The sequence below is a fragment of the Mesorhizobium sp. M0663 genome (genome assembly GCF_040320585.1).
Classification (GTDB): domain Bacteria; phylum Pseudomonadota; class Alphaproteobacteria; order Rhizobiales; family Rhizobiaceae; genus Mesorhizobium.
The window spans coordinates 54,966-110,712 of the sequence record NZ_JAMYPX010000012.1; the positions used below are offsets into that span (position 1 = coordinate 54,966).

General features: G+C 62.6%; 55 protein-coding genes (2 of these 55 only partly in view). 25 read left to right on the forward strand and 30 right to left on the reverse strand.

Annotated features, from left to right (window positions below; translation table 11 throughout):
• The 4 genes from NKI54_RS20650 to coaD all read right to left on the reverse strand — a co-directional run.
• Positions 1–73 carry the start of a hypothetical protein gene (locus NKI54_RS20650; RefSeq protein ID WP_352455713.1) on the reverse strand. Its footprint begins 326 nt before the window's first position, so only the first 73 of its 399 coding nucleotides appear in the window; the start codon lies at positions 71–73; its stop codon lies beyond the left edge, outside the window.
• Positions 70–582, reverse strand: coding sequence for a peptidylprolyl isomerase (locus tag NKI54_RS20655; RefSeq protein ID WP_352636771.1), 513 nt, complete (start codon positions 580–582; stop codon positions 70–72). The genes NKI54_RS20650 and NKI54_RS20655 overlap by 4 nt, the downstream gene beginning before the upstream one ends.
• Positions 583–611: 29 nt before the next feature.
• Positions 612–1,202, reverse strand: coding sequence for a peptidylprolyl isomerase (locus tag NKI54_RS20660; protein ID WP_502898235.1), 591 nt, complete (start codon positions 1,200–1,202; stop codon positions 612–614).
• Positions 1,203–1,277: 75 nt separating this feature from the next.
• Complete coding sequence (coaD, locus tag NKI54_RS20665; protein ID WP_023674874.1) at positions 1,278–1,778, reverse strand: pantetheine-phosphate adenylyltransferase; 501 nt, start codon at positions 1,776–1,778, stop codon at positions 1,278–1,280.
• Positions 1,779–1,973: 195 nt separating this feature from the next.
• Between coaD and NKI54_RS20670 the strand changes: the two genes are divergently transcribed.
• Positions 1,974–2,126 (forward strand): hypothetical protein, encoded by a 153-nt coding sequence (locus tag NKI54_RS20670; protein WP_254817366.1) that lies wholly within the window; start codon positions 1,974–1,976, stop codon positions 2,124–2,126.
• Between the two features lie 55 nt (positions 2,127–2,181).
• Here the strand turns inward: NKI54_RS20670 and gyrA are convergent, their stop codons facing one another.
• Together gyrA and NKI54_RS20680 are read right to left on the reverse strand one after the other, a co-directional pair.
• Positions 2,182–4,992: a DNA gyrase subunit A gene (gene gyrA, locus NKI54_RS20675; protein WP_352636772.1), complete on the reverse strand. Its 2,811-nt coding sequence runs from the start codon at positions 4,990–4,992 to the stop codon at positions 2,182–2,184.
• A 148-nt stretch (positions 4,993–5,140) separates the two neighbouring features.
• Positions 5,141–5,968 carry a helix-turn-helix transcriptional regulator gene (locus NKI54_RS20680; protein ID WP_352593499.1) on the reverse strand — a complete coding sequence of 276 codons (828 nt, stop codon included), beginning with the start codon at positions 5,966–5,968 and terminating at the stop codon, positions 5,141–5,143.
• A gap of 86 nt (positions 5,969–6,054) precedes the next feature.
• On the opposite strand from NKI54_RS20680, the gene NKI54_RS20685 reads away from it, so the two are divergent.
• Together NKI54_RS20685 and NKI54_RS20690 are read left to right on the forward strand one after the other, a co-directional pair.
• Entirely contained in the window at positions 6,055–6,585 is a 531-nt protein-coding gene (locus NKI54_RS20685) for a hypothetical protein (protein WP_352455708.1), read from the forward strand.
• Between the two features lie 74 nt (positions 6,586–6,659).
• Positions 6,660–7,289 carry a MarC family protein gene (locus NKI54_RS20690; protein ID WP_023674869.1) on the forward strand — a complete coding sequence of 210 codons (630 nt, stop codon included), beginning with the start codon at positions 6,660–6,662 and terminating at the stop codon, positions 7,287–7,289.
• A gap of 8 nt (positions 7,290–7,297) precedes the next feature.
• On the opposite strand, the gene NKI54_RS20695 is transcribed toward NKI54_RS20690, so the two are convergent.
• Complete coding sequence (locus NKI54_RS20695; RefSeq protein ID WP_352613765.1) at positions 7,298–7,723, reverse strand: OsmC family protein; 426 nt, start codon at positions 7,721–7,723, stop codon at positions 7,298–7,300.
• Between the two features lie 123 nt (positions 7,724–7,846).
• On the reverse strand, positions 7,847–8,359 hold the full coding sequence (locus NKI54_RS20700; protein ID WP_352448761.1) for a single-stranded DNA-binding protein: 513 nt from the start codon (positions 8,357–8,359) through the stop codon (positions 7,847–7,849).
• A 208-nt stretch (positions 8,360–8,567) separates the two neighbouring features.
• Here NKI54_RS20700 and NKI54_RS20705 point away from each other — a divergent pair, with 208 nt between their 5' ends.
• From NKI54_RS20705 to NKI54_RS20745, 9 genes are all read left to right on the forward strand, one after another.
• Entirely contained in the window at positions 8,568–8,957 is a 390-nt protein-coding gene (locus tag NKI54_RS20705; protein ID WP_352636773.1) for a cupin domain-containing protein, read from the forward strand.
• A gap of 82 nt (positions 8,958–9,039) precedes the next feature.
• Positions 9,040–9,354 carry an ArsR/SmtB family transcription factor gene (locus NKI54_RS20710; protein ID WP_352448759.1) on the forward strand — a complete coding sequence of 105 codons (315 nt, stop codon included), beginning with the start codon at positions 9,040–9,042 and terminating at the stop codon, positions 9,352–9,354.
• On the forward strand, positions 9,351–9,875 hold the full coding sequence (locus NKI54_RS20715) for an SRPBCC family protein (protein WP_352455703.1): 525 nt from the start codon (positions 9,351–9,353) through the stop codon (positions 9,873–9,875). Before NKI54_RS20710 ends, NKI54_RS20715 begins: the two co-directional genes overlap by 4 nt.
• Positions 9,876–9,901: 26 nt before the next feature.
• A complete protein-coding gene (locus tag NKI54_RS20720) occupies positions 9,902–10,507 on the forward strand; it encodes an ATP-dependent Clp protease proteolytic subunit (protein ID WP_352502501.1) in 606 nt (201 codons plus the stop codon).
• Positions 10,504–10,902, forward strand: a complete 399-nt coding sequence (locus NKI54_RS20725) for a hypothetical protein (protein WP_352692310.1) — start codon at positions 10,504–10,506, stop codon at positions 10,900–10,902. The genes NKI54_RS20720 and NKI54_RS20725 overlap by 4 nt, the downstream gene beginning before the upstream one ends.
• A gap of 696 nt (positions 10,903–11,598) precedes the next feature.
• Entirely contained in the window at positions 11,599–14,520 is a 2,922-nt protein-coding gene (gene uvrA, locus NKI54_RS20730; RefSeq protein ID WP_352593516.1) for an excinuclease ABC subunit UvrA, read from the forward strand.
• The gene (locus NKI54_RS20735; protein WP_352593519.1) at positions 14,520–14,930 is read left to right on the forward strand and encodes a DUF302 domain-containing protein; all 411 of its coding nucleotides are present in this window, start codon (positions 14,520–14,522) and stop codon (positions 14,928–14,930) included. Before uvrA ends, NKI54_RS20735 begins: the two co-directional genes overlap by 1 nt.
• Positions 14,927–15,397: a GNAT family N-acetyltransferase gene (locus NKI54_RS20740; RefSeq protein ID WP_352593522.1), complete on the forward strand. Its 471-nt coding sequence runs from the start codon at positions 14,927–14,929 to the stop codon at positions 15,395–15,397. Before NKI54_RS20735 ends, NKI54_RS20740 begins: the two co-directional genes overlap by 4 nt.
• A gap of 28 nt (positions 15,398–15,425) precedes the next feature.
• The gene (locus NKI54_RS20745) at positions 15,426–16,232 is read left to right on the forward strand and encodes a DUF72 domain-containing protein (protein ID WP_352593525.1); all 807 of its coding nucleotides are present in this window, start codon (positions 15,426–15,428) and stop codon (positions 16,230–16,232) included.
• Between the two features lie 46 nt (positions 16,233–16,278).
• On the opposite strand, the gene NKI54_RS20750 is transcribed toward NKI54_RS20745, so the two are convergent.
• The 6 genes from NKI54_RS20750 to urtA all read right to left on the reverse strand — a co-directional run bounded on the left by NKI54_RS20750 (position 16,279) and on the right by urtA (position 22,468).
• Positions 16,279–16,479, reverse strand: a complete 201-nt coding sequence (locus NKI54_RS20750; protein WP_023674857.1) for a hypothetical protein — start codon at positions 16,477–16,479, stop codon at positions 16,279–16,281.
• 212 nt (positions 16,480–16,691) lie between these two features.
• Entirely contained in the window at positions 16,692–17,387 is a 696-nt protein-coding gene (urtE, locus tag NKI54_RS20755; RefSeq protein ID WP_352692311.1) for an urea ABC transporter ATP-binding subunit UrtE, read from the reverse strand.
• A 70-nt stretch (positions 17,388–17,457) separates the two neighbouring features.
• Entirely contained in the window at positions 17,458–18,204 is a 747-nt protein-coding gene (gene urtD / locus NKI54_RS20760; RefSeq protein WP_023674855.1) for an urea ABC transporter ATP-binding protein UrtD, read from the reverse strand.
• A 7-nt stretch (positions 18,205–18,211) separates the two neighbouring features.
• Entirely contained in the window at positions 18,212–19,444 is a 1,233-nt protein-coding gene (gene urtC / locus NKI54_RS20765; protein WP_352622614.1) for an urea ABC transporter permease subunit UrtC, read from the reverse strand.
• Entirely contained in the window at positions 19,441–21,057 is a 1,617-nt protein-coding gene (gene urtB / locus NKI54_RS20770; RefSeq protein WP_352692312.1) for an urea ABC transporter permease subunit UrtB, read from the reverse strand. Before urtB ends, urtC begins: the two co-directional genes overlap by 4 nt.
• A 100-nt stretch (positions 21,058–21,157) precedes the next feature.
• Positions 21,158–22,468, reverse strand: a complete 1,311-nt coding sequence (gene urtA, locus NKI54_RS20775; RefSeq protein ID WP_023674852.1) for an urea ABC transporter substrate-binding protein — start codon at positions 22,466–22,468, stop codon at positions 21,158–21,160.
• Positions 22,469–22,769: 301 nt separating this feature from the next.
• Here urtA and NKI54_RS20780 point away from each other — a divergent pair, with 301 nt between their 5' ends.
• Positions 22,770–23,165 carry a hypothetical protein gene (locus NKI54_RS20780; protein WP_023674851.1) on the forward strand — a complete coding sequence of 132 codons (396 nt, stop codon included), beginning with the start codon at positions 22,770–22,772 and terminating at the stop codon, positions 23,163–23,165.
• A gap of 46 nt (positions 23,166–23,211) precedes the next feature.
• On the opposite strand, the gene NKI54_RS20785 is transcribed toward NKI54_RS20780, so the two are convergent.
• Positions 23,212–23,922, reverse strand: coding sequence for a purine-nucleoside phosphorylase (locus NKI54_RS20785; protein ID WP_023674850.1), 711 nt, complete (start codon positions 23,920–23,922; stop codon positions 23,212–23,214).
• 82 nt (positions 23,923–24,004) lie between these two features.
• Complete coding sequence (gene cckA / locus NKI54_RS20790; protein ID WP_023674849.1) at positions 24,005–26,578, reverse strand: cell cycle histidine kinase CckA; 2,574 nt, start codon at positions 26,576–26,578, stop codon at positions 24,005–24,007.
• A gap of 203 nt (positions 26,579–26,781) precedes the next feature.
• On the opposite strand from cckA, the gene NKI54_RS20795 reads away from it, so the two are divergent.
• Positions 26,782–27,534: a hypothetical protein gene (locus tag NKI54_RS20795; protein WP_352568747.1), complete on the forward strand. Its 753-nt coding sequence runs from the start codon at positions 26,782–26,784 to the stop codon at positions 27,532–27,534.
• Positions 27,535–27,617: 83 nt separating this feature from the next.
• Here the strand turns inward: NKI54_RS20795 and dksA are convergent, their stop codons facing one another.
• Entirely contained in the window at positions 27,618–28,034 is a 417-nt protein-coding gene (gene dksA, locus NKI54_RS20800) for an RNA polymerase-binding protein DksA (protein WP_023674847.1), read from the reverse strand.
• Positions 28,035–28,294: 260 nt separating this feature from the next.
• Between dksA and NKI54_RS20805 the strand changes: the two genes are divergently transcribed.
• The 4 genes from NKI54_RS20805 to NKI54_RS20820 all read left to right on the forward strand — a co-directional run bounded on the left by NKI54_RS20805 (position 28,295) and on the right by NKI54_RS20820 (position 32,073).
• Positions 28,295–28,798 carry a SixA phosphatase family protein gene (locus NKI54_RS20805; protein ID WP_352568748.1) on the forward strand — a complete coding sequence of 168 codons (504 nt, stop codon included), beginning with the start codon at positions 28,295–28,297 and terminating at the stop codon, positions 28,796–28,798.
• Between the two features lie 63 nt (positions 28,799–28,861).
• Positions 28,862–30,340 carry a YcjX family GTP-binding protein gene (locus tag NKI54_RS20810; RefSeq protein ID WP_352568749.1) on the forward strand — a complete coding sequence of 493 codons (1,479 nt, stop codon included), beginning with the start codon at positions 28,862–28,864 and terminating at the stop codon, positions 30,338–30,340.
• Positions 30,337–31,431, forward strand: a complete 1,095-nt coding sequence (locus NKI54_RS20815; RefSeq protein ID WP_352568750.1) for a YcjF family protein — start codon at positions 30,337–30,339, stop codon at positions 31,429–31,431. The genes NKI54_RS20810 and NKI54_RS20815 overlap by 4 nt, the downstream gene beginning before the upstream one ends.
• 87 nt (positions 31,432–31,518) lie before the next feature.
• On the forward strand, positions 31,519–32,073 hold the full coding sequence (locus tag NKI54_RS20820) for a hypothetical protein (RefSeq protein WP_352636777.1): 555 nt from the start codon (positions 31,519–31,521) through the stop codon (positions 32,071–32,073).
• A gap of 63 nt (positions 32,074–32,136) precedes the next feature.
• Here the strand turns inward: NKI54_RS20820 and NKI54_RS20825 are convergent, their stop codons facing one another.
• On the reverse strand, positions 32,137–32,403 hold the full coding sequence (locus NKI54_RS20825) for a hypothetical protein (protein WP_352568752.1): 267 nt from the start codon (positions 32,401–32,403) through the stop codon (positions 32,137–32,139).
• Between the two features lie 229 nt (positions 32,404–32,632).
• Here NKI54_RS20825 and NKI54_RS20830 point away from each other — a divergent pair, with 229 nt between their 5' ends.
• On the forward strand, positions 32,633–34,468 hold the full coding sequence (locus NKI54_RS20830; RefSeq protein WP_352636778.1) for a monovalent cation:proton antiporter-2 (CPA2) family protein: 1,836 nt from the start codon (positions 32,633–32,635) through the stop codon (positions 34,466–34,468).
• Positions 34,469–34,485: 17 nt separating this feature from the next.
• Positions 34,486–35,037: a DUF924 family protein gene (locus tag NKI54_RS20835; RefSeq protein ID WP_502894566.1), complete on the forward strand. Its 552-nt coding sequence runs from the start codon at positions 34,486–34,488 to the stop codon at positions 35,035–35,037.
• A gap of 24 nt (positions 35,038–35,061) precedes the next feature.
• Here the strand turns inward: NKI54_RS20835 and folK are convergent, their stop codons facing one another.
• Genes folK through folP form a run of 3 tightly spaced genes read right to left on the reverse strand, consistent with a single transcriptional unit; the run spans position 35,062 to position 36,778 of the window.
• Positions 35,062–35,586: a 2-amino-4-hydroxy-6-hydroxymethyldihydropteridine diphosphokinase gene (folK, locus tag NKI54_RS20840; RefSeq protein WP_352455684.1), complete on the reverse strand. Its 525-nt coding sequence runs from the start codon at positions 35,584–35,586 to the stop codon at positions 35,062–35,064.
• Positions 35,570–35,929, reverse strand: coding sequence for a dihydroneopterin aldolase (folB, locus tag NKI54_RS20845; RefSeq protein ID WP_352568755.1), 360 nt, complete (start codon positions 35,927–35,929; stop codon positions 35,570–35,572). The genes folK and folB overlap by 17 nt, the downstream gene beginning before the upstream one ends.
• Positions 35,930–35,932: 3 nt before the next feature.
• Positions 35,933–36,778: a dihydropteroate synthase gene (folP, locus tag NKI54_RS20850; protein ID WP_352568756.1), complete on the reverse strand. Its 846-nt coding sequence runs from the start codon at positions 36,776–36,778 to the stop codon at positions 35,933–35,935.
• A gap of 96 nt (positions 36,779–36,874) precedes the next feature.
• Between folP and NKI54_RS20855 the strand changes: the two genes are divergently transcribed.
• Together NKI54_RS20855 and NKI54_RS20860 are read left to right on the forward strand one after the other, a co-directional pair.
• Positions 36,875–37,492: a DUF922 domain-containing Zn-dependent protease gene (locus tag NKI54_RS20855; protein ID WP_023674836.1), complete on the forward strand. Its 618-nt coding sequence runs from the start codon at positions 36,875–36,877 to the stop codon at positions 37,490–37,492.
• A 202-nt stretch (positions 37,493–37,694) separates the two neighbouring features.
• Positions 37,695–39,176 (forward strand): MDR family MFS transporter, encoded by a 1,482-nt coding sequence (locus NKI54_RS20860; protein WP_352636780.1) that lies wholly within the window; start codon positions 37,695–37,697, stop codon positions 39,174–39,176.
• Between the two features lie 27 nt (positions 39,177–39,203).
• Here NKI54_RS20860 and NKI54_RS20865 read toward each other — a convergent pair whose 3' ends face one another.
• From NKI54_RS20865 to NKI54_RS20875, 3 genes are all read right to left on the reverse strand, one after another.
• Entirely contained in the window at positions 39,204–40,232 is a 1,029-nt protein-coding gene (locus NKI54_RS20865) for an NAD(P)/FAD-dependent oxidoreductase (protein ID WP_352593543.1), read from the reverse strand.
• 82 nt (positions 40,233–40,314) lie between these two features.
• Positions 40,315–40,635: a 2Fe-2S iron-sulfur cluster-binding protein gene (locus NKI54_RS20870; RefSeq protein WP_023674833.1), complete on the reverse strand. Its 321-nt coding sequence runs from the start codon at positions 40,633–40,635 to the stop codon at positions 40,315–40,317.
• Positions 40,636–40,732: 97 nt separating this feature from the next.
• Positions 40,733–41,101, reverse strand: coding sequence for an Hpt domain-containing protein (locus NKI54_RS20875; RefSeq protein ID WP_352636814.1), 369 nt, complete (start codon positions 41,099–41,101; stop codon positions 40,733–40,735).
• A gap of 285 nt (positions 41,102–41,386) precedes the next feature.
• Between NKI54_RS20875 and NKI54_RS20880 the strand changes: the two genes are divergently transcribed.
• Entirely contained in the window at positions 41,387–47,773 is a 6,387-nt protein-coding gene (locus NKI54_RS20880) for an apolipoprotein A-IV repeat region-like domain-containing protein (RefSeq protein ID WP_352636781.1), read from the forward strand.
• 104 nt (positions 47,774–47,877) lie between these two features.
• Here NKI54_RS20880 and NKI54_RS20885 read toward each other — a convergent pair whose 3' ends face one another.
• From NKI54_RS20885 to NKI54_RS20900, 4 genes are read right to left on the reverse strand one after another with little or no spacing between them, the layout of a single operon-like run.
• The gene (locus NKI54_RS20885) at positions 47,878–48,531 is read right to left on the reverse strand and encodes an ABC-type transport auxiliary lipoprotein family protein (RefSeq protein ID WP_352502487.1); all 654 of its coding nucleotides are present in this window, start codon (positions 48,529–48,531) and stop codon (positions 47,878–47,880) included.
• A 37-nt stretch (positions 48,532–48,568) separates the two neighbouring features.
• Entirely contained in the window at positions 48,569–49,942 is a 1,374-nt protein-coding gene (locus tag NKI54_RS20890) for an MlaD family protein (RefSeq protein ID WP_352636782.1), read from the reverse strand.
• A gap of 13 nt (positions 49,943–49,955) precedes the next feature.
• Entirely contained in the window at positions 49,956–50,774 is an 819-nt protein-coding gene (locus NKI54_RS20895; protein ID WP_352574968.1) for an ABC transporter ATP-binding protein, read from the reverse strand.
• A 1-nt stretch (position 50,775) separates the two neighbouring features.
• Positions 50,776–51,960 carry an ABC transporter permease gene (locus NKI54_RS20900; protein ID WP_352619836.1) on the reverse strand — a complete coding sequence of 395 codons (1,185 nt, stop codon included), beginning with the start codon at positions 51,958–51,960 and terminating at the stop codon, positions 50,776–50,778.
• Positions 51,961–52,038: 78 nt separating this feature from the next.
• Between NKI54_RS20900 and dgcA the strand changes: the two genes are divergently transcribed.
• Positions 52,039–53,022, forward strand: a complete 984-nt coding sequence (gene dgcA, locus NKI54_RS20905) for an N-acetyl-D-Glu racemase DgcA (protein ID WP_352636783.1) — start codon at positions 52,039–52,041, stop codon at positions 53,020–53,022.
• Here dgcA and NKI54_RS20910 read toward each other — a convergent pair.
• Together NKI54_RS20910 and NKI54_RS20915 are read right to left on the reverse strand one after the other, a co-directional pair.
• Positions 52,993–54,210, reverse strand: coding sequence for an MFS transporter (locus NKI54_RS20910; protein ID WP_352540619.1), 1,218 nt, complete (start codon positions 54,208–54,210; stop codon positions 52,993–52,995). The genes dgcA and NKI54_RS20910 overlap by 30 nt on opposite strands.
• A gap of 127 nt (positions 54,211–54,337) precedes the next feature.
• Complete coding sequence (locus NKI54_RS20915) at positions 54,338–55,159, reverse strand: UDP-2,3-diacylglucosamine diphosphatase (RefSeq protein ID WP_352636784.1); 822 nt, start codon at positions 55,157–55,159, stop codon at positions 54,338–54,340.
• Positions 55,160–55,279: 120 nt separating this feature from the next.
• Between NKI54_RS20915 and NKI54_RS20920 the strand changes: the two genes are divergently transcribed.
• On the forward strand, positions 55,280–55,747 hold the 5' portion of the coding sequence (locus NKI54_RS20920) for an SDR family oxidoreductase (protein ID WP_352448726.1). It continues 312 nt past the right edge of the window; the window shows 468 of its 780 coding nt (coding positions 1–468); its start codon is at positions 55,280–55,282; its stop codon lies off the right edge, out of view.

Genomic DNA, 55,747 nt, shown 5'->3' on the forward strand with positions numbered 1-55,747 from the left:
ATTCCGTTGCCAGCGCCGGAGTGGCCGCCGCGACGAGCACAAATGCGATGGCCGCGACAGCCCGGCCGGTCATTTCACGTCGGCCGCGACCTTGAGCGACACGATCTTGTCAGGATCCTGCACCGGTTCGCCGCGCTTGATCTTGTCGACGTTGTCCATGCCTTCGACGACCTGGCCCCATACCGTGTACTGGCGGTTGAGGAAGGCGGCATCGTCGAAGCAGATGAAGAACTGCGAATTGGCCGAATTCGGGTTCTGCGAGCGCGCCATCGAGCAGGTGCCGCGGCCGTGGTTGGCGTTGGAGAACTCGGCCTTCAGATCGGGTTTGTCGGAACCGCCAGTGCCGGCGCGCGATGGCGCGAAAAACGGCTTGTTGGAATTGCCGAACTTCACGTCGCCGGTCTGCGCCATGAAGCCGTCGATGACGCGGTGGAAGACCACGCCGTCATAGGCGCCTTCGCGTGCCAGTTCCTTGATACGGCCGACATGGCCGGGCGCCAGATCTGGAAACAATTCGATGACGACCTTGCCCTTGGTCGTGTCCATGATAAGCGCGTTCTCGCGGTCCTTGATTTCGGCCATGTCAGAAATATCCTTTTGAACAATTGGGGTTACTTGCCGTCCGCGGCGATGCGCACCTTGATCATGCGATCGGGGTCGGTCACCGTCCCGTTCTGCGCCTCGTCGCCTTTCTTGATGTGGTCCACCAGCTCCATTCCGCTGACGACATTGCCAACGATGGTGTACTGGCCATCGAGCGGCGGTGCCGGCGCGAACATGATGAAGAATTGCGAATTGGCGGAATTCGGATCGTCGGAGCGGGCCATGCCGACCACGCCGCGCTGGTAGTGCTCGGTGCCGGAGAATTCGGCCGGCAGGTCAGGAAGATCGGAGCCGCCGGTGCCGACAGCGTCGGCATTGAAGCCGCTCTTCATGTTGCCGAACTTGACGTCGCCGGTCTGCGCCATGAAGCCGTCGATGACGCGGTGAAAGGCGACGTTGTCGTAGGCGCCCTGGCGCACCAGCTCTTTGATCTGCGCGACGTGCTTCGGCGCAAGGTCGGGCCTCAGCGCGATGGTCACGTCGCCGTCCTTCAGCGTTACGATCATGGTGTTTTCCGGATCGGCGGCAAAGGCCGACACGGATGCGGTCACAAGACCGGCAAGCACGGCAAGCAAGAAGGCAAGCTTTTTCAGCGGCATGGGATCTTTCTCCGAATATCTTCGTTCATGCATGTCGTTACCCAAAGCCGGGTTCCACTTTTGGGTGACATGCATTTATTTCGCGAATTTGGCGGTGAGCGCGCCGGCCACGGCCGCCGGCACGAAGGGGCGGATATCGCCTCCCATCGAAGCTATCTGGCGCACAAGTGTGGCGGTAATGGTGCGCACTGAAGGGCTGGCGGGCAGGAACACGGTCTGCAGCTCCGGCGCCATGGTCTCGTTCATGCCGGCCATCTGCATCTCATAGTCAAGATCGGTGCCGTCGCGCAGGCCGCGGATGATGATCGAGGCGCCATGCTTCCTGGCCGCATCGATGACCAACCCGTCGAAGGCGACTACTTTGATACGCGCACCGTCGCTGCCGAATTCCGCCTTCGCGGCCGTTTCGATCAGGCCAACCCGTTCCTCGAAGGAAAACAACGGCTTCTTGCCGGGATGGATGCCGATCGCCGCATAGATTGTATCCGCCACGGCCAGCGACGCCTTCAGCACGTCGAGATGGCCGTTGGTCAGCGGGTCGAAAGAGCCGGCATAAAGGGCGATGCGTTCGGTCATGGCAGGTGCTTCTAGCGAGCCTCTCCTCTAAAGGCAAATCCGATCGCCAGCCCGCCCCATGAACCTTTTGGCCGACGTGAACGACAGATGAATGTGCCGCTCACAACAGCTTCACGCAGTGTTCACTAAGTTGCAGCTGCAGAAGATGAAACCAAACACCCATCTAATCGTTGTTAGGCGCAGGAGAACACGCACATGCTGATCTACATGCTCGCCACCGCAATGACCGTCGCCATGCTGATCGCTACCGTATTCGGGTTGCATCAGGAAGCACAGCGCGTCCGCGCCAAGGCCAATACCAAGCGGTTCGAAGGCTTCGGCAACCGCAAGCCTTATCGCCACTTCTAGATTGCGGGGGTGTCTTCACACGCCGGCCCATAGGGCTGGCGCCATCGTGGCAAACTCACTCGACGGTAGTATCAGGCTCCCCACCTTCGGCATCGGTGGAAGCGCCACCTTCAGCATCGACACTCTCTTCGATCTCCTCGTCCGCTTGCGGTTCTGAAATCCGCTCCACCGAAACGACCTTCTCGCCCTCTGCGGTATTGAAGATGGTAACGCCCTTGGTGGCGCGGCTGGCGAAACGAATGCCGTTGACCGGGACGCGGATGACGGTGCCGCCATCCGAAACCAGCATGATCTGATCGTCATTCCCGACCGGGAAGGTCGCCACCAGGCGGCCGATTTCAGCCGTTTTCGAGACGTCGGTGGCGCGAATACCCTTGCCGCCACGGCCAGTCAGGCGGAAATCGTAGGACGATGAACGCTTGCCGTAGCCATATTCCGTCACCGTCAACACGAACTGCTCGTGCGCCTTGAGGAATTCATAGCGGTCGTCGGAAAGCTCCGCCTCTTCGCCGACCTCTTCATTGGTGAGCTGGATTTCTTCCTCCTCGCCGGCCGCGATGTCAGCAGCGAGCCGGCGTTCGGCCACCACCCGCTTGAGGTAGGCGGCACGCTCCGCCGGCGGCGCATCGACATGCTCGATCACCGCCATCGAGATCACCCGGTCGCCATCGGCCATCGCAATGCCGCGCACGCCGACCGAATTGCGGCTCTGGAAGACGCGTACGTCGCTGACCGGAAAGCGGATGCACTGGCCGGAACTTGCCGTCAAAAGCACGTCGTCATTGTCGGTGCAGGTCTCGACGCCGAGGATCTCGTCGCCTTCCTCGTCCAGCTTCATGGCGATCTTGCCGTTGCGGTTGACCTGGACGAAGTCCGACAGCTTGTTGCGACGTACGGTGCCGCGCGTGGTGGCAAACATGACGTCGAGCTCGCCCCAACTCGTCTCATCCTCCGGCAGCGGCATGATCGTGGTGATGCGCTCGCCCTGTTCGAGCGGCAGCATATTGATCAGCGCCTTGCCGCGCGATTGCGGGTTGCCGATCGGCAGGCGCCAGACCTTTTCCTTGTAGACGATGCCGCGCGAGGAGAAGAACAGCACCGGCGTGTGCGTGTTGGCGACGAACAGCCGGGTGACGAAATCCTCTTCCTTGGTCGACATGCCGGAGCGGCCCTTGCCGCCGCGGCGCTGCGCCCGGTAGAGCGACAGCGGCACGCGCTTGATGTAGCCGGAATGGCTGACCGTGACGACCATGTCCTCGCGCTGGATCAGGTCCTCGTCTTCCATGTCCGCCCCGCCCTCGGCGAGTTCGGTGCGGCGCGGCGTGCCGAACTCGTCGCGCACGGCCATGAGCTCGTCCTTGACGATCTGCTGGACGCGGGCGCGGGACGAGAGGATGTCCAGGTAGTCCTTGATCTCGTCGCCGATCGTGTTCAGCTCGTCGGCGATCTCGTCGCGGCCGAGCGCGGTCAGGCGCTGCAGGCGCAGTTCGAGGATGGCGCGCGCCTGCTCCTCGGAGAGATTGTAGGTACCGTCCTCGTTGATGCGATGGCGCGGGTCGTCGATCAGAAGAATCAGCGATTCCACGTCGCCCGAAGGCCAGCGCCGCTCCATCAACTGCTCGCGCGCCGTCTGCGGGTCCGGAGCGCTGCGGATCAGCTTGATGACTTCATCGATGTTGGCAACAGCGATGGCAAGGCCGACCAGCACATGGGCGCGGTCGCGCGCCTTGCGCAGCAGGAATTTTGTGCGCCGGCTGATCACCTCCTCACGGAAGGCGACGAACGCCTTCAGCATGTCGGTCAGCGTCAGCAATTCCGGCTTGCCGCCGTTCAGTGCCACCATGTTGGCGCCGAAGGACGTCTGCAGCGGGGTGAAGCGGTAAAGCTGGTTGAGGATGACATCGGCGACCGCGTCGCGCTTTAGTTCGATGACGACGCGGTAGCCCTGGCGGTCGCTCTCGTCGCGAATGTCGGAAATGCCTTCGATGCGCTTGTCGCGCACCAGCTCGGCCATCTTCTCGATCATCGACGCCTTGTTCACCTGATAGGGAACCTCGGTGATGACGATCGATTCACGATCGTTGCCGCGCGCCTCGACGTTGACGCGGCCGCGCATGACGATGGAGCCGCGGCCGGTCGAATAGGCGCTGTAGATGCCGGAGCGGCCGAGCACGATGCCGCCGGTCGGGAAATCCGGCCCCGGAATGATCTCCATCAGTGCCGGAAGGTCGATCGCTGGATTATCGATGAGGGCAATGGCGCCGTTGCAGACCTCGCCCAGATTGTGCGGCGGAATGTTGGTGGCCATGCCGACGGCGATACCGCCGGAGCCGTTGACCAACAGGTTCGGAAAGCGCGCCGGCAGGACTTTCGGTTCGCTGCCCGACGCATCGTAAGTGTCCTGGAAATCGACGGTGTCCTTGTCGATGTCTTCCAGCAACTCATGCGCGACCTTGGTCAGCCGCGATTCCGTGTAGCGCATCGCCGCCGGCGGATCGCCGTCGATCGAGCCGAAATTGCCCTGCCCGTCGATCAGCGGCACGCGCAGCGACCAATCCTGCGCCATGCGCACCAAAGCGTCGTAGATCGAGGCGTCGCCATGCGGATGGTATTTACCCATCACGTCGGCGACCGGGCGTGCCGATTTCACATATTTGCGGTTCCAGTGATAGCCGCTCTCATAGGCGGCGTAGAGGATGCGGCGATGCACCGGCTTGAGGCCATCGCGCACGTCCGGCAGCGCGCGGCTGACGATCACGCTCATGGCGTAATCGAGATAGGAGCGCTGCATCTCCTCGATGATGGATATCGGCTCGATGCCGGTGGGGCCGCCGTCGGCGCCGCGCGGTGTCTTTTGGTCGGTCAAATCGGATCACAATCTAATCAGGAATCACTTGGTGCTTATATAGGAAGCCAGCCTGAAACTCCAACAATCGCGGCAGTTTTCCAGTGTGGTTTTTAGCGGCAAATTCAAAAGGATAAACCAATTGCGACGATATGGCCGTGGCACCCTTTCACGGGCGTCGCCGGCGGGCGCGATAAGTACCCGGCGCCTCGCCCATCAGCCGCCGGAAACGACGATTGAAGGTTGATAGATCGTTGAATCCCGCCGAAAAGGCAATCGCCGAAATCGTCTGATCCGACGTCCGGAGCCGCACGGCTGCCCTGTGCAGCCGCGCTCTCAGCAGGAATTGGTAGGGCGTCATACCGGCGACGTGCCGGAAGGTGCGCAGGAAATGGTAAGGGCTGGTGGCGGTCTCGTCGGCGAGTTCGGCAAGCGAGATCGGCCGGTCGGCATCGACTTCGATGCGCCGCACCGCTTCGGCAACACGCTTCTGGTCACGGCGGCTCGGCGTCCGTCCCCGATCCGTGGCGCTGCAAGCCGCTGTCACCGCGGCACCGGCAATGCGCAGGGCGAGTTCCTCGAACGCGCCGGTGTCGGCCATCTCGCGCGCCGCCTCCGCTTCGGCAAGCAGCGGCACCAGCGCCGGCAAGGGCGGCAGGCGCGGCGTGCCGAAATCGAGCGTCTTCGTGCCCGGCACGTCGGCGACGATCCGCTCCATATAGGCCGGTCCGAAATGGAAGGAGAGGCAGCGGTCGCCGGCGCCATGCTCGTGACCGCATTCATAGCATGTGCCGGGATTGCCGAGCAGGAGCGCGCCCGGCGCCAGCATCGCCGTGCCCTCGCGCGCACGATAGCGGAAGGTGCCGTTGGTTACGGCGGCAACGCAGAAATCCCGATGCTCCTCCTCGAATGGCCTGTCGGCGGCGCTGGCGGTGCAGATGACATCCGACACCTGCCAGCCTCGGCCCGACGCCAGCCTGTGCGCGCTCGTCGTCATCGCCGAAACATAGCAACTTTTCCCAAGCGCAGAACCCCTGTCGGCCTCTATGCTTGCCGGTCTCCTGACAAGATGAGAGCGAAGCCATGTCCAATTCCTTTGCCAAGGCCCTGCACAGCGATGGGCCCGTACCGGCCCTTGCCGAGAAACTGAATCTTTACGGCCGCTTCGTCGGCGCCTGGACGTTCGACGCCACGCGCCATCTCGAGGACGGTCAGGTGCTGACCGGGCGCGGCGAAGTGCATTTCGGCTGGGTGCTCGAAGGCCGCGCGATCCAGGACGTATGGATCCTGCCTGCCCGTGACGCCGGCCCCTCGCCCTCGCTCGGCAAATGGACCTTCTATGGCACGACGTTGCGCGTCTACGATCCCGGCGTTGACGCCTGGCACATCTTCTGGAGCGATCCGCGCAATCAGTACTACAGCCGCCAGCTCGGCCGCGCCGAGGGCGACACCATCATCCAGCAAGGCGCAGACGGCACCGGATCTGCCGTGCGCTGGAGCTTTTCGCGCATCACCGAAAATTCGTTCCGCTGGCTGGGCGAACGCTCACAGGACGACGGCGCCACCTGGCGTCTCGAAGTCGAGTTTCTGGCGCGCCGGGCCGTCAGCCCCTGATCCGCATGGTTTCCACTGCCTCCGCTTTGCTCTACCAATCCCGTTATCCGGCTTTGCCGGCGGGGAGGGTCAGCATGCCGAGCTTCGACAGCCTGTTCAACGCCTTCGTCACCATACTGGTGACGATCGATCCGCCCGGCCTTGCGCCGCTCTTCCTCGCCGTGACCCGCGGCATGAACCGCGAGGAGCGCAACCAGGTCTCCGTGCGCGCCTCGGTCATCGCCTTCCTGGTAATGGCGTTGTTCGCAATCGCCGGCGCGTCGATCCTGTCAGTCTTCGGCATCACTCTGCCGGCCTTCCGCGTCGCCGGCGGCTTTCTGCTGTTCTTCATCGCCTTCGAAATGGTGTTCGAGCGCCGGCAGGACCGCAAGGAGAAGATCGGCGACGTCGCCATCACCAGGGACATGATCCACAACATCGCCGCCTTTCCGCTGGCGATCCCGCTCATTGCCGGTCCCGGCGCGATTTCGGCGACCGTCCTGCTCTCAAGCTCGTTTCAGGGTTTGGGCGCGCAGACAGCCCTTGTCGGCATCATCGCCATCTGCCTCGTCATCACCTACCTGGTGTTCGTACTGTCAGAGCGCATCGACCGTATCCTCGGCCAAACCGGCCGTTCGATCCTGACAAGGCTGCTCGGCGTCATCCTGGCGGCGCTCGCCGTACAGTTCGTCGCCGACGGCATCAAGGCGCTGATGGCGACGTAGGAACAGCCCTACTTCGCTGTCGTTTCAATGACTTCGAAGTCGTGGGTAATCTCGGCAGTCTTGGCCATCATTGCCGAGGCCGAGCAGTATTTGTCGATCGAAAGCCCGATCGCCCGCTTCACCTTGTCGTGTGATAGCGCCCGGCCCTTGACGACAAAATGCATGTGAATGCGGGTGAACACCCTGGGATCGGCTTCTGCACGGTCGGCATCGAGTTCGACCACGCAATCTTCGACCGCCTCGCGCCCCTTTTCGAGGATATGGACCACGTCATAGGCCGAGCAGCCGCCAGTGCCGATCAGCACCAGTTCCATTGGGCTCGGCCCCGGCGTCTTGCCCTCCGGCCCGAACGCAGTGCCTAGCACCAGCTTGTGCCCATTGGCGGACTCGCCAACGAAAGTGCGCTCCTCGACCCATTTGACCCTTGCCTTCACCTGATACGTCCTTTCACCGCTCAAACGCACAACGTCCCGAAAATCCAAGACAGATTTTCGGGACGCCATTTCGTGACCAAGGTGCCGGCGCTTTTCGCCGCAAGGGCAGTCCGCCCCGAGAAATCAGAACGGGATTTCGTCGTCTAGCTCGCGCGACGAACCACCGCCGCCGCCCTTGTTGGCGCCACCGCGATTGAAACTTTCGCCCGGGCCGGACTGGCCGAAATCGGAACCGCGGCTCGCACCACCACCGGCATAGTTGCCGACCTGACCGCCGCCCTCGCCCCGCGCATCGAGCATCTGCAGCTCGCCGCGGAATTTCTGCAACACGATTTCGGTCGTATAGCGGTCATTGCCGGTCTGGTCCTGCCATTTGCGCGTCTGCAGCTGGCCCTCGACATAGACCTTCATGCCCTTCTTCAGATACTGCTCGGCCACCTTGGCGATCTGGTCGTTGAAGATCACGACATTGTGCCACTCGGTCTTTTCCTTGCGCTCTCCGGATGTCTTGTCGCGCCAGCTTTCCGACGTCGCGATGCGGATGTTGACGACCGGGTCACCCGAATTCAGGCGGCGGATTTCAGGGTCCGCCCCGAGGTTGCCCACCAGAATGACCTTGTTGACGCTACCCGCCATGACACTTCTCCGCGCTCATCCGAAACCAATTTTTGTCGCTGCACCTTACAGGCTATGGATAATCCCTGCCTGCCGTCGCTGCCTTTTCCCACAACGTTTTTGTTCTCTTTTCGTTCTATAGTACAGGCGCTGCGCTGTCAATAGATGTCAGTAACAAGTAGTGTCTTGGCGTCGAATTTCCACGAACCCTGAGATCGAGGCGAACTCAATGAAGATGGTCGAGCATGACGATCAGCCGCAAGAAGAATGGCGGACGGGAGTAAAGACCCGCATGCATGTCTCTGCCTGCAACGGCGCAACTCAACTTTGCATATTTGAACAATGGGTCGAACCCACGGTTGGCGCCCCGACACATTGGCACCCGGTCGAGGAAGTGCTTACCGTCATCGCTGGCAGGGCCGAGATGTGGATCGACGAAGAGCATCTCGTCTTGACTGCCGGACAGTCGCTTGTTGTTGCCGCGCACAGGCGACATGGCTTCCGAAACGTCGGCTCCGAATTGCTTCATATTCATGCTGTGCTCGCGTCACCAGTTTTCGAGGCGACGTTCAACGGATCCCCCGACATGGTGAGACGCTGGCTTCCAGCGAGTTTGTAAAACCTCGCCTGTCTTAAAAAACACCGCCTGTCTTAAAAAACACGGCTTGCCAAACCGATAAGTATTGACTTATGCTTTCGCCATGATCGAAGCAGACATTTTTCGGGCACTAGCGGATCCAACGCGTCGCGCCGTCTATGAGCGGCTCGCCGACGGCGAGATGACGGTGTCGGAACTGCGCACTGGCATACCGGTATCGCAGCCGGCGGTATCGCAACATCTCGCAGTGCTGCGCGGCGCCGGCCTCGTGGTCGAGCGCCGGGCCGGTCGCAACGCCTATTACCGCGTCGATCCGAAGGGGCTTGCGCCGCTGCTCGGCTGGATCGAACGCTACCGTGCGTTCTGGCCAGAGCGCATCGAAAGGCTCAAGACGGTTTTGAAGGACATGGACCAATGACCAGCCGAGGCAAAGAACGCGCCGAAATGGCCGCAGACAAGATCGAGTTCGAGTGCGAGCTGCCCGAACCGCCGGAAAAGGTGTGGCGGGCGCTGACGGTGCCGGACCTGCTCGCGGCCTGGATGATGCCGAACGACATCAAGCCCGAAATCGGCAACCGCTTTGCCTTTAAAGCGCCGAATGCGCCGATCGAGTGCGAAATCCTCGACGCGGATCCCGGACGGCTGCTGCGCTATTCCTGGCGGGAGCGGCCGGCGCCCGGCGATACGCAGGTGCCGCCCGGCAGTCCCCTGGACAGCGCAATGAACGACAGCCCAGTGGACAGCATCGTCACCTTTACGCTCGACCGCACCGTTTCCGGCGGCACGCATCTGCGCATCGTCCATGATGGTTTTGCTCGGGCAGCAGTGCCGGAGATCGCGATGGCAGGCGCCGGTTGCCGGCTTTCCTTTGAAGCGCGCACTCCCAGGCACAAACAGATCGCCGCAAACACCCCGCGCCTCTTCCTGCGCGCGGCCTGAACGACAACAGTCAACGGAGACAACCGATGAGCGGCCTTGCCAATCTGGTGCCGATGGTGATCGAGCAGTCGAGCCGCGGCGAACGTGCCTTCGACATATTTTCGCGGCTGCTGCGCGAGCGCATCGTCTTCATCAACGGGGCGATCGACGACGGCACCTCGGCGCTGGTCTGCGCCCAGCTTCTGTCGTTGGAATCCGACAATCCCGACAAGGAGGTCTCGCTCTACATCAACTCGCCGGGCGGCGTGGTGACCAGCGGTTTCGCCATCTACGATACGATGCAGTATATCAGCTGCCCGGTCTCCACGGTTTGTATGGGCTTCGCCGCCTCGATGGCCTCGTTCCTTTTGATGGCCGGCACACCGGGGCGGCGCATCGCGCTACCCAACACCAGCATCGTGCTGCATCAGCCTCTCGGCGGTTTCCAGGGCCAAGCCTCCGATATCCAGCGCCATGCCGAGGGCATCCTTCGCACCAAGCGGCGCATGACCGATCTTTACGCCCGCCATTGCGGCCGCACCTACGAAGAAGTGGAACGCACGCTCGACCGCGACTTTTTCATGACCGCGCAGGAGGCCAAGGATTGGGGCCTCGTCGACCATGTTTTCGACACTCGCAAGCAGGCCGCATGAACGAGCCGGGCCGGCGGACGGAACTGAGGCGATTGAGCGCCCGCAATTTCAGCGCCATCGGTCTGGTCTTGCCGCTATCGCGGCACTATAGTCCGGCGATGACCGCCAGCCGCTCATCCAGCCTGTTATGCCTTGCCATCGCTACCGTAGCCGGCACGAACATGCTGGTGGGTATGGCACTTGCCCAAGATAATTCGACGTCTTCGCAAAAGGGCACCCTGCCCGGTGTGACCAGCGATTATCGCATCGCCGAGCCAGCGCCGCAGCCTGAGCCTGACGACGTGGCTCCAGGCAGCGGCAACGGCACCTTCAAGATTGGCGATACCGACGTTCGGATTTCCGGTAGCATCACCATCGATGTCGCTACCGGCGGGATCAGGCCCTCCAGCCGCTAAGTTCGCCTGGTGTGAACCACAAATATTGCGCTTCAAACGAACAGCCCCGCCATTGCGTTTGCAACTGACGGGGCTTCTTGGATCTGAAATCCAAATTGCCGGGAGTGTACTGCCGGCATTTTATTTCGGATGCTTCGCGGCATTCAGCCGACGATCCGACTAGCAGTCTCTGATTTTATGGGGATCAGCAGGTCCGTTTGGCGGGCAGCGAAAACGCCTGACCCTGGCCATTTATACCTGCCGCGGCTCCAGCGACACGTGGAGCCTCAACGAACAATCCGGTGGAGTCATGCCTCTGCTCTCCTTCTGTTGGTTGCGACTGTCGTCGTCGAAGCGCTCATCGCATAACCCGCGGCGTCTCGCAGGCTAGCCCCAGGCCGCGAGGCCATCGAAAGACGGCCGGCTTCGTTGACGTCTGGAGTCTGCCCCCACGGTGTAGGGACGTCAACCTTGAATAGCCGATTACCGAAAAATGTGATCGCGAGACGTTTTGGGAAGCCGGCCCCACGGGCAGCTTTTGTCAGGAGCGTGTTCGGCCTTTGTTCTTTCCGCTTGCCCGTTCGCGCGAAAGGCGGTTAAACGCTTTGGTCGAGAGTTGTGGCGTCTCTCGAAAAGGCGGCGAAATTGCCTACATAGGGGGTGGTCGGGAAAACCCGCCCATCCCACGAATTCCAGATTCTGAGGCGGCGACCGGCGATGGCCGACCATAAATATCTCTCCATTCGCGGGGCACGCGAACACAATCTGAAGAATGTCGATCTCGATCTGCCGCGTGACAGCCTGATCGTCATGACCGGCCTGTCGGGGTCGGGCAAGTCATCGCTTGCCTTCGACACCATCTACGCCGAGGGCCAGCGCCGCTATGTCGAGAGCCTTTCGGCCTATGCACGGCAATTCCTCGAAATGATGCAGAAGCCTGACGTCGACCAGATCGACGGCCTGTCGCCGGCCATCTCCATCGAGCAGAAGACCACCTCGAAGAACCCGCGCTCGACGGTCGGCACCGTCACCGAGATCTACGATTATATGCGGCTTTTGTTCGCCCGCGTCGGTGTACCCTATTCACCGGCCACCGGCCTGCCGATCGAGAGCCAGACGGTTTCGCAGATGGTCGACCGGGTGCTTGCTGTCGAGGAAGGCACCCGGCTGTTCATTCTGGCGCCGATGGTGCGCGGCCGCAAAGGCGAGTACCGCAAGGAACTGCTGGAGCTGCAGAAGAAGGGTTTTCAGCGCGTCAAAGTCGATGGCGTCTTCTATGAGATCGCCGACGTGCCGGCGCTGGACAAGAAGTACAAGCACGATATCGACGTCGTCGTCGACCGCATCGTCGTGCGCGGCGATCTGGCGACGCGGCTCGCCGATTCCATCGAGACCGCGCTGAAGCTGGCCGACGGGCTGGCGGTGGCGGAATTTGCCGACAAGCCGCTCGACGCCAGCCAGACCGGCGAGGATTCGGTCAACAAATCGAAGAACGAGACGCATGAACGCATGCTGTTCTCGGAAAAGTTCGCCTGCCCGGTGTCCGGCTTCACCATTCCCGAGATCGAGCCCAGGCTGTTCTCCTTCAACAATCCGTTCGGCGCCTGCCCGACCTGCGACGGGCTCGGCAGCCAACGCGCCATTGATGCCAGCCTGGTCGTGCCCGACGAGAATGTCTCGCTGCGCGCCGGCGCCGTCAGCCCTTGGGCGAAGTCGAGCTCGCCCTACTATGCGCAGACGCTGGAAGCGCTGGGCGTTGCCTATGGCTTCAAGCTCGGCGACAAGTTCAAGGATTTGAGCGAGGAGGCAAAGCAAGCCGTCCTGCACGGCACCGGCGAGCGCGAAATCACCTTCCATTACGATGACGGCCTGCGCTCCTACAAGACGACGAAAACCTTCGAGGGCGTCATCCCCAACCTCGAGCGCCGCTGGAAGGAAACCGAATCCGCCTGGATGCGCGAGGAGATCGAGCGCTTCATGTCGGCCACGCCCTGCCCGGCCTGCCGCGGCTATCGGCTGAAGCCCGAGGCGCTCGCGGTCAAGATCGCCGGCAAGCACATTGGCGAGGTCACCGAGCTGTCGATCCGCAAGGCCGACCAGTGGTTCACCGACCTGCCCGCTTCGCTCAACGACAAGCAGAATGAGATCGCGGTGCGCGTGCTCAAGGAAATCCGCGAGCGGCTGCGCTTCCTCAACGATGTCGGTCTCGACTATCTGACGCTGTCGCGCAACTCCGGCACGTTGTCGGGCGGCGAGAGCCAGCGCATCCGGCTGGCTTCGCAGATCGGCTCCGGCCTGACCGGCGTGCTCTATGTGCTCGACGAGCCGTCGATCGGCCTGCACCAGCGCGACAATGCCCGCCTGCTCGACACGCTGAAGCATCTGCGCGACATCGGCAACACGGTCATCGTCGTCGAGCATGACGAGGACGCCATCCTGCATGCCGACTACGTCGTCGATATCGGCCCGGCGGCCGGCATCCATGGCGGCCACATCATCGCCCAGGGCACGCCGCAGCAGATCATGGCGACGCCCGCTTCGATCACCGGTAAATATCTGTCGGGCGAGCTGGAAGTGGCGACGCCGGCAGTGCGGCGTGAGGCCAAGAAGAACCGCCGGCTGAAGGTCGTCGGCGCGCGCGGCAACAATCTGAAGAACGTCACCGCCGAAATCCCGCTCGGCACGTTTACCGCCGTCACCGGCGTATCCGGCGGCGGCAAGTCGACCTTCCTGATCGAGACCCTGTTCAAGGCGGCGTCGCGCCGCATCATGGGCTCGCGCGAGCATCCGGCCGAGCATGACCGAATCGAGGGGCTGGAATTCCTCGACAAGGTCATCGATATCGACCAGTCGCCGATCGGGCGCACCCCGCGCTCCAACCCTGCCACCTATACCGGCGCCTTCACGCCGATCCGCGACTGGTTCGCCGGCCTGCCGGAGGCCAAGGCGCGCGGCTACCAGCCGGGCCGCTTCTCGTTCAACGTCAAGGGCGGCCGCTGCGAGGCCTGCCAGGGCGACGGCGTCATCAAAATCGAGATGCACTTCCTGCCCGACGTCTACGTCACCTGCGACGTCTGCCACGGCAAGCGCTACAACCGCGAGACGCTCGACGTCCTGTTCAAGGGCAAATCAATCGCCGACGTTCTCGACATGACGGTCGAGGAAGGCGTCGATTTCTTCGCCGCCGTGCCCGGTGTGCGCGACAAGCTGGAGACGCTGAAACGGGTCGGCCTCGGCTACATCCATGTTGGCCAGCAGGCAACGACTTTGTCGGGCGGCGAGGCGCAGCGCATCAAGCTTGCCAAGGAACTGTCGCGCAAGGCGACCGGCAAGACGCTCTACATTCTCGATGAGCCAACCACCGGCCTGCATTTCCACGACGTCGCCAAGCTGCTTGAAGTGCTGCACGAGCTGGTCGACCAGGGCAACACGGTCGTTGTCATCGAGCACAATCTAGAGGTGATCAAGACCGCTGACTGGGTGCTCGATCTTGGCCCCGAAGGTGGTGACGGCGGCGGCGAGCTGGTAGCGTCCGGCACGCCTGAGGACATCGTTCGCGAAAAACGCAGCTATACCGGGCAGTTCCTGAGGGAATTGCTGGAGCGGCGCCCCGGAGGCAAGCGCGAAGCGGCGGAGTGATGGCAAAGAACGGTCTCATCACGGTCCAAAGCCGCTTCGGCGTGGCCGAAACGATCGATCGCCTGGTCGGGACTGTGGAACGTGCAGGATTGCTGGTCTTCGCCCGCATTGACCACGCCGCCGGTGCGCGCAGTGTCGAAGCTTCTCTGCGTCCGACCCAGCTTCTGATTTTTGGCAACCCGAAAGGCGGCACGCCGCTGATGCAGGACCGGCAGCTTGCCGGCATCGATCTGCCGGTCAAGGCACTGGCCTGGGAGGACGAGCAAGGCAAGGTCTGGCTCTCCTACAATGACGCGCACTGGCTCGCCGAGCGCCACGGCTTGGGCGACGCCAGTCGCAATGCCGTCGCCGCCATAGCGGCCGGCATGGACAAGGTGATTGCGGCCGCTGCCGGCGCGGGCCAGTTTTGATCATGAGAGCCGCTCGGGCCGATGATCTCCCCATGGTGATCTCGCTCACCACCGACGCCTACGCGCCCTACACTGCCCTGCTCGGCGCACCGCCGATCCCCGTCACCGAGGACTATGCGCCGCGCATAGAACGCGGCGAGGTCTGGCTTTCGGAGCAGGACGGACAGCCGGCCGGCTTGATCGTTCTCGAACGACATGCGGACCATACAATGATCTTCAGCGTCGCCGTTGCGCCCGCCTTTCAGGGCAAGGGTTTCGGCATCGGGCTGCTCGACTGGGCCGAGCAACAGACGCGCTTGTGGAGCTTGCCGGAAATCCGACTCTACACCAATGCCAGAATGGAACGGAACGTTTCGTTGTATAAGGCCTACGGCTTTCGCGAAACGGGTCGCCGGCCCAATCCATATCGGCCAGGATGGACGATCGTCGACATGGCGAAAGCCGTCGAGACGACCGCCATCGCGTGATCCTTTTCTGCAAACCGGGAGGACGACCATGACTCAATCAGGAACAATCCGCGCCGGCATGGGCGGCTGGACCTTCGAGCCGTGGGACACGTCCTTCTACCCGGACAAATTGTCGAAGGCCAAGCAACTGCATTATGCCAGCCGGCAGGTGCTCACTATCGAGGTCAACGGCACCTATTATTCGAGCTTCAAGGAGCCGACCTTCGTCAAATGGGCCAACGAGGCGCCGGATGGTTTCGTCTATTCGCTGAAGGGCAACCGCTTCGTCACCAACCGCCGCGTGCTCGGCGAGGCCGGGGAATCGATCATGCGCTTCCTCGGGTCGGGCGTCGCGGCACTTGGCGACAAGCTCGGGCCGATCCTGTGGCAGTTCGCGCCGACCAAGAAATTCGACCCGGACGATTTCGAGGCCTTCCTCAAGCTGTTGCCGGAAAAGCAGGACGGCGTTGCGCTGCGCCATGCGGTCGAGGTGCGCAACGACAGCTTCGTCGTGCCGGAGTTCGCCGCCTTGGCGCGAAAGCACAAGGCCGCCATCGTCTATGCCGACCACGCCAAATATCCGGGGATTGCCGACGTCACCGGCGATTTCATCTATGCGCGGCTGCAGACCGGCAGCGACGACAATCCCGATTGCTACACGCCAAAGGCGCTCGATGAATGGGCGGCGCGCGCAAAAACCTGGGCGGAAGGCAAGGTGCCGGCCGACCTGCCGCGTGTCGCTCCTTCAACCGACGCGCCGGTCAAGCCACGCGACGTGTTCGTCTACTTCATCACCGAGGGCAAGGTCCGCGCTCCATTCGGCGCCATCGCGCTGATGAAGCGGGTCGCAGGCTGACGCCCCCGCTGTCGGTGGTCCGCCTGGCTTGGTCCTAAACTACCGGCTATGCGGCGCGCTCGTCCGGACGCCGATCAACCCTGACAATCTCGTTGAAAGCATCGAGATCGACATAGAAGACCTTGGTGATCTCCGCGATGAGTTCGTCGTGGTCATACCCCTGCGATTTCAGAATGTTGATGGCTGTCAGGATATCGACGCGCTCCGTGAGCCGTCGTTTCTGGTAGTCCTCGACATAGCGCTCCATTGACTGGCCCTGGCTCCCAAGCACCCGAAATGTTGGACGACAACAGATCGCTGGAAGGGCTTGCGCGCAAGCGTGCCGACGCGGGCCGCGCCTTCCCCTGATCTGCCAAGTTGAAACTGGTACGGAAAGCGGCCGACTCACCAAGGCCAAGCAAAATCTAGCACGCAATCTGCAGCGCGCCAGAGTTGCAAAGTAACGGAATCAATAAGAATTCAGACAGTCAGGAATTTGCGGACGTCCGCCCGGTCGAGATCCTCGGCGGGGCCGGTATGGACGATCTGACCGCGGTCCATGATGTTGACCTCGTCGGCCAATTCCCGGCAGAAGTCGAGATATTGTTCGACCAGAAGCACGGCGATACCGGCCTGGTCGCGCAGATAGCGGACGGCGCGGCCGATGTCCTTGATGATCGACGGCTGGATGCCTTCGGTCGGCTCGTCGAGCACCAGCAGCTTCGGCCGCATCACCAGCGCCCTGCCGATGGCAAGCTGCTGCTGCTGGCCGCCGGAAAGATCGCCGCCGCGGCGCGCGAGCATCTGCTTCAGCACCGGAAACAATTCGAAGACGTGACCGGGAATGTTGCGATCGGCGCGCTTCAACGGCGCAAAACCCGATTCGAGGTTTTCCCGCACCGTAAGCAGCGGAAATATCTCCCTGCCCTGCGGCACGAATGCGATGCCCGACCGGGCGCGATCATACGCCGCGCTCCGGTCGAGCGCCTTCCCCTCGAAGGCAACGCTTCCGCTCGTCAGCCGGTGATGGCCGACGATCGATCTCATCAAACTGGTCTTGCCGACGCCGTTGCGGCCGAGCACGCAGGTGATCTTGCCGCCGCCGGCCTTCAGCGAGACGCCGCGCAGCGCCTGGGCAGCCCCGTAGTGCAGCGTGGCATTGGAGACTTCGAGCATGGTCAGCGTTTTCTCCAACGCGTGAAGAACGAAAGGTCGAAATGATGGAACGGAACGCGCCAGACCATGTTCATCTCCCCAGATAGACTTCGACGACGCGCTCGTCGGCCGAAACGAAGTCGAGACTGCCCTCGGAAAGCACCGAGCCTTCGTGCAGGCAGGTGACCTTGACGCCGAGCTCGCGCACGAAATGCATGTCGTGCTCGACGACGATGACAGAATGGTCGCGCGCGATGTCCCTGAGCAGCCGCGCGGTTTCCTCGGTCTCGGCGTCGGTCATGCCGGCAACCGGTTCGTCGACCAGCAGCAGCTTCGGATCCTGCGCCAGAAGCATGCCGATCTCGAGCCATTGCTTTTGGCCGTGGCTCAGATTGGCGGCGAGTTCGTCACGCTTGTCGCCAAGCCGAATGATGCCGAGGATGTCGTCGATCTGCCGCACGTCCGCGGCCGAGCGACGATGGAACAGTGCCGGGAAGATCGAGCGCGGGCCTTTCAGCGCCAGCATCAGATTGTCCTCGATCGTGTGGCTTTCGAAGACGGTCGGCTTCTGGAATTTACGGCCGATGCCCATCATGGCGATTTCGGCCTCGTCGTGTTTGGTCAGGTCGACCTCACCGTTGAAGAAAACTTCACCCGCGTCGGGCCGCGTCTTGCCGGTGACGATGTCCATCATCGTCGTCTTTCCGGCGCCGTTGGGGCCGATGATCGCCCGCATCTCGCCCTTGTCGAGCACCAGCGAAAGGTTGTTGATGGCGCGAAACCCGTCGAAGGAAACCGACACGCCGTCGAGATAGAGGATGGTGTTGCTCTTCGACATCAGGCCATCACTCCGCCGGCTGCGGTTCGGCGCCGGAGGCCGACCAGTCGCCCGGCCTTCTCGCCGCCGAGCGGTCGGTTTTCGGCGGCACCGGCGCATCGGGATCGATGCCGACTTCCTCGGCAACCGAGGCCGCCCGCAGCGCCTTGGCGTTGCCGCGCCAGGAATCCCACATGCCGATGATGCCCTTGGGCAGGAACAGCGTGACGGCGACAAACAGTCCGCCCAGCGCAAACAGCCAGAATTCAGGCAGCACGCCGGTGAACCAGGATTTACCGGCATTGACCAGAAGCGCGCCGATGATCGGCCCGACGATGGTGCCGCGCCCGCCGACGGCCGCCCACACCACCACCTCGATCGAATTGGACGGCTCGAATTCGCCAGGGTTGATGATGCCGACCTGCGGCACGTAAAGCGCACCGGCGATGCCGGCCATCACCGCCGACAGGGTGAATGCGAACAGTTTGACGTTCTCCGCCCGCCAGCCGAGGAAGCGTGTGCGGCTTTCGGCGTCGCGCACCGCCATCAAAAGCTTGCCGTACTTGGAACCGACGATTGCCCAGGTGACGAAGACGGCAAACGCCAGCATGACGGCGCTGGCCGCGAACAGCGCCGACCGCGTCATGTCGGCCTGCACGTTGAACCCTAGAATGTCCTTGAAATCGGTCAGGCCGTTGTTGCCGCCGAAACCCATGTCGTTGCGGAAAAACGCAAGCAGCAGCGCATAGGTCATCGCCTGGGTGATGATCGACAGGTAGACGCCGGTGACGCGGCTGCGGAAGGCAAACCAGCCGAAGACGAAGGCGAGCAGGCCGGGCACCGCAAGCACCATGATCGCGGCAAACCAGAAATGGTCGAAACCATACCAGAACCATGGCAATTCCTTGTAGTTAAGGAACACCATGAAATCCGGCAGCAGCGGATTGCCGTAGACGCCTCGCGAGCCGATCTGGCGCATCAGATACATGCCCATCGCATAACCGCCGAGCGCGAAGAAGGCGCCGTGGCCGAGCGAGAGGATGCCGCAATAGCCCCAGACGAGATCGAGCGCCAAGGCGAGCAGCGCGTAGCAGAGGTATTTGCCGGTGAGCGCAACGATATAGGACGGCACGTAAAACGCACTTGTCGGCGAGACCGCAAGATTGAGCAGCGGCACAATGATGGCGACCGCCAGCAGGATGAAGATGGTGATGGCGACACGGCGGTCGGCGCCGGCGGCAAAGAAGCGTCCCGTGATCATGCTTCCACCGACCTGCCCTTGAGCGCAAACAAGCCGCGCGGGCGTTTCTGGATGAACAGGATGATCAGCACCAGAACGACGATCTTGCCGAGCACTGCTCCGGCATAAGGTTCGAGGAACTTGTTGACGATGCCGAGCGAGAAAGCGCCGACCAGCGTGCCCCAAAGATTGCCGACACCGCCGAAAACGACGACCATGAAGCTGTCGATGATGTAGCCGCGGCCGAGATTGGGCGAGACGTTGTCGATCTGGCTGAGCGCGACACCGGCGATGCCGGCAATGCCGGAGCCGAGTGCAAACGTTAGCGCATCGACCCAAGGCGTCCTGATGCCCATCGAGGCGGCCATGCGGCGATTGGCGGTGACGGCACGCATCTGCAGCCCCCAAGGCGTGCGTTTCATCACGTAGAGCAGCACCGCGAACACGCCGAGCGCGAATACCAGGATCCAGAGCCGGTTCCAGGTCACGGCAAGCTGGCCGATATTGAACGAGCCGGACATCCAGGACGGGTTGCCGACCTCCTGGTTGGTCGGCCCGAAGATGGTGCGTACGGCCTGCTGCAGGATCAGCGACACACCCCATGTCGCCAGCAGCGTCTCCAGCGGCCGTCCATAGAGGAAGCGGATCAGCCCGCGCTCGATGACAAGGCCGACGAGCGCCGCCACCAGGAAGGCCAGCGGCAGGGCGATGACCAGCGACCAGTCGAACAGACCGGGAAAGGAATTACGGATAACCTCCTGCACGACGAAGGTCGTGTAGGGGCCGAGCATGACCATCTCGCCATGCGCCATGTTGATGACGCCCATGACGCCGAAAGTGATGGCAAGGCCAATCGCCGCCAGCAGCAGCACCGATCCAAGCGATATGCCGTACCAGATATTCTGGCCGGCATCCCACAGCGCCAGCGTCGAATTGATGTTGGCGATCGCAGCCGTCGCCGCGTCTTTCACCGCACCTTCGGAACTGGCCTCGACCGACGTGAGCAGCGACACCGCATCGCGGTCGCTGCGCGCACCGATGAGCGCGATTGCCGCCAGTTTGTCGGCCTCCGGCCTGTCGGAAACGAGAACCGACGCGGCGCGGGCCTGTTCTAGCAGCGCCTTGACGCTTGCCACGCTCTCATTGGCGATGGCGGTGTCGAGCGGCTCGATGTTTGCCGCGTCGGGCGTTTTGAACATGGTGTCGGCGGCGGCAATGCGCACGGCCGGATCCTTTGAGCCAAGCGTCAGCGTGCCCAATGCATCGCGAATGACGCGGCGCAGCGTGTTGTTGACCTTGATCTTGGTGATGTCGGCCTTGGCAGCTTCGCCCGATCTTTCGCCGGTAAGCGCATCGAGCAGCTCGATGCCGTCGCCGCTCTCCTTACCGACAAAGACCAGTGAATCGGCCTTGCGCACGTAAAGGCTGCCCTCCGCAAGCGCGGCAAGCGGCCGTTCTACGGCCGGATCGCCGGAAGCCGCAAGCTCCCGCACCACGGCTTCTATCGCCGGAAAATTGGCGGCGGTGGCGAATTTGGCGATGACCACGCGCAGATCTGCTTCGCTGGCGTTCGACGGCAGCAGCGTCCCCTGGAGAAGGAGCAGCATCAGGCCAATCGCGCGGATCAGGATCATTGGTTTCTGGTGGCTCTTGAAGATTGAATGTCGCCTCCGGGCAGGCTGGAGGAGGAGCCTGCCCGGAGGCTTGCGGGTCTGGGAGGACAGACCGGGAGGATCAGTTGGTTCCCTTGCCGCCGCATTTGCCGGTGGCAACGTTGAAGTTGCCGCAGGACAGAGGCGCGCGCCAATCGGAGATCAGGTCCTTGGAGTCAGGCAGATAGTCGGACCACTCGTCGCCCATCACCAGGCCCGGCGTCTGCGAGACGGTTTCGAACTGGCCGTCGGCCTGGATTTCGCCGATCAGCACCGGCTTGGTGATGTGATGGTTCGGCATCATCGTCGAATAACCGCCGGTCAGGTTCGGCACCGAGACGCCGACCATGGCGTCGATGACCTTGTCCGGATCGGTGGTGCCGGCCTTCTCGACCGCCTTCACCCACATGTTGAAGCCGATATAATGGGCTTCCATCGGGTCGTTGGTGGTGCGCTTGTCGTTCTTGATGAATTTGTGCCAGTCGGCGATGAACTTCGCGTTCTCGGGCGTGTCGACGCTCTCAAAATAATTCCAGGCGGCGAGATGGCCGACCAGCGGCGCGGTGTCGAGACCGGCAAGCTCTTCCTCACCAACCGAGAAGGCCATGACCGGAATGTCCTCGGCCTTGATGCCCTGGTTGCCGAGTTCCTTGTAGAACGGCACGTTGGCGTCACCGTTGACGGTCGAGACGACGGCGGTCTTCTTGCCGGCCGAACCGAATTTCTTGATCGCCGAGACTTCGGTCTGCCAGTCGGAGAAGCCGAACGGCGTGTAGTTGACCATGATGTCTTCGGCGGCAACGCCTTTCGCCTTCAGGTAGGCTTCGAGGATCTTGTTGGTGGTGCGCGGGTAGACGTAGTCGGTGCCTTCGAGCACCCAGCGCTTCACCGAACCGCCGTCCTCGCTCATCAGATAATCGACGGCCGGAATGGCCTGCTGGTTCGGCGCCGCACCGGTGTAGAACACGTTGCGCTCGCTTTCCTCGCCTTCGTACTGGACGGGGTAGAACAGGATGTTGTCGAGCTCGCTGAACACCGGCAGCACCGATTTGCGCGACACCGAGGTCCAGCAGCCGAACACCGCGGCGACCTTGTCCTTCGAGATCAGCTCGCGCGCTTTTTCTGCGAACAGCGGCCAGTTGGAAGCCGGATCGACGACCACCGCCTCGAGCTTCTTGCCGAGCAGGCCGCCCTTGGCATTCTGCTCTTCGATGAGCATCAGCATGGCGTCCTTCAGCGTCGTCTCCGAGATCGCCATGGTTCCCGACAGCGAATGGAGGATGCCGACCTTGATGGTGTCGTCGGCCGCCCTGGCGGGAATGCTCATCAGCAGGCCGGCGGTGACCACGCCGGCCGAAAACATTTTTGTTATTGTCGAGAAACTGCCCCTCATACTTTTAAACTCCCAAGCTGGTTAACTGCATCGGAACAGGACCATGCAACGGCTGTGCCAATCACCGGCGAAAGATCGGAGTGTTTGAGATTTCCCAGCCCTGTCAGTCGGTTAATGTATTAGCCGCAGGAGATGAACCTCCCCTGCCAGGTTTGAAATGAGAAAAGATCACTCGTATCAGCCTAAGTTTTACTCACATATAGGCCAATGCCCGAATTTTGAGCAGCATCATATGAGCGCTGGCGAGGATTGCAGCGCCGCAGCGAAATGAGGCAAGTTCGAACCCTTAACGGGGGACTCCATGGCCTTCAGAGCTTCTTGCATTTTCACCGCCATGCTTCTGCTGGCGGCGACGACCGTAGCGCGCGCCGGCTTCAGCGACGGCAAGCTGCCGGACGGCTCCTATCATTGCGAAGTCTATCTGCTTGGCATGTTCCTCAGCCTCGGCGACATCACCATCAAGGGAAACGTCTATAGCGGTCCGGTGAGCTTCGGCATCGCGCCGCAAAGCTACAATTACCAGATGGATGCAGACGGCGTGATCACCTGGCTGGGTCCGCTGGGCGGCTACACCAGTGGCGGCAACTCGATCTCGCTTACGCAGGCGACGCTGGAAAGCGGAACCACCCCGTCCTTCGATATCATCATGAAGCAGCCAGACGGCGCCTTTACCGCCTCGACCTGCACGAAGCGTTGAAAAGTACGGAACCTGGCGAGGTTCCGTACTCCGAAGTAGAAGCCGCCTAGCTCTCCGCCGCCATGTCGAGCGCCAGCCGGGTCATATCGGTGAAAAGGCCCTGGCGTTCGGAATAGTCGGTCTGCTCGCCGGTTGCCACATTGTCGACGACGGTCAGGATCGACAGCGCCCGGGCGCCGAAATCGGCCGCAATGCGGTAGAGTGCGCTGGTTTCCATATCCACGGCGAGCGCCCCCTGTGCCTGTGCTTCGGCAAAGCGTTCGCGCCCCAGCGGATGATAAAAAATGTCGCTGCAGATCGTCAGCCCGGCCCGATGGTCGATCCCGAGTTCCGAAGCCCGGGCCAACGCCTGGGCCAACAATGCAGGATCGGGGCCGGCATCGGCACGATAGAGACCAAAAACCTGGCCGCTCTCCGCATTTTCGCCGCGCACCGATTGTGCGATCACCAGGCTGCGCAGCGCCATCTCGGCGGTCAGGCCGCCGCAGGTGCCGGTGCGGATCAACGTTTTCGCACCGTAGAAATCCAGCAGCTCGTGCACGTAGACCAGGAATGACGGGACGCCGATGCCGGTGGACTGGACGCTGACAGGCTTGCCGCGAAACAACCCGGTAAAGCCGAGCGCGCCGCGGCGGCGGTTGACGCAGCGCGACGCTTCCAGAAAGGTCTCCGCCATCCATTCAGCGCGCTGCGGGTCGCCCGGCAGCAGCACCGTGCTTGCGTAGTCGCCTTTGCTAGCCTCGTTGTGTGGCGTCACGGCATGCTTCCAAAACCCGTCGCCCGTTTCGCCTGCAATCATGGCAGTCTCACGACATTGCGCAAGCGGAGCGTTGGAAGGGTCAGGATTCCAGCATGTCCTTTACGATCGTGGCCAATTGCTTGAGCGAAAACGGCTTCGGCAAGAAGCCGAAATGCGCGTCGGCCGGCAAGTTCTTGGCGAACGCGTCTTCGGCATAGCCGGACACGAAGATAAACTTGATGTCGGGCTGCCGTTTGCGCAATTCGCCAAGCAGCGTCGGGCCATCCATTTCCGGCATCACCACGTCCGACACCACGACGTCGACCTTGCCGCCGAGCGCTTCGTAGACTTCAAGCGCCTCGACGCCCGACGACGCCTCGTGGACGGTGTAGCCGCGCGATTTCAGCGCCCGCATGCCGCCCATGCGCACGGCGTCCTCGTCCTCGACCAGCAGCACCGTGGCCGAGCCCGACAGATCCTTGGCTGAGTCGGCGATCTTGGCAGGGGCGGCCGGCACTTCTCCAGCCTCGCCCGCCTTCCTTGCCTCCGCAATGTGCCGCGGCAGGAAGATGCGGAACACGGATCCCTTGCCGACTTCGGAATCGCAGAAGATGAAGCCGCCTGTTTGCTTGATGATGCCATAGACCATGGACAGGCCGAGGCCGGTTCCCTTTCCAACCTCCTTTGTCGTGAAGAAGGGCTCGAAGATCTTTTTCAGCACATCAGGCGCGATGCCGCTGCCGCTGTCCTCGACCTCGACCAGCACATAGTCGGCCGGAGTAAGTTCGCGGTAGGAAAAGGTCTTGCACTCTCCGGCGCTGACGTTGCGGGTGCGTACGGTGAGCTCGCCGCCGGCCGGCATCGCATCGCGTGCATTGACCGCCAGATTGACCACCACTTGCTCGAATTGCCCGATATCGACCCTGACCGGCCACAGGTCGCGGCCATGGTCGATTTTGAGCTTGATGTCGTTGCCGACCAGCCGGGCAAGCAGCATCCTTAGATCTGCGAGCACGTCGGTCAGGTTGAGCACCTCCGGCCGCAGCGTCTGCTTGCGCGAGAAGGCCAGCAACTGCCGCACCAGCGAGGCCGCCCGGTTGGCATTCTGCTTGATGTTCATGATGTCCGGGAACGACGGATCGGACGGCCGGTGGTTGGTCAAAAGCAGGTCCGAGGCCATGATGATGGCGGTCAGCACATTGTTGAAATCATGCGCGATGCCGCCGGCGAGTTGGCCGACCGCCTGCATCTTCTGGCTCTGCGCCATCTGGCCCTCGAGGGCCTTTTGCTCAGTGGTCTCCACGGCATAGACGATGGCCGATTCCTCGGCGCCCTCGCCACCGGTACCGTCTGCGACCGCGTTGACGTAGAAGCGTATGTGGCGCTCCTCATTGCCGGGCAGCACCGTATCGATCGGCTCGATGTCAGCCTGTTGCTGGCGTGCCTTTTCAAAGGCCGCGGCGAAAGCCGGCCGGTCGCGCTCGTGGATCACCGTATCCAGCCGCACACGCCGATCGACCGCATCGCGGTCGACGACCGAGGAAAACAGCGACAGGAACGGCGCATTGGTGCGCAGGATGCGGCCGGCATGGTCGACGCCGGCTATCGCCATCGGCGTCGAGTTGAAGAACCGCGTGAAGCGTATTTCCGATGCGCGGAGGTCGGCCGAAGCGTCCTCGCCTTGCGTCCGGTTGAGCACGATGGTGCGAGTCGGGCCGTTGAGCCCCTCTCGGCTGGCCGAGACACGATGCATGAAGCGCACCGGCAGCGCCTCGCCGGTCATCGTCGTCAGATCGAGGTCGATAACGGCATTGCGCGTGGTACCAGCGTCGGCCTTGACCGAACGGACCAGCGCCATGCCGTCGCCGGCGACGATCTCCGGCAGCGTGATGGCGCCGGGAGTGAAGCTGGCCAGGTCGATGCCCAGCCACTCCGCAAGGGTCGCGTTGATATAGGTGACGCGGCCTTCCTGGTCGGCCGAAAAGAAACCGGCCGGCGCATGGTCGAGGTGATCGATCGCCTTTTGCAGGTCGAGAAAGAACCGCTCCTGCTCGGCCCGTTCCTGCGAGATGTCGGCAAGCTGCCAGGCAAGCATGGGCAGCCGCTGGCCGGGAACGCTGAAGGCGCGGGCCCGAACGCGGTACCAGCGAGCGCCCGGTTCGGCGCCTGGCCGAATGGACTGCGCGAGCCGAAACTCGCCGTCGCCAGGCTGGCCATCACGCAGGCCGGACGCCAGCCGGTATATGGTCACCGAGGCCTCGGGAACGTCTGAAAGCAAACCTTCGACGGTCTTGAGGTCGGCGGCCGACTCGGCACCCGTCATATCGGCATAGGTCCGGTTGGCGTAGATGATACGGCCTTTGGTGTCGGTGACCAGGAGACCTTGCGACATCGAATCGACGAAAGCTTTCGACAGTTCGTCGCTTGTCGAGCGCGGCGTGATGTGCACGAAGCCGATCGCAGTGGCGAATAGAAAGCCGACGCCGATCATCGCCAGCACGCCAAGCATGCCGAGCAGGAATGGATCGCCAAGGCGCTCGCGGAAAAGGCCGAAGACGATCGCTGCCCCAGTCAGGACGACGATGAAGACGATGAGCCGGGTGACCGCTCCCGGCCGCGTGTTCTGGTCGACGATAGGTACCGGATAGAAATCGCCGCGCGCTTCCTTGGCCATGTGCCCCCTGCTCGTGAATTCCGGTGTCGGTTGAATCATATTCTCAGGGTTGGGAAAAGGCCCGGCTGCAGATGTCCGTTAAAAATGACGCCGTTCGGCTCCCGGCGTTTCAAGCTGTTCACGAAGCGTGAAAGGCAACTTGCGGTGGCCTGCCGCAACAGTCTAGTGTCGCCTCTCTTCGAAAGCTGATTTTGGGGGAACCAATGCTGCAATGGCTGGATGGCGTGGCGGGTCCTGGTTATGCCGCAGCAATCCTATGGACGTTTGCAGTACTTGTCCTTCTGCTCATCATTCTTCTTATCATCAGGCTGGTCCGCAGCCTGACGTTCGGGACATTCGTCGCCGGCGGCAGGAACCGCAAGACGCGGCTGGCTGTCATGGATGCCACAGCGGTCGACAGTCACCGGCGGCTGGTGCTGGTGCGCCGCGACGATATCGAGCACCTGCTCTTGATCGGTGGTCCGACCGACGTCGTCGTCGAGCGCGACATCAGGCTCTCGGCGCTGCGGCGCCCGGCATTGACCGGAGACAACGGCCACCAGCCGGCAGCAAGGTCGGCTTCGATCACAGCCGCGCCGGCGAGGCAAGCGCCACCGCAGCCGGCAGGCGTAACCGCGACCCCTGTCCGAGCCCGCCAGACGGCGACGATGCCGGCAACAATGCCGGCGCCGGCGCCGAAACCGGCATCGAACGTCACGCCGTTGCCAAGTTATGGATCCGTCAACGCCAATGCCTCGCGGCATGCGCAGCCGCCGGCAAGGCAGGACCCCCCGGCAAGATACGAGCCGCCGGCACAGCACGAGTCGATTGACGATGCGCTGATGAAGGAGCTGGAGGTTTCCCTCGACGAGCCACGCTTCAGCCAAACGCCGAGCAAGCCGGTGGCGAAGGCGTCGCCCTCTCTCGACGACGAGATGACGAAGCTCCTCGGCGAGTTGTCCAATCAGAAAAGATAGGCCGATAGCGAACGGCCAATGAAAATGGCCGGAAAACCGGCCATTTTGAACGCTTTACCGATGCCGCTGTTTTTCCCGGCGACTCAGTCGTCGCGGTAGACCTTCTCGCGCCGCTCATGGCGCTCCTGTGCCTCGATCGACAAGGTGGCGATCGGGCGCGCGTCGAGCCGCTTCAGCGCGATCGGCTCGCCCGTCTCCTCGCAATAACCGTAAGTGCCTTCGTCAAGGCGCTGGAGGGCCGAATCGATCTTGGAGATGAGTTTTCGCTGGCGATCGCGGGCGCGAAGTTCGATGGCGCGGTCGGTTTCCGAGGAGGCGCGATCGGCGAGGTCGGGGTGGTTGGCGTTTTCCTGCTGCAGGATTTCGAGAGTTTCGCGCGCTTCGCGCAAGATGTCGTTCTTCCAGGTGACGAGCTTCATGCGAAAGTAGGATTTCTGCCGCTCGTTCATGAACGGCTCGTCTTCGGAGGGTACGTAATCGGCGGTAACGATGTCGTTCATTCGACTCACCCAACAAACCCCAAATTTGGCGCCTATATATTCGCGGACCGAAAGCTGCACAAGGTCAATCGACGACAGTTTCACGCAATTGTTAGTCTCGGACAAACCACCATCGGCGATGCCCTTTTTGCGAAGAATACGACCGAATTCGTACATGATTCGCTATGCTTGAGGGTCGCTTGCCATTGCGCACGGAGCTCTTCTGATGGCAAATCCTGCGGCGTGCTGACGGGTTCGGTGCCCGGCACAACGGGGATCCGGTGACCAGACTTTACCTGCTGAGGCATGCGAAGGCCGGCTGGGCGCTGCCTGGCGTGGCTGACTTCGACCGCCCGCTCGATCCATCCGGCTTCGCCGATGCCGAAGCGATGGGCGTGCTGATGCGTTCCCGCAAATACGCACCGGCCCGCACCCTTTGCTCAAGCGCCAAGCGCGCCCGCCAGACGCTGGAAAGCTTGGCTGGCCATACGGACACGGGCCGGGTGCTGTTCTGTGACACCCTCTACAGCGACGATGCCGCCGCGTACCTCACTGCCATCCGGCAGAATGGCGGGCTGGAGGCCCTGCTCGTCATCGGCCACAATCCGATGATCGAGGATCTCGCCATGGCGCTCTCAGGCGACGGCGACGAGACCGCGCGGGCCATGCTGAACCACGGCTTCCCGACCTCCGCACTTGCGGTGGTCCGGTTCTACGGCAGTCTTGCCGAGGCTGCGCCGGGCGCCGGCTATCTCGAAGCCTTCCTGACGCCTGCCGATATCTGAGGCCATTTCAAAGCCGCCCATCAAAGCCTATATCGGATCCTGACCGGCCCGCGAGAACAGATTTTGGCATCATCGCTGACGACTTTCACCGACGAGGCGAAGATTGCCTTGGATACGTTGTCAGGCCGCGCTGCCGGGCTTTTCGCTCCGTCGCTGCGTCTTGGCGTGACCGGGCTGTCCCGCGCCGGCAAGACGGTGTTCATCTCGGCCCTTGTGCACAATCTGGTCCATGGCGGACGCTTGCCGCTGTTTGAGGCACAAAAATCTGGGCGCATCGCCCGGGCTTTTCTCGAAGAGCAGCCGGACGACGCGGTACCACGCTTCCTGTACGAGGATCACATCGCAGCTCTTGTCGACGACCGCATCTGGCCGGATTCGACGCGTGCGATTTCCGAACTGAGGCTCACCATCGAATACGAATCGGCCTCTGGCTGGAGCCGCATGTTTTCCGCCGGCAAATTGTCGGTCGACATCGTCGATTATCCCGGCGAATGGCTGCTCGACCTGCCGCTGCTCGGCAAGTCCTACGCCGATTTTTCGCGTGAGGCCTTCGAGATGGCCGTGTTGCCGGTGCGTGTCGACCTTTCGCGGGAATGGCGGGCGCTCTCCAATCCGGTCGACCCCAACGCCGAGGCCGACGAGATGACGGCGCGCCGTCTCGCTGAGAGCTTCGCGGCCTATCTCAAGGCCTGCAAACTCGACGAGCGGGCGCTTTCGACCTTGCCGCCCGGCCGCTTCCTGATGCCCGGCGATCTTGAAGGCTCGCCCGCTCTCACCTTCGCGCCGCTGCCGAATCTGGGCGGCCGGCGCGCCCGCTCGGGATCGCTGCAGGCTATGATGGAGCGGCGCTACGAGGCTTACAAGACGCATGTCGTCAAACCGTTCTTTCGCGAACACATCACGCGTCTCGACCGCCAGATCGTGCTCATCGACGCATTGCAGGCATTGAATGCCGGCCCCGGTGCGATGGCCGATCTGGAGCGCGCGGTCACCGAAATCCTGTCCTGTTTCCGGCCCGGCCGGGGCAACTTCCTGACCGACGTGTTTTCGAGGCGCATCGACCGCATATTGGTGGCCGCGACCAAGGCCGACCATCTGCACCACGAAAGCCACGACCGCCTGCAGGCCATCGTGCGGCGGCTAGCCGACCGAGCCGTGGCGCGGGCGAATTTCACCGGCACCGACGTCGACGTCGTCGCCATGGCGGCCATGCGCGCGACCCGTGAAGGCACGGTCAAGCAGGGCCGCGAGACTTTGCCGGTCATTATCGGCACGCCATTGCGCGGCGAAAAAATCAACGGCGAAACCTTTGACGGAAAGACCGAAACAGCCATATTTCCCGGGGACTTGCCGGAGAAAGTTGATGCGTTATTCGACGTTTCCGAATCGGCCCGCCGGCAGAACAATGACGACCCCGCGATCCGCTTCGTGCGCTTTCGCCCGCCGAAACTCGAGCGCACCGCCGAGGGCGTCACGCTGTCGCTGCCGCATATCAGGCTCGACCGCGCGCTGCAGTTCCTGATCGGAGATCATCTCGCATGAGTGCGCCCCGCAGACCGGCGGCCTTTCGCATAGAGCCGGAGCCCCAGCAGAAGGAAGATTCGACGGCTCACCATGCTGCGTCCGAGGCCGCGCCGGCGCGAAAGCCGCGTACCGTGACGGCGGATCTTGCCGTGGTCACACCGGCGGAGATCGACGTCTTCGACGAGGCTGATATCGTCGCTGCCGAACCGCCGCCGGCGATTGCGCCGCGAAAACGTTCGCCGCTTGGCAGCCTGTTCTTCGGCGCGCTGGGCGTTCTGGTTTCGTTCGCCGTCGGCCTCTGGACCGACCAGCTGATTCGCGACCTGTTCGAGCGCGCCGAGTGGCTGGGCTGGCTGGCTGCCGCTATGGCCGCGATCGCCATCCTGGCGCTTCTGATCATCCTCGTGCGCGAATTCATGGCGATTGCCCGCCTTGCCGAGGTCGAAAAGTTGCAGAAGCGGGCGCTCGATGCGATTGCCCGTGACGATCCGAAGGCCGCCCGCGCCGTGGTCGACGAGTTGTCGGTCTTTGTCTCGGCCAAGCCTGAAACCGCGGCCGGCAGGCGCTCGCTGGCCGAATTGCGCGGCGAGATCATTGACGGCGGCAATCTGGTACGGCTGGCCGAGATCGAGATACTCGGCCCGCTCGATGCCCGCGCCAGGGTGATGATCCTCGAAGCGGCGAAGCGCGTCTCCCTGGTGACCGCGGTCAGCCCCCGCGCGCTGGTCGACGTCGCTTATGTCGTGTTCGAAGCCGGCCGGTTGATTCGCCGGCTGTCGGAGCTTTATGGCGGCCGCCCCGGCACGCTTGGCTTTTTTCGCCTGGCGCGCAGCGTTCTGGCCCATCTCGCGGTCACCGGGTCGATCGCCGTCGGCGACAGTTTCGTCCAGCAGATCGTCGGCCACGGCCTTGCCGCCCGGCTCTCGGCCAAGCTCGGCGAAGGCGTCGTCAACGGCATGATGACTGCGCGCATCGGCATTGCAGCGATGGAAACCGCAAGGCCCCTGCCCTTTTACGCGGTCAGGCGGCCCGGATTGGGCGATTTCCTCTCCGCGCTGACCTCCTTTGCAGCAAAGAAAGAAAAAGAAACATCCGCTTCCGGAACGTGACTATTGCCTTGGGGTGACAAAGCATTAACCAATCTTGTCCATGGTCGGAAGCGTCCAAACCAGTCTCTTTGTTGCCGGGTGTCGTCGATGAAAAGCGTTATTCTGTCCAGCGGGCTGCCCGTGGCGCTCGCGCTTGTCTCAACCGTCGGCATTGCCGGAAAGACCTCGGCGGCGGAACCGGACAAGCAGTTCTTTCGATCGGTCGAAGGCAAATGGGTCGGCCCCGGGGAAATCGTTGCCGGCAAATACAAGGGCACGAAATTCACCTGCAGCTTCATCGGCTCGACGCCTGACGGCAAGGTCGGCATGTCGCTCGACGGCGGCTGCCGGGTAGGCATGTTCACCCAGCAGATGTCGGCAACGATCGAACACAAGGGCCGGCAGGGCTACAAGGGCAGCTTTATGGGCGGGGCCGCCGGCTCCGGCCTCGACATTATCGGCGGCAATGTCGTCGATGTGCACAAGGTGGTTTTCACCATCAATCGCAATCAGTTGCGCGGCGTGATGCAGGCGCTTGTCCCCGAGGACAATTCGATGACGGTGACCGTTGCCGTGCGCGTCGACCAGCAGCTGGTCCCGGTCATCGGCATGAAGTTGAAGCGGGTCGATACGGTAGAAGTTGGCTCCATCTCTCCGAACTGAGCCCCGGCATGAAAAAAGGCGGCAGACAAACGGCGCCGCCCTCTTTGACATGCAAATGGGCGCTCAGTCCTTGATCGCGGCAATCACTTCGTCATAGGCCTTGCAGGCCTCAGCCGCTGTCGTGCCGCTCTGATATTTGGTTGTGACCGCCTGGACCTTGGCCCCGAGGTCGGCTGCCTTGGCCGGATTTTTGGTAATCGCAGCCTGAAGTGCCGCAGTCATGTCCTGGGCCTTCTTGGTCAGCATCTCGGTCGTGCACTCCGGCGCCTTCGAACAGGCAGAACCGGCAAGTGCCGCGATGCCAACGGCAAGCAGCAAAAACGTCTTCATGTCAGTCATCTCCTCAAAAAAGGGCCGCGACTTGATCGTCGCTCGCCCTTCACTGGCCGAAGCCGGGCGTCCTTAGCGCCGGATTGCTGGAACAAGCAACGCGCGGGAGCCCATTATCCTGTTCAGTGCGCCTGCAATATCGCCTTCACAACGCGCCGGATTCGCACTGTTCGATCCGCCCCGAAGCCCCTATCTTGGCCGCTTGTTGCAAGAGAGCGGAACGGCAGGCATGGCGGCAGAGGCATCGAACGGCGATCTGATCCAGGTGGTGGCGCTGCTCGCCGCCGGCGTCGTTGCGGTGCCGATCTTCAGGCGTTTGGGACTTGGCTCCATCCTCGGCTATTTGACGGCCGGCGTCGTGATCGGTCCGTTCGGGCTGCGCATCTTTTCCGAATCGGAAGCCATTCTTCATGTCGCCGAACTCGGCGTCGTCCTGTTCCTGTTCATCATCGGGCTGGAGATGCAGCCGTCACGGCTATGGGGCCTGCGCCGCGAGATTTTCGGGCTTGGCGCGCTGCAGGTCGGCGTCTGCGCGGTCCTGCTGACCGGCGTCGGCCTTGCGGGAGGTTTCCCGATCGCGCAATCCTTCGTCGCCGGCGCCGGTTTCGTACTCACCTCGACGGCAATCGTCATGCAATTGCTGGAAGAACGCGGCGAACTGGCCACGCCCAAGGGCCAGCGCATCGTCTCGGTCCTGCTTTTGGAAGACCTGGCCATCGTGCCATTGCTGGCGCTGATCGCCTTCCTCGCGCCGGGCGGCGCCGATATGAGCCTGTCGGATCGGTTGACGGAGGTCGGCATCGGCCTTGCCGCGATCGTCGGGCTGGTGCTTGCAGGACGCTATCTGCTCAATCCGTTCTTCCGTATCCTGGCGGATGCGCGCGCCCGTGAGGTGATGACCGCAGCCGCCCTTCTGGTCGTGCTCGGGTCGGCGCTCGCCATGCAGCTTTCCGGCCTGTCGATGGCCATGGGCGCCTTCCTGGCCGGCGTGCTTTTGTCGGAATCGACCTTCCGCCATCAGCTGGAGGCCGACATCGAACCGTTCCGCGGCATTCTGCTCGGGCTGTTCTTCCTCGCCGTCGGCATGTCGCTCGACCTGCATGTGGTCGTCGTCAACTGGCAGCTCATTGCCATCTATGTCGTCGCCTACATGATGATGAAGGCGATCGGCATCTATATCGTCGCCCGCATTCTCAAAACCGGCCACCGGGAAGCGCTCGAGCGCGCGGTCTTCATGGCGCAAGGCGGCGAATTCGCCTTCGTCCTCTATTCCGCAGCGGCGGCTGTCGGTATCATCGATAGCCAGGCCAATGCGATGCTGACCGCCATCGTCATCATTTCCATGGTGCTGACGCCCTTAGCGATCATAGCATTGCGGTATCTGACGCCACGCGACGAGCAGTCGCTTGAAGGCGTCGATGTCGCCGACGGCCTGACCGGCAGCGTGCTGATCATCGGCTTTGGCCGGTTCGGCCAGATCGCCAGCCAGCCGCTTTTGTTGCGCGGCATCGACGTCTCGATCATCGACAATGAGGTCGAGATGATCCAGGCAGCGGCCGATTTCGGCTTCAAGGTCTATTACGGCGACGGCACGCGGCTGGACATCCTGCGTGCCGCGGGAGCCGGGCGCGCACGCGCCGTGCTGATCTGCGTTGACAAGCCCGATGCCGCCGTGCGCATCGCCGAGCTCATCAAGGCGGAGTTTCCGTTGCTGACGGTGCTGGCGCGGGCTTTCGACCGCGGCACGGCGTTGCAGCTCATTCGTGCCGGCGTCGACTATCAGCTCCGCGAGACGTTCGAATCGGCGCTTGTCTTCGGCGGCTCGACACTGGAAGCTCTCGGCGTCGATCCGGAAGAGGTCGCCGAGGTAGTCGAGGACGTCCGCCGCCGCGATGCTGCCCGTTTCGAACTTCAACAGGCAGAAGGCATCCGCGCCGGGCGGCGCTTCCTCAAAGGCAATATCGGCACCCCCATCCCGACGCCGCTCAGCACGCCACGGCGCGTGGGCCAGGCGCTCAACGAGGAGACCGCCGGCGTGCTGCAGAAATCCGAACCGGCCGATTAAACGTTGGAAAGACGCGAATGATGAACGAACTGGACGAGCGCGCTGTCTCCATCACCAGATTCTGGCGCGACGCCGGGGAGGACGCGTGGTTCGAGAAGAACGACGCCTTTGATGCCGACTTCCGCACCCGGTTTCTCGATCTGCACTTTGCCGCCGCCCGCCGCGAATGCGACGGCTGGTCCGAACACGCCGAAGGGTCGCTGGCACTGATGATCCTGCTCGACCAGTTTCCGCGAAACTGCTTTCGCGCCACCGGCCACATGTACGCCACGGACCCGCTGGCGCGGCATTTCGCCGGGAAAGCGATCGCTGCCGGCCATGACCTGGCACTCGACGAAGAGCTCCGCGTTTTTCTCTATCTGCCCTATGAGCATTCGGAGGACCTCGCCGATCAGCTCAAATCGGCAGAGCTTACCGCCGCCAAAGCCCCGATCTATCTGAAATATGCGATCGAGCATCGCGACATCATCCAGCGCTTCGGCCGCTTTCCGCATCGAAACAGGATGCTTGGCCGCGAGACGACACCGGACGAACAAATGTTCCTCGACGGAGGTGGGTTCTCCGGCTGATTTCAGGCACCGATGGCGGCAGCGTCAGGTTTTCCACCAATCCCGGCCTGACGGCAGCCGTTCAATGCCCGATGTGTCGACGGCGGCCAGCCGTTCCGATACGCTTTTGCCGTCGACCACAAGCTCCGGCGCAATTTCTGCCAGCGGCGCCAGCACGAAGGCGCGCTCCAGCATGCGCGGATGCGGCACCTCCAGTCCGGTCTCGTGGATGATGCGGTCGCCGAACACCAGAATGTCGATATCGATCAGGCGTGGACCCCAGCGCTCCTCGCGCACCCGCTTCAGTTTTCGCTCGGCGTCGAGGCAAAGGTCGAGCAAAGCCCGTGGCGCGAGCGCGGTCGAGATTTCGGCCGCCGCGTTGAGGAAATCCGGCTGATCGAGCTTGCCCCAGGGCGGCGTGCGGTAGAGCGACGAAACGGCAACGACGCGCGTTCTCTCGTTGGCATCCAGAATGCCCAGTGCCGCAGCCATCGACTTCGCCGGATCACCGAGATTGCCGCCAAGGCTGAGATAGACGGTGTTGTTGTTATTACTATTCTGGCCAGACAACGGTCACCTCGACATGATCGAGCACACCCGGCACCGGGGCGTTTGGCTTGCGCACGGTGATTTCGGCCTTTTTGATCTGCGGAAACCGCGCCGTCAGCGCCCTCGCCACTTCGAGCGCCAGCGCTTCGATCAGAAAGCGCCGTTCGCCGGTAATGATCTTCTCGATGACCGCAAAGGCGATGCCGTAATTGACGGTGTCCTCGATGGAATCCTCGACCAGCGCCTGCCCGGGATCCACCGTGAGTGCCGCATCGACATAAAAGCGCTGGCCGAGCGTCTCTTCTTCGTCCAGCACACCGTGCCGGGCAAAGAAGGCGCAGTTCTTCATGCGGATGACATACATGGCTCAGCTTTCCCCGATCTCACGTGCCAGCATAGCATCGGCGATGGCCAGCGCATCCACGTTGATTGCGACATCGTGGACGCGAAAGAGATGCGCGCCTTTGAGCCTCAGGATAACGCTGGTGGCCGCGGTCCCGGCGCCTCTTGCGGCTGCGTCGCGGCCGGTGACGGTGCCGATAAAGCGCTTTCGCGATGTGCCGGCCATCAGTGGAAAACCCAGCGCATGAAGCTCGGAAAACCGTGCCATCAGGTCAAGATTTTCCGCTGCCGTCTCCTTGGCAAAGCCGAAGCCCGGATCGAGCACGATATGGTCGTCGGCAACACCGCTCCGCCGCGCGATTTCCAGCGACTTCCTGAGGAAGAAGAGCTGATCGGCAATCACGTCGGGCAGTTTCTGCCGGTCCCGTCCAGTGTGCATGACGACAAGGCCAGCGCCGGTTTCGGCCGCGACCCGGGCAATGCCCGGTTCGCGCTGCAGGCCCCAGACGTCATTGACGATATGCGCGCCGGCTTGGACGGCAAGCCGGGCCGTATCCTCGCGATAGGTATCGACCGAGATCAGCGTTCCGCCAGACGTCGCGAGCGCCTCGATGACCGGCAATATGCGAGCCTGCTCTTCCTTTGCGGAGACCGCAGACGCCCCGGGACGTGTCGATTCTCCGCCGATGTCGATGACGGAGGCCCCCTCCTCGACCATGCGGCGCGCCTGAGCCACTGCTTTTTCCGGCGCATCGAACAGGCCGCCGTCGGAAAAACTGTCCGGCGTGATGTTGAGGATGCCGACGACCACGGCCTTGCCGCCAAGGTCGAGATGGCGTCCGTGCGCCAATTGCCATCGCCCTGTCATCATTGCCCATCAACCATGTTCGATCTCGCGGCGTGGCGGGGGATCAATTCCGTTGCGCCGAGGACGGCGGTAAAGCAAGGTGGGGAAAGAGGCAACACGATGAAACGATCCCTCCTCTGCGCCCTGATGCTCGCTCTGACCGCATTCCCGGCCGGCGCTGCAACTCTCGTCAAGACATATAGTTATTTCCCGATCGGCGGCAGGACGCTCGACGACATCGAGACCCAGCTGTCGAAACTCGGGCCTCAGGTGAAAAGCACCGGGTCGCGGCATCCGGGAGCTACCCAGATGGCGTTCACCACCCGCGTCAGCTATGCGCAAAAGCCGGGCTCGTGCTGGATTGCCGACGCTGTCGTCACCGTCAAGGTCAAGGTCATCCTTCCTGAGTGGCGCCGCCCGCGCAAAGCCGATGCCGGCGTCAGGCTGTTCTGGGATACGTTGTCCGCCGACATCAAGCGCCATGAGGAACGCCACGTCGAGATTGCCAAGAACCACGGCCGCGAACTAGAAGACGCCTTGAAGGCGAGCTACCCGGAAAAGACCTGCGAACTGGCAAAGGCCAAGGCCGCAAAAATCACTGCGGCCATGCTTGCCAAACACGACCAGGACCAGATGCGCTTCGATCGCGTCGAAAGCGCCAATTTCCAAAGCCGCATCCTGCGGCTTTTGCACTATCGCATCGAGCGCATTGAGAACGGCCGGCTCGCTCCCGGCTGAACTCCGCGTCGTCGGACAAAGCCAATTTTGCCGAAACATAGTGCCAGCTTCGGAAAACTTTCGAGCCGCTGTCGAAATCGGCCTATAGCGAACGACATATGCCAGGTTCGCAGGGATCAGCCTCCGGCAAACGCCAATCGGCGTACCTAGATGCTTCCCAGCCCGTCGCGGACGTGCACGCAGGCATAATGGATGAACGGATATGGACCAGGCTGTCGACAAGCAAACGATGGTGGAAACCAGCGCGCCGCTGACCGAAACCGAGAAAAACGCCATCATCGGCGGCGTGCTTTTGTCGATGCTGCTGGCGGCGCTCGACCAGACCATCGTCGCGCCGGCGATGCCGACGATGGCCCGTCTGCTCGGGCATGCCGAATATCTGCCATGGATCGTGACCGGCTATCTTCTGACCGCGACCGCCGTGGCGCCGCTCTACGGCAAGATCTCCGATATTTATGGTCGCCGGCCGACCGTCTATGCTGCAATCCTGATCTTTCTCGCCGGCTCGCTGGTCAGCGCCACGGCCCCTAACATGCTGGTCCTGGTTGTCGGCCGGGCGATCCAGGGCGCCGGTGGCGGCGGCCTGTTCGCCCTGACGCAGACCGTGATCGGCGACCTCGTGCCGCCGCGCGAGCGGGCCCGATACGCCGCCTGGATCTCGGGCACATGGGCCGTCGCCAGCATCGCGGGGCCGCTCCTCGGCGGCACCTTCGCCGAACATCTGCATTGGTCGCTGATCTTCTGGATCAACATTCCGCTCGGCCTGCTGGCCATGGCGATCATCAACAACCCGCTCAAGAAGCTGCCGATCGCCGCAAAACATCACCGCATCGACGGCCTCGGCGCGCTGCTTCTGGTCGCGGCCACCTCGCTGCTGCTGCTTGCCTTGAACTGGGGCGGCAGCGAGTATCCGTGGCTGTCGCCTGAAATCCTTGGACTGCTCGCCTGCTCGGCGGTGTTCTGGAGCGCGTTCGCGCTGCGGCTCATGCGCGCGGCCGAACCGCTGATCTCGCTCGAAGTGCTCGGCAATCCGATCGTTCTCGCCGGCACATTGTCGATGTTCCTACTGCAGGCCGCCAATGTCGGCCTGTCGGTCTATCTGCCGGTCTACCTGCAATCGGTCGTCGGCCTGTCGGTCAGTCAATCGGGCACCGCGTTGCTTGGGCTGATGCTCGGCACGGTGGCCGGTGCGACATTCAGCGCGCGAATGATCCCGCGCTTTTTCCACTATAAGCGCATTGCCATGATCGGAACTGTTTTCTCGATCCTGTGCCTCGGCGTGCTCAGCCTGGTCGCCGGGCATGCCTCACTTTTGCTCGTCGAGGTGTTGACGACCTGCGTAGGCCTGGGTACAGGCACGACCTTTCCGGTTGCCACCGTCTCGGTCCAGAACGCCGTCGATCGCATGCACCTTGGCGTAGCGACCGGCGTTCTCACCTTCCTGCGCTCGCTGGGCAGCGCGCTTGGCGTCGCTATGCTCGGTGCCGTCGCCCTTGGTTGCGGGCTGCCGCTGGCCAGCGAAGGCACGCAGCCGGCCGGCCATATCGCCTCGGCCATGCCGTTCGTGATGATCTTTCTTGCCGCGGCCGCGATCTTGCTGTTGTCGCTCATCACGCTCTGGCTGATGCAGGAGAAAACGCTTCGCGGCCATGCCGAGGCTGTGGCTCCAGCCCTGGCGGAGTAGACCGGCCCGACGAAAATATGGCGAGGCTCAGTCGATCACGCCGAGCTTCTTCTGCAGACTGGTTGACGAGGTCGTATACTGAAAAACGATGCGCTCGCCGGGGCTGACGATGCGCTTGGCCGCTTGCGCCATCAAGGCGACCTCGTGGAAGCCCGACAGGATCAGCTTCAGCTTGCCGGGGTACCAGTTGATGTCGCCGACGGCGAAGATGCCGGGCACCGACGTCTGGAATTTTTCGGTGTCGACCGGGATCAGGTTCTCGTGGAGGTTGAGGCCCCATTCGGCGATTGGGCCGAGCTTCATCGTCAGGCCGAAGAACGGCAGCATCCGCGTACACGGCACTTCGATATCGCCCTCCGGCCCCTTGATGGTGGCGGAGGCGAGCTGGCCGTCGGCGCCGGTCAGGCCAGTCACCTGTCCGACCTGGAATTCCAGCTGCTTCATCTCCTGCATGGCATACATCTTGTTGACGCTGTCGGGCGCTGCACGGAATTCGGGCCGCCGGTGCACCAGCGTCACGCTCTTGGCAACCGGCTGCAGGTTCAGCGTCCAGTCGAGCGCCGAATCGCCGCCGCCGACGATGACGAGGTCGTGGCCGCGAAAGTCCTCCATCCGGCGCACCGAGTAGAACACGCTCTTGCCTTCATAGGGTTCGATGCCTGGAATCGGCGGGCGCTTCGGCTGGAACGAACCGCCGCCGGCGGCAATCACCACAATTTTGGCTTCGAACACCTCGTTTTCGTCGGTAATGACGCGGAAGCTGCCGTCCTCCAATCTTTCCAGGCTCGAAACCATGCGGCTATAGGTGAATTCGGGCTTGAACGGCGCGATCTGCTCAAGCAGCTTGTCGACCAGGCCTTGCGCCGAGATCGAGGGCCAAGCCGGAATGTCGTAGATCGGCTTTTCCGGGTAGAGTTCGGCGCATTGCCCGCCGGGCCGGTCGAGGATGTCGATCAGATGGCACTTCATGTCGAAGAGGCCGAGCTCGAATACGGCAAACAGGCCGACAGGCCCTGCCCCGACAATGAGTACGTCCGTCTTGGTGATAGCGGTCATGAAGCATGCGCCTTTATGGGAAAACGGCGCGACACTGCATGACCATTGGTCCGCTGCCAAGCGGCAGCCGCAAAAATCGGCTTCAGCCCTGGCGGGCCGGCACGCGCACGACCAGCCCGTCGAGGGCGTCGCGCACCTTGATCTGGCATGACAGCCGCGAGTTCGGCTGGACCTCGTAGGCGAAATCCAGCATGTCCTCTTCCATGGCTTCCGGCTCGCCGACCTCCGCCGTCCAGGCTTCGTCGACATAAACATGGCAGGTCGCGCAGGCGCAGGCGCCGCCGCATTCCGCTTCTATTCCCGGCACCGCATTTCGGATCGCATTTTCCATGACGGTCGAGCCGTTTTCGGCATCCACGTCAAAATGCGTGCCGTCATGGGCGATGAAGGTCAGCTTGGTCATTTGTCACCTGAAGGGAGTCTGAGCCGACATAATCACTCTGCCGGACAAGTCAACTGCGGCGCCAAAGCGCCGCTGTGTGGCGTTTTGGGAATAAGCGCTATCGGCTGATGGCGGCGACGAAGTCGCGCACTTCTTCGATCAGCGAGCCAAGCCGCTTCAGCGTGCTGGCGTCTTCGGGCCGGCATTCGATCGCGCTGGCGCAATCGGCAATGGCGAAGGCGCCGACCCCGCGCGCCGAGCCTTTGAGCTCGTGTGCCAATAGCAGCCGCTGCCTAACATCCGCTTCGACGATCTTGTCGCGCACCGACAGCGCCTGCTGCACGAACAGAGCCAGCACCTCCTGCTCGAGGCTCCGATCGCCCATCGTCTGGCGCGCAAGATGCGCCAGGTCGATCGGCCGCGCCCCGGCTGTCCCCGACACGTCGCCGCCGGGCATCGAGAACGCAATGCCGTTTTCGCCACGTATCACTTTGAGACTCCGTTCTTCGACCGCCGCAAAAACTAGGCGTATCCGGTGGACAACGGGTTAATGATTGGCCCGGAAAAATGTCGCGATAACGGCGCCGGAATCACGGCTGTGTTAACCTTATATTTAAAGTTTTACGTATCGGGCGGAATGCATGTTTTCTTTACCCGGCTGTGTCATTACGATACGACAGGTCCATTTTCAGCCTCCTGCGCGGGACACGCTAGGCAGAATCAATAAGCAGAACCATAAGTCCCGCGGCAGCTTGTACAGGGTAGCGAAGGCATGGCGAAGAAACCAACGACGACAAGAACGCTCGACAGCGACGTAGCCAGGGAACTTGAAAAGGCACTTGATATCGATCTGAGCGGCGATGCCGGCGGCGACTTCGACATGGCTGCATCCATGGAAGATCTCGAAGCGCAAATATCGCAAGCCGCCGACGAGTTGGCGCGCGAAGGTCGCAGCCAGAACGAAGCGCCTGCCCCGGACCAGACCCAGAACGCGGCACCTGCCGCCAATCAAAGCCAGATCGCAAAACCCGCGCCAAAGGCCAAGCCGGCTGAGTTGCGTCCTGTCGCAACGCGCAATGGCTCGCAGCCGGCAGCTTTCTCGCCGGCCAACGACGATCGTCAAAAAGACTATAAGACGCTCCTGCACACCCTCAATCGGCGCGCCTCGAACACGATCTACTGGGTCGTGGCTTTCGTTTCGCTGGCCTGGATCGCCGGCGCTGGCGGCCTTGCGAACCTGTTGTTCGGACCTGGCATCTGGAACATCCGCACCTTCGATCAGTTTTTCGCCCGTCCGGAGCTGATCGGCCTGGCGGTCGCGGCAATCGTGCCCGTCATCCTGTTCTGGGCATTCGCAGTGATGATTCGCCGCGCTCAGGAGATGCGCCTTGCCGCGCAGTCGATGACCGAGGTGGCCTTCCGTCTGGCCGAGCCGGAAAATCTTGCCCAGGATCGCGTCATGATGATCGGCCAAGCGGTTCGCCGCGAGGTGGCAGCCATGGGCGAAGGCATCGAACGCACGCTTGCGCGTGCCGTCGAGCTCGAAACGCTGGTCCACAGCGAGGTGAACCAGATCGAGCGCTCCTATTCAGAGAACGAGTCCCGCATCCGCTCGCTGGTCGACGGGCTGGGCAGCGAGCGCGAAGCGGTCGTCACCCATGCCGAGCGCGTGCGCGCCTCGATCACCGGCGCCCACGAGACACTGAAAGACGAGATCAACGCCGCCAGCGATATCATTCGCGACAGCATTCTCAACGCCTCGACCAAGCTGTCGATGACGATCAACGAATCCGGCGACACGCTGATCGATAGGATCAACGGAAGCTCGATGTCGATCTTCGATTCGGTGGAAGGCCGGCTCGAATCGATCACCGATCGGCTGTCGACGTCGGGCGAGGCCTTCGCCAGCCTGCTCGACACCCGGATCGCCAAGCTGACGGACACCACCGATGGCCTGACGCGGTCGCTGACCGACCTGCTCGACGACCGCACGAGCGGCATGGTGTCGCTGCTCGGCGGTGCCGCCCGCACACTCAATTCGGAATTCGAAGCCAGCCTCAACGGCATCGAGCGGACGCTTGCTGAACGTGGCCAGGCGCTGATCAGCGAGTTCCAGACCCGCGCCGAGGCGCTCGACACCGGCACGCAGAAGCTCAACGCCGCGCTGGAGGCTCGCGCACGCCAGATCAACGAGACGCTGGTCGAGCGCGCGCGCGAAATCGCCCACACCTTCCAGGATAGCAGGGAGACGCTGTCGGCGATGATCGATCAGGGCAAGACCCAGATCGGCGCCGACATGGCCGACATCATTTCATCGACCTCGACCATGCTTGAAGCCCGCGCCGGCGATTTCGCCGGGCGCATGGAAGCGGCGCGCCATGTCGTATCGCGTTCGTTCGATACGGACATCCAGCGGCTTGCCGATGCTCGCGCCGGCATCGAGGAAGCCGTCGAGAACCACAGCCGCAAGCTTTCCGAAAGCCGCGACCGGATGGCGGCGGCAATGCAGGCCGATCTGGCGAAGTTCGCCGAAGGTCGCGCCGAAATCGACGCAGCGGTGGCCAACCAGGTGCAGAAGCTAGCCGAAGGCCGCGGCCTGATCTCGCGCGCCCTTGAAGAGGACCTGCGCAAGGTCAACGAATCGCGCGCAGCGATCGACGCTTCGCTGGGCAGCCATCTCGAAAGCCTTGAAGAGGGTCGCAACAGGCTTGCCCAGGCCTTGAACGAAGACTCTGGAAAACTCGTGCAAGCCCGCACGATAATTGATGAAATGGTTGCCGGACACGTCGGCAAGCTCGCTGAAGGCCGCAGCATTCTTTCGCGCGCGCTCGAGGCCGACCTCGGTAAGCTGGCAGAGAGTCGCGCCGGCATAGACGGCCTCGTCGCCGGTCAAGTCGAAAAGATCGCCGAGGGTCGCGCCATACTCGCCAGTGCGTTGGAAGCCGACATCGCCGGCATCAATGGCCTCATCGAGGCTCATTCGGCGAAATTGGCGCAAGACCGCAGCGGGCTTTCCCAGTCACTCGATAACGACCTGTCCGACATCAGGAGCCTGATCGCCGATCATTCTGGCAGGCTCGCCGATGACCGCAGCCTGCTTTCGAAGACGCTTGAAGACGATCTTGCCAAGCTGGCCGAAAGCCGGTCGAGCATCGATGGGCTGGTTGCCGGCCAGGTCGAGAAGCTGGCCGAAGGCCGCGACATCCTCAAGCGCGCGCTTGAATCGGACCTGAACGCGATCAAGGGCGTCATCGCCAGCCAGTCTGAAAAGCTGGCGGAAGACCGTGGCCAGTTGTCGCGGGCACTGGAGAGCGACCTGGAGGCTGTGCGGGGCGTTGTCTCCGATCACATGGACAAGCTCGCCGAAGACCGTTCGACCCTTTCGAAGGCGCTCGAAGACGATCTCGTCAAGTTGGCCGAAAGCCGCTCGAGCATCGATGTGATGGTTGCCGGCCAGGTCGAAAAGCTTGCAGAGGGCCGCGACATCCTCAAGCGTGCGCTCGAAGCCGATCTGAGCACTGTCAAGGATGTCATCGCCGGCCAATCCGAGAAGCTGGCCGAGGATCGTGGTCAGCTGTCGCGGGCACTAGAGACCGATCTCGAGACCGTGCGGGGCGTCGTCTCCGAACATATGAACAAGCTCGCCGAGGACCGTTCGGCCCTGTCAAAGGCGCTCGAGGACGATCTTGCCAGGCTGGCAGAGAGCCGGTCGAGCATCGACGGGCTGGTCGCAGGCCAGGTCGAGAAGCTGGCCGAGGGTCGCGACATCCTCAAGCGCGCGCTGGAAGACGATCTTACCAAGCTGGCCGAAAGCCGCTCGAGCATCGACGGACTGGTTTCCGGCCAGGTCGAGAAGCTGGCCGAAGGTCGCGACATCCTCAAGCGCGCCTTGGAGGCCGATCTCAGCACGATCAGGGGCGCCATCGCCGATCAGTCGCAGCTATTGACCGATAATCGCGCGCAGTTTTCGCGTGCGCTGGAAGCCGATCTCGGCAACGTGAACAGCCTTGTCGCAACCCACGCAGAGAAGCTCGTCCAGGACCGCTCGACCCTGTCGAAGGCGCTCGAGGACGATCTCGCCAAGCTGGCGGAAAGCCGCTCGAGCATCGATGGGCTGGTTGCCGGCCAGGTTGAGAAACTGGCGGAAGGCCGCGACATCCTCAGGCGCGCGTTGGAAGCCGATCTGGAGAGGCTTGCAATGAGCCGCAGCGAAGTCGACGAGATCGTCGCCGGTCATGTCGGCAAGCTGAGCGAGGGCCGCGACATGCTGACCCGCGCATTGCAGGACGATCTCTCCAGGCTCGCCGAAACGCGCAAGGATGTCGACCGTTCGCTGTCCGGCCATATCGACCAGATCGCCGCCAGGAGCACCGACATCTCCGATGCGATCGCTGCGGACGTAGAAAAGATCGAGCAGGCGTTCAGCCGGCAGACAGGCATCATTGAAGAGCGCGCCAGCACAATGGAGCGGGCGCTGTCGACGGGTGTCGACAACGTGCGCAGTGTGCTCGAAAGAAGCGCGGTCTTCGTCGCCGGCGCGCTGCGCGAGAAGGTCATGGAAGTTACCAGCGCGCTGCATGAGCAGGCGGGCGCGGCATTCAGCGATGCCGACCGCAAGATCGCCGAGCGCGCCGAGCAGACCTCGGCCGCCCTGCTCGCCAGGGCGGAGGACATCGCCCGCACCTTTGAAGAGGCGGATCGTCGCCTCGCCGCCCGCGCCGAGGATACGTCGAGCGCACTGATTGCCCGCGCCGACGACACGTCGAACACCTTGTTCGCGCGTGCCCAGGAGACGGCCGATCAGCTGGCAGCCAGAGCAAGTGAGATTGCCGGCACCTTCGACGTGGCGGACCACAGGCTGGTCTCTCGCGCCATCGAAACGGCCCAGTCGCTGGCTGCACGTGCCGGCGACATCCTGCGCAATTTCGAAACAGCCGACGAGCGGCTGGGCGTGCGCATCGGCGAATCCGCCGAAGCTCTCGCGGCACGTGCGTCGGATCTCGGCCGCATTTTCGATGCCGCCGACCAGCAACTTATTTCGCGCATTGCCGAAGGCTCCGAAGCACTTTCGGCCCGTGCGTCCGAGATCGGCCGCATCTTCGAGGAGGCGGATCATCGTCTGGTGTCCCGCATTGCCGACAGCAGCACCGCAATCGGCGAACATGCCGACACCATTGTCGGTGCCTTCACCAGCACCGAGCAGCGGGTTGCCGAACGCGCCAGGCAGACTGGCCAGGAACTCGCCGTCCATGCCCGTGAAATCGAGCAACTGCTTGCCGGTGCCGACGAACGCCTGGCATCGAGTGCTGCTGCCACTGCGGCCCGCGTCGAGGAGCAGGTCGCCAGCGTCGAGAACCGCCTCGCCTACTCCGCCGAGACAATGGGCCAAAAGCTCAATGAACAGGTCTCGAATGCCGAGGCGCAGTTGGTCTCGCGCGCCAACTCGATCGCCGAAACCTTCACCGCGGTCGGCCAGCATATCGGCCAGAGCACCAATGACGCTGCAAAGTCCATCGGTGCCAATACTCGCGAGCTCAATACGATGCTTGCGGCACGTTCGGCCGAAATATCGAAAATCCTGGACGAGACGGCACGGCCTCTGGTCGAGCGCTTCGCCCAGGGCGGCTCCGAGCTGCAAAAGAGCATGGAAGAGGTCACCGAACGTGCGACCGAGAAGCTGCGCACTCAAAACGCCGCCCTCGTCGACGCCCTCGCCAGCCGCACGGCCGAAACGCTGTCGGCCGTCGAAGGCGCGCGCTCGACGCTTGCCGACAGCGTTGCCGACCTCATCGGCCGCATGACCACCTCCAGCTCGCAGCTCGGTCAGTTGATCGAGCAGGCGGCGGCCAATCTCGGCCAGGTCGACGAACGCCTGACCGGCAGCACGCAAAGCTTCGCAGCGACTACCGAAAAGACCGCGCAGACCTTCGCCAGCTCGGCGCGCCTGGTCGATTCGAACACGACGCGGCTCACCGAGCTGTCGTCGTCGACCTTGCGCGAGGTTGCTTCAATCGCCACCAAGTTCGACGAGCACAGCCGGTTGCTTTCCAGTGCCTCGGACCTGTTGAGCTCGGCCCAGAGCAATCTTGAGCACACACTCGAAAGGCAATCGTCGCTGGAGGACCTTGCCGTCGGCCTTGTCAAGAAGTCGGAAGATCTCGAAAGGGTCATGCGCTCGTTCGAGAATCTGGTCGGCCAGACGCTGCAGAACGCCGAAGGCAAGACGCTGGAATCCGCCGACAAGATCCGTACCGCGATTTCCGAAGTGGTCGATTCGGCAACCAAGCGCTTTGCCGATGCGACCGAGGAGATGCGGCGTACCGCCGGCTCGATCAAGAGCGAGCTCGACCTCACCCGGGCCGAGCTTAAGAAAGGCGTCATCGAGATGCCGGAAGAGGCAAAGGAATCAACCACGGCTATCCGCCGTGCCGTTTCAGAGCAGATCAACGCGCTGAAGGAACTTTCTGAAATCGTTGCGAAATCTGGCCGCAGCGCCGACAGTTCGGAACAGCGCAACCTGCGTCCGGCGCCGCAAGCGCCTGCCGCACGCCCCGCCGAACCGCCACGTCGCCCGGCTCCGGCTCCCGAACAGCGCCGTGCACCGCAGGCGCCTTCGGGCGAGACGGCGCTGCGCGGCACGCTCGACCTCGAACGTCCCGCAGACCAAGCGCCGCGCCAGCGCGACCCCAACGGCCGCACGCCGCAGGGCGGTTGGGTGCGTGACCTCCTGACCGGTGCATCACGCGAAGACGACGCCAAGCCGGCAGCGCCTGCCGAAGCGCCGCGCCCGGCTCCCGCTGCGCGTTCGCCGCTTCATGTCGTGGAATCGCTGAACTCGCTCTCGGTCGATATCGCACGCGCCATCGATCACGATGCGTCGATCGAGTTGTGGAACCGCTACCGGCGTGGCGAGCGTGACGTCTTCACACGCCGACTTTACACGCTGAAGGGCCAGCAGACGTTCGACGAGATCCGCCGCAAATATCAGTCAGAGGCGGAGTTCCGCGCTGCTGTCGATCGTTACTGCGACGATTTCGAAAAGCTGCTCAAGGACGTGTCGCGCAACGACCGCGACAACATCATGGCGCAGACCTACCTGACGTCGGACACCGGCAAGGTCTACACCATGCTGGCCCACGCCAGCGGCCGCCTGCACTAAGCGGGCGACAGAGAACAAACGAAAAGGCGGGATTTCCCGCCTTTTTCATGCCGTACTGAATTCCATTGGCGCTGTAGAGTGCCGTGCCGGCAGTTCCGGCTGTGTCAGATCACGGTGTCCGTCCAGCGGACGATTTGCCCTGCCGCATCGCCGAACGCGGCATCGAGCGCGCCGACATAGGCCTGGTTGCCATTGCCCGAAACGGGCGCGATTGCGCTAAACGTCTTCGAAGCGCGCACTTCACCGTTGCGATCGTTCAACAGGCGCACGAACAGCTCGACCTCGGCATGTTCGCCACCGTCGACACGCACCTCGAACGAGCGGATCTCGACGATCACCTGATAGTCGATCGCCAGCCCCTCGCCTGGCTTGCCGACGCCGGTGAAGCTGCCCGAGCGCTGGAACGTCTCTGCCAGCCGCGCCTGTACGATCATCGGCAGCCGGTCGGCCCATTGCGCGCCCTTGAGATACTGGATCGATCGCGGCGATGGCTTAATGACGATGTTCTGGCTGTCCAGCGCCTTGAGCGCCGATGGCTGAGCGATGAGTATCTGGCGACGGCTGTGGGCACGCGCTTCCAGCGACGGCGCCGAAAGCTCAAACGTATCCAGCGGCGCCGGCTTGCCGCCCAGCGCCGCGCAGCCGGCGAGCGAAAGCGCCAGCAGTGCCGCTCCGGTCTTGAACCCACTCGATCTGACGCTGCCTGAACTGATCGACTTCAAACGCGATCCCCCCCGGATCGTGGAAACAACGCGCATCCGCAAGCTATGTTCTTGCGGTGGGCGCAGGCCGAAGTCAACGGCGCACCCTGCCGTCGAACTGCCGGACCTCACCCTCGCCGCCGGACAGGATCCGCTGTGGATTGCGGCTGAGGTCGGTCACCGCCTCTTCGATGCGGTTGATCGAACGACGGCTGTCCTGGACCAGCGATTCGACGTTTTGCAGCCCCTGTCCCGAGAACCGCGCCAGATTGTCGGTGATGGTGCCGAGGCGGGCGTTCAGCGTGTCGGCGACCTGCTTGAACGATTTGAGCGTCGCCCTGGCATCGGCCATGACGCCGTCGGCCTGACCGGAGCCGAGCAGTTTGTCGACCTTGGCAAGGATACCGTCGACTCGCACCGAGGCATCGTTGAGGCGTCCTGCGAGCTGGTGCGCGTCTTTGATGGTTTCGTCGATGTCGTCGGCCCGGTTGGCGAACTTGTTGGTCACCTTGGCGATGTCGGCGGCAGCTTCATTGGCGTTTTCGCTGGCCTTCTGGATATTGGCCAGCGCGGTGCGAACTTCAGCCGGATCGATGCCGTCGAGAACGCCGTCGACCTTGGCCAGCGTGCCTTGCGTCTTCTGGGCGAACTCGTTGATCGAGCCTACCGCGGTGTCCACGTTCTTGATGACCGCGTCGAACTGCTTGCTGGTTTCCTTGAGGTTGGAAGTGACCGTGTCGACATTGGCGACGATGCTCTTGATCTGGTCCTTGTCGACGGCGTTGAGTAGCCCTTCCGCCGCCTTCAGGGTGCCGTCGAGCTTGCCCGAAACACCCTTCAGTTCGTCCGCCAGCGAGCTGACGCTGGCCAGGAACTTGTCGACGCCGTCCGCATTCCTGGCCAGTGCATCGGAGAAGGTCTGGACATTGTTGACGGTCTGCGTCAGCGGCCCGCGAACATCCTTGGTGAAGCCTTCGAGCTCCGAAAGGACCTTGTCGGCGCGGGTGAAGATGTTCTGCGCCGTCTGCAGCAGGTTGGTGACCGCCGACGGGTTGGCAACGATCTCGGCGACACGGCCTTCCTTTTCCGCCTCGTCGAGAAGTTTTGGCTCTTTGGGGTCGGCGCCCTTGAGCTCGATGTTGGCCTGGCCGGTGAGGCCGGCAAGCCCGATATCGGCCTGCGTCGACTTGGTGATAGGCGTATTCCGGTCTATTTCGGTGTCGGCGATAGCAGCGGTCGGATTGTCGACGTCGATATAGACACGGCGCACGTCGCCGACTTTGACGCCATTGAACAGCACGAAGCTGCCACGGCCGAGCCCCGAAGCGGAGCCTGGAATGCGCACGCGCAGCACCGTCGTCTCACCCTTTTCGCCGATTGCCGCCGTCCAATAGACGAAAGCGAAAGCCGCGAGGATCGCGGCCAGCGTGAAAATGCCGACAATGACGTAGTTGGCCCTGGTTTCCATTGCTCACTTATGGCTATGCGCGCGCCGCAAGATCAAGTTGCCGGGCGCGTTTTCCGCGGAAATAGGATTTTACCCAGGGTTCCTCGCTCCTGAGCATGTCGTCGATCGTGCCCTCGACCAGCACTTTCTTGTTGCCGAGCACCGCCACGCGGTCGCACGCCGTAAACAGCGTGTCGAGATCGTGCGTGACCATATACACGGTCAAATCCATCGTATCGCGCAGCTTGACGACCAATTCGTCGAACTCAGCCGCGCTGATCGGATCGAGCCCGGACGTCGGTTCGTCGAGGAAGACGATATCCGGGTCGAGCGCCAGAGCGCGCGCCAGCGCAGCACGCTTGATCATGCCGCCGGAGAGCTCGGAGGGGAATTTCTGCGCCGCATCCGGCGGCAATCCGACCAGCTCGACCTTGAGCATGGCAAGTTCGTCCATCAGCTTCTTCGGCAAATCGAGATATTCGCGCATCGGCACCTGGACGTTTTCGAGGACCGTCAGCGCCGAAAAAAGCGCACCATGCTGGAACAGCACGCCAAGCCGCATGTCGATGCGAAGGCGCTCCCTTTCGGTTGCCTTCTCGACGTCAACGCCGAACAGTTTGATTGTTCCCGATTGCTTGCGCGTCAAGCCAAGGATGGTGCGCAAGAGAACAGATTTGCCGGCACCGGAGGCACCGACGAAGCCGAGAATCTCCCCGCGCCAGATATCGAGCGACAATTTGTCGAGAACAACCTGGTCGGCGAACGACACCGTGATATCGTGCGCCGACAGCACGATCTCGTCTTCTTTGGCTTTCGCCGCCACCTTGGTCGTGTTTGTGCCCGGCAGCGCCATGTCAGAACTCGATCGCTGCATAGAACATGGCGAAAAGCCCGTCGAGGATAATAACCACGAAGATCGACTTCACCACTGAGGCGGTCACATGCTGGCCAAGCGATTCGGCGCTGCCGCCAACCTTCATGCCCTCGACCGAGGCAATTATGCCGATGATCATGGCCATGAACGGCGCCTTGATCAGGCCGGCAAAAATGGTGCTGAGGTCGATTGCGACACGCAGCCGGTCGATGAACGCTGCCGGTGCAATATCGGAGTAGAGCCATGCAGCCAAAATGCCGCCGCCCAGCGCGGCAAAGTTGGCGATGATCGTCAGGCAAGGCAGCGCGACGACCAGCGCGACCAGCCGCGGAAACACCAGCACGCCGATTGGATTAAGACCGATCACCTTCAGCGCATCGACCTCCTCGCGCATCTTCATCGAGCCGATCTCGGCGGTGATCGCGCTGCCGGAGCGGCCGGCGATCATGATCGCCGTCATCAGCACGCCGAGCTCGCGCAGGATCAGCACCCCGACCAGGTCGACGACGAAGATGTCGGCGCCGAAATAGCTGAGCTGATAAGCGCCTTGCTGGGCAACGATCGCACCGACGATGGCCGACATCAGCACGACTACCGGTATGGCGCCGACACCCATGCGATCGATTTGATTGAAGATCGCCGCCATGTTGACGCCATGGCCACGGCCAAGCTTCATCTGAGAGCCGCGTATCGTGGCGCCGAGGATATTCATTGCGGCCAGGAAATCGTCGCGCATCTCATAAACGCGCCGGCCAACCGCCTCGAGCCCGCGAATGATGAAGTTGGGCGGCTTTGCCGGACCTGATTCGGCCTCGCGTCGGACCGCATCACCGACGGCGCCGAGCAGGATGGAGGCAATCTCGCTTTGCCCCTGCATCGTGATCTCGACGCCCTTCTTTTCGAAGCTGCTGACCAGGCGGTCGATCAGCCACGCCCCGGCAGTGTCCATCTTCTCGATTTGTGAAAGGTCGAGCGCCAGCGTCTTGAAGCCGCCGCGCTTCTCGATCTTGCGCATCTCGGCATCGACCAGGGCAACGGTACGTGTCGTCCAGGTTCCCGAGAAAGCGCAGCCGAGAACGTCGCCCTCCTCGCCGATCGCGATGCGCGGCTGGTGGTCGGGCTCCTTGGCAGGGCCGCTTGCGTCGCGTTTGCGGATGGTCAACATGGCATCCTGTTTAGCCTGACGGGGCCGACCTGTCGATTTGCCGATATCCTCCTTGTCGCACAGCTGGAGCAGAAAAATATGGCGCGTGTCATTTCGGTCGAGGCCGAGCGCTTTCCGATAGCCGGGACCTTTACCATTTCGCGCGGCTCGAAGACCGAAGCGGAGGTGATTTCCTGCGCCATCACCGAAAACGGCCGTACAGGACGCGGCGAATGCGTCCCTTACAAGCGCTATGGCGAGACCATGGAGGGTGTGCGCGACGCGATCGAGGCGATGCGCAGCGAGATCGCGCGCGGCATCAGCCGCATCGCCCTGCTCGATGCCATGCCTGCCGGCGCGGCACGCAACGCCATCGATTGCGCGCTCTGGGACCTGGAAGCGAAGATCAGCGGAACACCGGTGGCGCATACGATACGAACCGTTCCGTTACGGCTGCTCGAGACGGCGTATACATTGTCGCTCGCCGAGCCGGAGGCTATGGCGGCGCAGGCCCGCGCTAACGCCCAGCGCCCGCTACTCAAGGTCAAGATCGGCGGCGACAACGACATCGCGCGCATCCGCGCAGTGACGGCGGCAGCACCCGACAGCCGAATCATTCTCGACGCCAATGAGGGCTGGAATGACGACAATATCGTCGCAAACCTCGCCTTTGCCGCCGAGCACGGTATCGCCTTGATCGAACAGCCGCTGCCGGCGGGACATGACGGTATTCTTCGCCACATCGCGCATCCGGTACCGATCTGTGCCGACGAAAGCGTGCACGAGGCGAAGGACCTTGAAGCGCTTGTCGGCCTTTACGACGCCGTCAACATCAAGCTCGACAAATCGGGTGGCCTGACCGCTGCACTCGTGCTTCGCGACCGCGCCCGCGAACTGGGTCTTGGTGTCATGGTCGGCTGTATGGTCGGCACATCGCTTGCGATGGCGCCGGCCGTGCTGTTGGCGCAGGATGCCGATTTCGTCGATCTCGACGGTCCGCTGCTGCTGGCCCGCGACCGCGTTCCCGGTCTCGTCTACCAAGGTTCGCTGGTGTCACCGCCCGAGCGGGCGCTGTGGGGCTGAACGCGCGGCAAGCCCGATCAGAGCCAGGCCCGTCAGGGCGATCGGGATCATCGCAAAGAAGCCATTCGCGCCGAAGCGGTCGTAAAGAGGACCGGAAATCAGCGTCGCCGCCGCCATGAAGAAGCCATTGGAGAAGTAGGCGATGCCTTGCGCCGCCCCGGTGCGTTCTTCCGCGACCGTCTCACCGATCATCTTTTGCAGGCCGATCAGCACCAGCGCCACCGAAACCGCGTGCAGCGTCTGGATCGCGAAAAACCCGCCAACGCCAAGCCCAAGCGGCCAGATCAGCGGAAAGGCGAACCAGCGCACGATCGCGCCAATCCCGGCAATCAGCATGATCGAGACGACCGAGAAGGAGGCGAAAGCGCGGGTGAAAACGACGAACATGCATATCTCGGCGACGACTCCCCACCCCCACAGAAGCCCGACAACCGAATCGCTGATGCCGATCGACTTCCAGTAGATCGACACGAAACCGTAGAGAAATGCGTGGCTGGCGGTGATGACGCCGACGCCTGTCGAAAAATAGAGGAAGTACCGGTTGAGGAGTTTCGGTGCCGATTGCTGGATATCGGCGGCCGAAAGCGGCGAGGCGCGGCGTGGACGGCCGAGGCGCGGCGCAATCAGTCCGGCGGCTAGCGCGGCACACAGCGCCGCGAAGATGATCACCGGGACAGCCTGGGCACCGCTCGCCGACAGGATGAAACCGCCGGCGAGATTGGCGCAGAGATAGGAGATCGAGCCCCATTTGCGCATGCTTGCGTAATTCGAGCCGAAGCGGCGAACACCTGAAAGGGCGAGCGAATCGGCAATCGGCGAATGCGGCGTCCAGACGACCGTCAGGGCCAACGACACGGCAAGTACCGTTGCGTAGGTCGGCGGCAGGAGGTAGCCGGCGGACAGGATCAGCGATGCGGCGACGAGCGCAACATAGACATTGGCGCGGTCGCTCGCTTTGTCTGCCAGCGCAGTAAGAAAAGGCGTCGTCGCCACGCGCAGGAACATCGGCGCGGCGAGGATCACGGCTATCTGTTCGGCATGGAACCCCTTCGCCTGCAGCCACAGCGGGAAATACGGCACATGCGTCCCGAGCGGAACGAAGAGCGTAAAGAAGATCAAGCTCATGCGCAGTTCGAAATGGCGTGGCTTGACGAGCTGTTCGGGCGAAAGCGGCGGCAGCGAGGACATTGACAGGCGATCCGTCGGCACGGCATTCAGCCGGGTCGGCCCGCCACACCTGCCGCTGCTTAACACGGCGAAAAAGTCGATGAAACCGCTGGACTAACCGATTGAAGCGAGATCCGGCCGGATTTGGTCAAGCCGCCCGGACTGCCCTGCCCTTGATGCCGATCGGCACGAGCACCTCGCTGCCGACCGGAGTCTCCGGCAGGACATGCGCCCAGTGCAGGATCTCAATCCGGCCGTCAAAATGCTCGACCACCGCCGTGCAGCTCTCCACCCAATCGCCGGTGTTGATGTATTGCACGTCCTCATAGCGTTCGATCGCGGCATGGTGGATGTGCCCGCAGATCACGCCGTCGACATGCGAGCGGCGCGCCTCCTCGGTCAGCACGGTCTGGAACGAGCCGATGAAATTCACCGCCTTCTTGACCTTGACCTTGGCCCAGGACGAGAACGACCAGTAAGGCAGGCCGAGCACCTGGCGCAGGCGCGTGATGACGCGGTTGACCAGCATCGCCGCGTCATAGGCGTAGTCGCCGAGATAGGCCAGCCAGCGCGCATTATGGACGACGGTGTCGAACTGGTCGCCATGGATGACAAGAAGGCGTTTGCCATCGGCGGTCTCATGGATGGCGCGGTCGGCGACGACAATGCCGCCGAAATGAACGCCCTGGAACTGGCGCGCGAACTCGTCGTGATTGCCGGCGATGTAGGTGATACTGGCGCCCTTGCGCGCCTTGCGCAGCAATTTCTGGACGACGTCATTGTGGCTCTGCGGCCAATGCCAGCTCCGTCTCAAGCGCCAGCCGTCGACGATGTCGCCGACGAGATAGATGATATCGGCATCGTGATGGCGCAGGAAATCGATCAGGAACTCGGCCTTCGCCGCCTTCGATCCGAGATGGACGTCGGAGATGAACATGCTGCGGAAAGTGCGGGGCTCTGCGCCGGACATCATTTGTCACCGTTGCTTTCGCGTGAGGCTATGCCCCGATTCATGCAACAAGCGTATGACGGTTGCGATTGGTCCAGCCATACGGGTAGGTTGCCGCGGCAATCAGAGGAGAAAATCACCATGGATCTCGGCATTCGCGGCAAGAAGGCCATCGTCTGCGCTTCGAGCAAAGGCTTGGGACGCGGCTGCGCCATGGCACTGGCAGAGGCAGGTTGCGATCTGGTGGTCAATGGCCGCAACGCCGACGTGCTGGCCAAAACTGCCGCTGAACTGCGCGAGAAATTCGGCGTCAAGGTGACCGAAATCGTCGGCGACGTATCCAAGCCCGATGTCCAGAAGGCGCTGCTTGCCGCCTGCCCCGATCCCGACATCCTCGTCAACAACAATGGCGGTCCGCCGTTTCGCGATTTCCGTGCGCTCGACCGCGAAAAGATCCTCGAAGGCGTCACCCAGAACATGGTGACCCCAGTCGAGCTGGTTCAGGCGGTGATCGACGGCATGGCGGCGCGCGGCTTCGGCCGCATCGTCAACATCACCTCGCTGTCGGTCTATGTTCCTATCCCCGGCCTCGACCTGTCGTCCGGCGCC

What these genes read in the sequence shown, in the direction of transcription:
- NKI54_RS20655 (WP_352636771.1), bottom strand. Translation starts at nt 582, where the DNA reads ATGGCCGAAATCAAGGACCGCGAGAACGCGCTTATCATGGACACGACC.
- NKI54_RS20660 (WP_502898235.1), bottom strand. Translation starts at nt 1,202, where the DNA reads ATGCCGCTGAAAAAGCTTGCCTTCTTGCTTGCCGTGCTTGCCGGTCTT.
- coaD (WP_023674874.1), bottom strand. Translation starts at nt 1,778, where the DNA reads ATGACCGAACGCATCGCCCTTTATGCCGGCTCTTTCGACCCGCTGACC.
- NKI54_RS20670 (WP_254817366.1), top strand. Translation starts at nt 1,974, where the DNA reads ATGCTGATCTACATGCTCGCCACCGCAATGACCGTCGCCATGCTGATC.
- NKI54_RS20680 (WP_352593499.1), bottom strand. Translation starts at nt 5,968, where the DNA reads ATGACGACGAGCGCGCACAGGCTGGCGTCGGGCCGAGGCTGGCAGGTG.
- NKI54_RS20685 (WP_352455708.1), top strand. Translation starts at nt 6,055, where the DNA reads ATGTCCAATTCCTTTGCCAAGGCCCTGCACAGCGATGGGCCCGTACCG.
- NKI54_RS20690 (WP_023674869.1), top strand. Translation starts at nt 6,660, where the DNA reads ATGCCGAGCTTCGACAGCCTGTTCAACGCCTTCGTCACCATACTGGTG.
- NKI54_RS20700 (WP_352448761.1), bottom strand. Translation starts at nt 8,359, where the DNA reads ATGGCGGGTAGCGTCAACAAGGTCATTCTGGTGGGCAACCTCGGGGCG.
- NKI54_RS20705 (WP_352636773.1), top strand. Translation starts at nt 8,568, where the DNA reads ATGAAGATGGTCGAGCATGACGATCAGCCGCAAGAAGAATGGCGGACG.
- NKI54_RS20710 (WP_352448759.1), top strand. Translation starts at nt 9,040, where the DNA reads ATGATCGAAGCAGACATTTTTCGGGCACTAGCGGATCCAACGCGTCGC.
- NKI54_RS20715 (WP_352455703.1), top strand. Translation starts at nt 9,351, where the DNA reads ATGACCAGCCGAGGCAAAGAACGCGCCGAAATGGCCGCAGACAAGATC.
- NKI54_RS20720 (WP_352502501.1), top strand. Translation starts at nt 9,902, where the DNA reads ATGAGCGGCCTTGCCAATCTGGTGCCGATGGTGATCGAGCAGTCGAGC.
- NKI54_RS20725 (WP_352692310.1), top strand. Translation starts at nt 10,504, where the DNA reads ATGAACGAGCCGGGCCGGCGGACGGAACTGAGGCGATTGAGCGCCCGC.
- uvrA (WP_352593516.1), top strand. Translation starts at nt 11,599, where the DNA reads ATGGCCGACCATAAATATCTCTCCATTCGCGGGGCACGCGAACACAAT.
- NKI54_RS20735 (WP_352593519.1), top strand. Translation starts at nt 14,520, where the DNA reads ATGGCAAAGAACGGTCTCATCACGGTCCAAAGCCGCTTCGGCGTGGCC.
- NKI54_RS20745 (WP_352593525.1), top strand. Translation starts at nt 15,426, where the DNA reads ATGACTCAATCAGGAACAATCCGCGCCGGCATGGGCGGCTGGACCTTC.
- NKI54_RS20750 (WP_023674857.1), bottom strand. Translation starts at nt 16,479, where the DNA reads ATGGAGCGCTATGTCGAGGACTACCAGAAACGACGGCTCACGGAGCGC.
- urtE (WP_352692311.1), bottom strand. Translation starts at nt 17,387, where the DNA reads ATGCTCGAAGTCTCCAATGCCACGCTGCACTACGGGGCTGCCCAGGCG.
- urtD (WP_023674855.1), bottom strand. Translation starts at nt 18,204, where the DNA reads ATGTCGAAGAGCAACACCATCCTCTATCTCGACGGCGTGTCGGTTTCC.
- urtC (WP_352622614.1), bottom strand. Translation starts at nt 19,444, where the DNA reads ATGATCACGGGACGCTTCTTTGCCGCCGGCGCCGACCGCCGTGTCGCC.
- urtB (WP_352692312.1), bottom strand. Translation starts at nt 21,057, where the DNA reads ATGATCCTGATCCGCGCGATTGGCCTGATGCTGCTCCTTCTCCAGGGG.
- urtA (WP_023674852.1), bottom strand. Translation starts at nt 22,468, where the DNA reads ATGAGGGGCAGTTTCTCGACAATAACAAAAATGTTTTCGGCCGGCGTG.
- NKI54_RS20780 (WP_023674851.1), top strand. Translation starts at nt 22,770, where the DNA reads ATGGCCTTCAGAGCTTCTTGCATTTTCACCGCCATGCTTCTGCTGGCG.
- cckA (WP_023674849.1), bottom strand. Translation starts at nt 26,578, where the DNA reads ATGGCCAAGGAAGCGCGCGGCGATTTCTATCCGGTACCTATCGTCGAC.
- NKI54_RS20795 (WP_352568747.1), top strand. Translation starts at nt 26,782, where the DNA reads ATGCTGCAATGGCTGGATGGCGTGGCGGGTCCTGGTTATGCCGCAGCA.
- dksA (WP_023674847.1), bottom strand. Translation starts at nt 28,034, where the DNA reads ATGAACGACATCGTTACCGCCGATTACGTACCCTCCGAAGACGAGCCG.
- NKI54_RS20815 (WP_352568750.1), top strand. Translation starts at nt 30,337, where the DNA reads ATGAGTGCGCCCCGCAGACCGGCGGCCTTTCGCATAGAGCCGGAGCCC.
- NKI54_RS20820 (WP_352636777.1), top strand. Translation starts at nt 31,519, where the DNA reads ATGAAAAGCGTTATTCTGTCCAGCGGGCTGCCCGTGGCGCTCGCGCTT.
- NKI54_RS20825 (WP_352568752.1), bottom strand. Translation starts at nt 32,403, where the DNA reads ATGAAGACGTTTTTGCTGCTTGCCGTTGGCATCGCGGCACTTGCCGGT.
- NKI54_RS20830 (WP_352636778.1), top strand. Translation starts at nt 32,633, where the DNA reads ATGGCGGCAGAGGCATCGAACGGCGATCTGATCCAGGTGGTGGCGCTG.
- NKI54_RS20835 (WP_502894566.1), top strand. Translation starts at nt 34,486, where the DNA reads ATGATGAACGAACTGGACGAGCGCGCTGTCTCCATCACCAGATTCTGG.
- folB (WP_352568755.1), bottom strand. Translation starts at nt 35,929, where the DNA reads ATGTATGTCATCCGCATGAAGAACTGCGCCTTCTTTGCCCGGCACGGT.
- folP (WP_352568756.1), bottom strand. Translation starts at nt 36,778, where the DNA reads ATGATGACAGGGCGATGGCAATTGGCGCACGGACGCCATCTCGACCTT.
- NKI54_RS20855 (WP_023674836.1), top strand. Translation starts at nt 36,875, where the DNA reads ATGAAACGATCCCTCCTCTGCGCCCTGATGCTCGCTCTGACCGCATTC.
- NKI54_RS20860 (WP_352636780.1), top strand. Translation starts at nt 37,695, where the DNA reads ATGGACCAGGCTGTCGACAAGCAAACGATGGTGGAAACCAGCGCGCCG.
- NKI54_RS20865 (WP_352593543.1), bottom strand. Translation starts at nt 40,232, where the DNA reads ATGACCGCTATCACCAAGACGGACGTACTCATTGTCGGGGCAGGGCCT.
- NKI54_RS20870 (WP_023674833.1), bottom strand. Translation starts at nt 40,635, where the DNA reads ATGACCAAGCTGACCTTCATCGCCCATGACGGCACGCATTTTGACGTG.
- NKI54_RS20880 (WP_352636781.1), top strand. Translation starts at nt 41,387, where the DNA reads ATGGCGAAGAAACCAACGACGACAAGAACGCTCGACAGCGACGTAGCC.
- NKI54_RS20885 (WP_352502487.1), bottom strand. Translation starts at nt 48,531, where the DNA reads ATGCGCGTTGTTTCCACGATCCGGGGGGGATCGCGTTTGAAGTCGATC.
- NKI54_RS20890 (WP_352636782.1), bottom strand. Translation starts at nt 49,942, where the DNA reads ATGGAAACCAGGGCCAACTACGTCATTGTCGGCATTTTCACGCTGGCC.
- NKI54_RS20895 (WP_352574968.1), bottom strand. Translation starts at nt 50,774, where the DNA reads ATGGCGCTGCCGGGCACAAACACGACCAAGGTGGCGGCGAAAGCCAAA.
- NKI54_RS20900 (WP_352619836.1), bottom strand. Translation starts at nt 51,960, where the DNA reads ATGTTGACCATCCGCAAACGCGACGCAAGCGGCCCTGCCAAGGAGCCC.
- dgcA (WP_352636783.1), top strand. Translation starts at nt 52,039, where the DNA reads ATGGCGCGTGTCATTTCGGTCGAGGCCGAGCGCTTTCCGATAGCCGGG.
- NKI54_RS20910 (WP_352540619.1), bottom strand. Translation starts at nt 54,210, where the DNA reads ATGTCCTCGCTGCCGCCGCTTTCGCCCGAACAGCTCGTCAAGCCACGC.
- NKI54_RS20915 (WP_352636784.1), bottom strand. Translation starts at nt 55,159, where the DNA reads ATGTCCGGCGCAGAGCCCCGCACTTTCCGCAGCATGTTCATCTCCGAC.